The organism is Streptomyces sp. NPDC046215 (assembly GCF_040646215.1).
Classification (GTDB): Bacteria; Actinomycetota; Actinomycetes; order Streptomycetales; family Streptomycetaceae; genus Streptomyces; species Streptomyces stramineus.
Genome location: NZ_JBEYZW010000004.1, coordinates 115,344 through 165,866, shown reverse-complemented (window position 1 = coordinate 165,866; position 50,523 = coordinate 115,344). Strand labels below are relative to the sequence as shown.

General features: G+C 73.1%; 38 protein-coding genes and 2 riboswitches (1 of these 40 cut by a window edge). Of the genes, 26 read left to right on the top strand and 12 right to left on the bottom strand.

What is annotated here, in order from left to right:
- Positions 1-83 precede the first annotated feature (83 nt).
- Positions 84-488 carry a peptidase inhibitor family I36 protein gene (locus ABZ951_RS03210; protein ID WP_344089606.1) on the bottom strand — a complete coding sequence of 135 codons (405 nt, stop codon included), beginning with the start codon at positions 486-488 and terminating at the stop codon, positions 84-86.
- Positions 489-670: 182 nt separating this feature from the next.
- Here ABZ951_RS03210 and ABZ951_RS03205 point away from each other — a divergent pair, with 182 nt between their 5' ends.
- Positions 671-1,966, top strand: a complete 1,296-nt coding sequence (locus ABZ951_RS03205) for a M14 family metallocarboxypeptidase (protein WP_344089607.1) — start codon at positions 671-673, stop codon at positions 1,964-1,966.
- A gap of 44 nt (positions 1,967-2,010) precedes the next feature.
- On the opposite strand, the gene helR is transcribed toward ABZ951_RS03205, so the two are convergent.
- The 3 genes from helR to ABZ951_RS03190 form a co-directional block, all read right to left on the bottom strand.
- Complete coding sequence (gene helR / locus ABZ951_RS03200) at positions 2,011-4,164, bottom strand: RNA polymerase recycling motor ATPase HelR (protein ID WP_344089608.1); 2,154 nt, start codon at positions 4,162-4,164, stop codon at positions 2,011-2,013.
- A gap of 421 nt (positions 4,165-4,585) precedes the next feature.
- Entirely contained in the window at positions 4,586-5,422 is an 837-nt protein-coding gene (locus tag ABZ951_RS03195) for an alpha/beta hydrolase (protein WP_344089609.1), read from the bottom strand.
- Positions 5,419-6,012 carry a TetR-like C-terminal domain-containing protein gene (locus ABZ951_RS03190; protein WP_344089610.1) on the bottom strand — a complete coding sequence of 198 codons (594 nt, stop codon included), beginning with the start codon at positions 6,010-6,012 and terminating at the stop codon, positions 5,419-5,421. Before ABZ951_RS03190 ends, ABZ951_RS03195 begins: the two co-directional genes overlap by 4 nt.
- Positions 6,013-6,244: 232 nt before the next feature.
- Here ABZ951_RS03190 and ABZ951_RS03185 point away from each other — a divergent pair, with 232 nt between their 5' ends.
- Positions 6,245-6,931, top strand: coding sequence for an NAD(P)H-binding protein (locus ABZ951_RS03185; protein WP_344089611.1), 687 nt, complete (start codon positions 6,245-6,247; stop codon positions 6,929-6,931).
- 164 nt (positions 6,932-7,095) lie between these two features.
- On the opposite strand, the gene ABZ951_RS03180 is transcribed toward ABZ951_RS03185, so the two are convergent.
- Positions 7,096-8,715 (bottom strand): alkaline phosphatase D family protein, encoded by a 1,620-nt coding sequence (locus ABZ951_RS03180; protein WP_344089612.1) that lies wholly within the window; start codon positions 8,713-8,715, stop codon positions 7,096-7,098.
- A 190-nt stretch (positions 8,716-8,905) separates the two neighbouring features.
- Between ABZ951_RS03180 and ABZ951_RS03175 the strand changes: the two genes are divergently transcribed.
- Positions 8,906-9,985, top strand: a complete 1,080-nt coding sequence (locus tag ABZ951_RS03175; RefSeq protein WP_344089613.1) for a polyprenyl synthetase family protein — start codon at positions 8,906-8,908, stop codon at positions 9,983-9,985.
- Positions 9,986-10,034: 49 nt separating this feature from the next.
- Here ABZ951_RS03175 and ABZ951_RS03170 read toward each other — a convergent pair whose 3' ends face one another.
- Positions 10,035-18,056 carry a type I polyketide synthase gene (locus ABZ951_RS03170; protein WP_361278716.1) on the bottom strand — a complete coding sequence of 2,674 codons (8,022 nt, stop codon included), beginning with the start codon at positions 18,054-18,056 and terminating at the stop codon, positions 10,035-10,037.
- 333 nt (positions 18,057-18,389) lie between these two features.
- Here ABZ951_RS03170 and ABZ951_RS03165 point away from each other — a divergent pair, with 333 nt between their 5' ends.
- Positions 18,390-18,713, top strand: a complete 324-nt coding sequence (locus ABZ951_RS03165) for a hypothetical protein (RefSeq protein ID WP_344089615.1) — start codon at positions 18,390-18,392, stop codon at positions 18,711-18,713.
- Between the two features lie 128 nt (positions 18,714-18,841).
- Positions 18,842-19,942, top strand: a complete 1,101-nt coding sequence (locus tag ABZ951_RS03160; protein WP_344089654.1) for an amidinotransferase — start codon at positions 18,842-18,844, stop codon at positions 19,940-19,942.
- A 49-nt stretch (positions 19,943-19,991) separates the two neighbouring features.
- On the opposite strand, the gene ABZ951_RS03155 is transcribed toward ABZ951_RS03160, so the two are convergent.
- Complete coding sequence (locus ABZ951_RS03155; protein ID WP_344089616.1) at positions 19,992-21,614, bottom strand: ABC-F family ATP-binding cassette domain-containing protein; 1,623 nt, start codon at positions 21,612-21,614, stop codon at positions 19,992-19,994.
- 491 nt (positions 21,615-22,105) lie between these two features.
- Between ABZ951_RS03155 and ABZ951_RS03150 the strand changes: the two genes are divergently transcribed.
- Together ABZ951_RS03150 and ABZ951_RS03145 are read left to right on the top strand one after the other, a co-directional pair.
- Positions 22,106-23,500, top strand: coding sequence for a cytochrome P450 (locus tag ABZ951_RS03150; protein WP_344089617.1), 1,395 nt, complete (start codon positions 22,106-22,108; stop codon positions 23,498-23,500).
- 209 nt (positions 23,501-23,709) lie between these two features.
- The gene (locus tag ABZ951_RS03145) at positions 23,710-24,885 is read left to right on the top strand and encodes a serine hydrolase domain-containing protein (RefSeq protein WP_344089618.1); all 1,176 of its coding nucleotides are present in this window, start codon (positions 23,710-23,712) and stop codon (positions 24,883-24,885) included.
- Here the strand turns inward: ABZ951_RS03145 and ABZ951_RS03140 are convergent.
- Together ABZ951_RS03140 and ABZ951_RS03135 are read right to left on the bottom strand one after the other, a co-directional pair.
- The gene (locus ABZ951_RS03140) at positions 24,871-25,605 is read right to left on the bottom strand and encodes an acetoacetate decarboxylase family protein (protein ID WP_344089619.1); all 735 of its coding nucleotides are present in this window, start codon (positions 25,603-25,605) and stop codon (positions 24,871-24,873) included. The two genes, ABZ951_RS03145 and ABZ951_RS03140, sit on opposite strands and share 15 nt — an antisense overlap.
- 109 nt (positions 25,606-25,714) lie before the next feature.
- A complete protein-coding gene (locus ABZ951_RS03135) occupies positions 25,715-26,596 on the bottom strand; it encodes an SDR family oxidoreductase (RefSeq protein ID WP_344089620.1) in 882 nt (293 codons plus the stop codon).
- Positions 26,597-26,882: 286 nt separating this feature from the next.
- Here ABZ951_RS03135 and ABZ951_RS03130 point away from each other — a divergent pair, with 286 nt between their 5' ends.
- The 3 genes from ABZ951_RS03130 to ABZ951_RS03120 all read left to right on the top strand — a co-directional run bounded on the left by ABZ951_RS03130 (position 26,883) and on the right by ABZ951_RS03120 (position 29,778).
- The gene (locus ABZ951_RS03130) at positions 26,883-27,338 is read left to right on the top strand and encodes an SRPBCC family protein (RefSeq protein WP_344089621.1); all 456 of its coding nucleotides are present in this window, start codon (positions 26,883-26,885) and stop codon (positions 27,336-27,338) included.
- A gap of 78 nt (positions 27,339-27,416) precedes the next feature.
- Complete coding sequence (locus tag ABZ951_RS03125; RefSeq protein WP_344089623.1) at positions 27,417-29,063, top strand: NAD(P)/FAD-dependent oxidoreductase; 1,647 nt, start codon at positions 27,417-27,419, stop codon at positions 29,061-29,063.
- A 304-nt stretch (positions 29,064-29,367) separates the two neighbouring features.
- The gene (locus ABZ951_RS03120; RefSeq protein WP_344089624.1) at positions 29,368-29,778 is read left to right on the top strand and encodes a RidA family protein; all 411 of its coding nucleotides are present in this window, start codon (positions 29,368-29,370) and stop codon (positions 29,776-29,778) included.
- 315 nt (positions 29,779-30,093) lie between these two features.
- Here the strand turns inward: ABZ951_RS03120 and ABZ951_RS03115 are convergent, their stop codons facing one another.
- On the bottom strand, positions 30,094-32,643 hold the full coding sequence (locus ABZ951_RS03115; RefSeq protein WP_344089625.1) for a SpoIIE family protein phosphatase: 2,550 nt from the start codon (positions 32,641-32,643) through the stop codon (positions 30,094-30,096).
- A 305-nt stretch (positions 32,644-32,948) separates the two neighbouring features.
- Positions 32,949-33,174: riboswitch (cobalamin riboswitch) on the top strand.
- Between the two features lie 130 nt (positions 33,175-33,304).
- On the opposite strand from ABZ951_RS03115, the gene ABZ951_RS03110 reads away from it, so the two are divergent.
- The 8 genes from ABZ951_RS03110 (at position 33,305) to ABZ951_RS03075 (ending at position 41,725) form a co-directional block, all read left to right on the top strand.
- Complete coding sequence (locus tag ABZ951_RS03110) at positions 33,305-34,255, top strand: hypothetical protein (protein ID WP_344089626.1); 951 nt, start codon at positions 33,305-33,307, stop codon at positions 34,253-34,255.
- Positions 34,252-35,274 (top strand): cysteine synthase family protein, encoded by a 1,023-nt coding sequence (locus ABZ951_RS03105; protein ID WP_344089627.1) that lies wholly within the window; start codon positions 34,252-34,254, stop codon positions 35,272-35,274. The genes ABZ951_RS03110 and ABZ951_RS03105 overlap by 4 nt, the downstream gene beginning before the upstream one ends.
- The gene (locus ABZ951_RS03100) at positions 35,271-36,530 is read left to right on the top strand and encodes an ATP-grasp domain-containing protein (RefSeq protein WP_344089628.1); all 1,260 of its coding nucleotides are present in this window, start codon (positions 35,271-35,273) and stop codon (positions 36,528-36,530) included. The genes ABZ951_RS03105 and ABZ951_RS03100 overlap by 4 nt, the downstream gene beginning before the upstream one ends.
- Positions 36,523-37,788 (top strand): MFS transporter, encoded by a 1,266-nt coding sequence (locus tag ABZ951_RS03095; protein WP_344089629.1) that lies wholly within the window; start codon positions 36,523-36,525, stop codon positions 37,786-37,788. Before ABZ951_RS03100 ends, ABZ951_RS03095 begins: the two co-directional genes overlap by 8 nt.
- Entirely contained in the window at positions 37,760-38,509 is a 750-nt protein-coding gene (locus tag ABZ951_RS03090; protein ID WP_344089630.1) for a class I SAM-dependent methyltransferase, read from the top strand. Before ABZ951_RS03095 ends, ABZ951_RS03090 begins: the two co-directional genes overlap by 29 nt.
- Before the next feature lie 52 nt (positions 38,510-38,561).
- Positions 38,562-38,746, top strand: a riboswitch (cobalamin riboswitch).
- 29 nt (positions 38,747-38,775) lie between these two features.
- The gene (locus ABZ951_RS03085) at positions 38,776-39,804 is read left to right on the top strand and encodes an ABC transporter substrate-binding protein (RefSeq protein WP_344089631.1); all 1,029 of its coding nucleotides are present in this window, start codon (positions 38,776-38,778) and stop codon (positions 39,802-39,804) included.
- An 11-nt stretch (positions 39,805-39,815) separates the two neighbouring features.
- Positions 39,816-40,910, top strand: coding sequence for an iron ABC transporter permease (locus ABZ951_RS03080; protein WP_361278703.1), 1,095 nt, complete (start codon positions 39,816-39,818; stop codon positions 40,908-40,910).
- Entirely contained in the window at positions 40,907-41,725 is an 819-nt protein-coding gene (locus ABZ951_RS03075; protein WP_344089633.1) for an ABC transporter ATP-binding protein, read from the top strand. Before ABZ951_RS03080 ends, ABZ951_RS03075 begins: the two co-directional genes overlap by 4 nt.
- Here the strand turns inward: ABZ951_RS03075 and ABZ951_RS03070 are convergent.
- The gene (locus ABZ951_RS03070; RefSeq protein WP_344089635.1) at positions 41,710-42,693 is read right to left on the bottom strand and encodes a ferric reductase-like transmembrane domain-containing protein; all 984 of its coding nucleotides are present in this window, start codon (positions 42,691-42,693) and stop codon (positions 41,710-41,712) included. The genes ABZ951_RS03075 and ABZ951_RS03070 overlap by 16 nt on opposite strands.
- Before the next feature lie 240 nt (positions 42,694-42,933).
- A complete protein-coding gene (locus ABZ951_RS03065; protein WP_344089637.1) occupies positions 42,934-45,216 on the bottom strand; it encodes a heavy metal translocating P-type ATPase in 2,283 nt (760 codons plus the stop codon).
- Between the two features lie 343 nt (positions 45,217-45,559).
- Here ABZ951_RS03065 and ABZ951_RS03060 point away from each other — a divergent pair, with 343 nt between their 5' ends.
- The 8 genes from ABZ951_RS03060 to ABZ951_RS03025 all read left to right on the top strand — a co-directional run.
- The gene (locus tag ABZ951_RS03060; RefSeq protein ID WP_344089638.1) at positions 45,560-45,913 is read left to right on the top strand and encodes a DoxX family protein; all 354 of its coding nucleotides are present in this window, start codon (positions 45,560-45,562) and stop codon (positions 45,911-45,913) included.
- A 5-nt stretch (positions 45,914-45,918) separates the two neighbouring features.
- Positions 45,919-46,908, top strand: coding sequence for a helix-turn-helix domain-containing protein (locus ABZ951_RS03055; protein WP_344089639.1), 990 nt, complete (start codon positions 45,919-45,921; stop codon positions 46,906-46,908).
- 113 nt (positions 46,909-47,021) lie between these two features.
- Complete coding sequence (locus tag ABZ951_RS03050; RefSeq protein WP_344089640.1) at positions 47,022-47,489, top strand: hypothetical protein; 468 nt, start codon at positions 47,022-47,024, stop codon at positions 47,487-47,489.
- A 175-nt stretch (positions 47,490-47,664) separates the two neighbouring features.
- Positions 47,665-48,708 carry a YihY/virulence factor BrkB family protein gene (locus ABZ951_RS03045; protein WP_344089641.1) on the top strand — a complete coding sequence of 348 codons (1,044 nt, stop codon included), beginning with the start codon at positions 47,665-47,667 and terminating at the stop codon, positions 48,706-48,708.
- 322 nt (positions 48,709-49,030) lie between these two features.
- Positions 49,031-49,444, top strand: coding sequence for a phage holin family protein (locus ABZ951_RS03040; RefSeq protein WP_344089642.1), 414 nt, complete (start codon positions 49,031-49,033; stop codon positions 49,442-49,444).
- Positions 49,441-49,815 carry a DUF3618 domain-containing protein gene (locus tag ABZ951_RS03035; protein WP_344089643.1) on the top strand — a complete coding sequence of 125 codons (375 nt, stop codon included), beginning with the start codon at positions 49,441-49,443 and terminating at the stop codon, positions 49,813-49,815. The genes ABZ951_RS03040 and ABZ951_RS03035 overlap by 4 nt, the downstream gene beginning before the upstream one ends.
- On the top strand, positions 49,812-50,078 hold the full coding sequence (locus ABZ951_RS03030) for a DUF4235 domain-containing protein (RefSeq protein ID WP_344089644.1): 267 nt from the start codon (positions 49,812-49,814) through the stop codon (positions 50,076-50,078). The genes ABZ951_RS03035 and ABZ951_RS03030 overlap by 4 nt, the downstream gene beginning before the upstream one ends.
- A gap of 202 nt (positions 50,079-50,280) precedes the next feature.
- Positions 50,281-50,523: the 5' end (the start) of a carbonic anhydrase gene (locus ABZ951_RS03025; protein ID WP_344089645.1), read on the top strand. The gene runs 393 nt beyond the window's last position; the window shows 243 of its 636 coding nt (coding positions 1-243); the start codon lies at positions 50,281-50,283; the stop codon falls past the right edge of the window.

The window sequence follows — 50,523 nt, the reverse complement described above, 5'->3', positions numbered from 1 at the left end:
GTAATACTGAACTACGGCGCGCCCTTGAAAAGGGGGGTTCCGCCCCTCCCGGTCGGCAACCCCCTGAAAGCGGGGCCGGCTCCTCAGCCTTCGCCCGGCGGTGTACCGCAGCTCGGGCCGCCCGGGCCGTCGAACTGCACCGAGCTGAAGAAGTTCTGGTAGGTGGGGAAGAAGTTCCCCTTGCCGGTCGGGCCCGAGGAGGTGACGGCCGTGCAGCCGCTGTAGTGCGCATCGGACCAGAGGTAGATGGTCGAGGCCGTCCGGTTCCAGTCCGATTTCGCCCGGTCATTCATGCCGAGCGCCGCGAGATCAGGCGTATTGCCCCGCAGCTTGATCATGTCGCCGGTGCCGTCGAGCCCCGAGAACATGCAGTAGTAACCGTCAGGGCACCGGTCGTACCCGTCGGCCGCGTGGGCCGTGGAGACCGGCAGCACGGTGGCAGCCGCGGCTGCCACCAGCAGAAGAAGGGCACGCCTTGTGTTCCTCATCTGCTCGACGGTAGCGGGAACCAGCCGTGCGGGGGAGGCTCTGTGAGGCTGGCACGTCTGTTCTGGGCGAAGGGGAGTGCCGGTCCTCATGCGCGCTGTGTGTTCTCCTCCCGGCCCTCTGTCATACGGGAGTTGACGGGGGTACCTTCCGCCCCATGGGGATACGTGCACGGACCACCCGCATGACGTACAGAACACTCGGCTGCGCCACCGCCGTACTCGCCCTGACCCTCGCCCTGGCCCTCGGCCGGACACCCGTCCACGCCGCCCACGCCCCGCCGCGCACCGGCTTCGAACTCAGCAACGGAGCCCACTGGACCACTCAGGACGAGGAACAGCAGTTCCTGGCCGCCCTCGACCGGTCGAGCCATCGCGTCACCGTCAGCCGCATCGGCACCACCCGCCAGGGCCGACCGCTCCCACTGGTCCGCATCGGCCCCGCCCACCGCACCACCACCGCCACCATCCTTCTCGCCTGTAGCCAGCACGGTGACGAACCTGCCGGCAGGGAAGCCTGCCTCATCCGCATCCGCGACCTCACCCACACCACGGACCCGGCCACGCTGCGCTTCCTCAAGCGCACCACCGTCCTGGTCGTCCCCACCGCCAACCCCGACGGCTGCGCCGCCCACACCCGCACCAACGCCGACGGTACCGACATCAACCGCGACCACATCGCCCTCACCTCCGCCGAGAGCCGCGCCCTGGCCGCCGTCATCCGGGACCACCGGCCGCACATCGTCTACGACCTGCACGAGTACCGCGCCACCCCGCCCTATTACGCCAAAGACCTCTTGGACCTCTGGCCACGCAACCTCAACACCGACCCCCGCATCCACCGCGAGGCACAAACCCTCTCGGCGGACTACGTACGCCCCTCGGCCCACGACGCCGGGCACACCACCGGCACCTACGGCATCTGGACCGACCCCGCCACCGGCGACCCCGTCAAGCAGGTCGCCGGCGACGGACAGGAACGCATCCTGCGCAACACCGCCGGCGTCAAGCACGCCATCGGCCTGCTCATCGAAAGCCGCTCCACCCCGCTGACGGACGCCGAGAAGACGGACCAGGCCCTCAACCACCGGCGCCGGGTGCGCTCCCATCTCGTCGCACTGGACGGGATGTTCGCCTTCGCGGACGAACGACGCTGGCGCCTCACAGCGGCCACGGCCGCCGCCCGCGTCACGGCCCTCGCCGACCGGGGGCCGGTCCACCTCGGCGGCGCCGACAACGCACCCGCACCCCCCGGCCGAACCCTGCCCGACCCGCCCTGCGCCTACCGCCTCACCGCCGAGCAGTACGCGAACATCCGGGACGAACTCGCCCTGCACGGCATCAAAACCACCCCGTCACCCGCAGGCGGCGCCCTGGTCCGGCTGCGCCAGCCGCTGCGGTCCCTGGTCCCCCTCCTGCTGGACGCCAGGGCGACGGACGAACTCACCGCGGCCGAGCCCGTCGACCACTGCGGCCGGTGAGGTGCGGTGAGGTGCGGTGAGGTGAGGTCGGAGGGTGACCGGTGTCAGGAGCTCGTGAGGATGACCAGCCGCTGGGTCGCGCGGGTCATCGCGACATAGCGGTCGACAGCTCCCGCGATACCCGTCCCGAACGTCTCCGGGTCGACGAGAACCACCAGATCGAATTCGAGCCCCTTCGAGAGCTCCGGCGTCAGCGACCGGACGCGGGACGTCGCCCGGAACGAGGGATCGCCGATGACGCAGGCGACCCCGTCGGCATGCTCGGCCAGCCAGCCGCCGAGGACCGCGTCCAGATCCGCGACGGACCCGTGGGCGACGGGGACACCGCTGCTGCGCACGGAGGACGGCACATTGGCGTCCGGGAGCGCGGCGCGGATGACCACCTCGGCTTCCGACATGACCTCTTCCGGCGTGCGGTAGTTGATGCTCAGGGAGGCCACGTTGATGCGGTCGAGCCCGACCCGCTCGAGCCGCTCCTGCCACGACTCCGTGAATCCGTGCCTGGCCTGGGCGCGGTCACCGACGATGGTGAAGCTCCGGGACGGGCAGCGGAGCAGCAGCATCTGCCACTCGGCGTCGGTCAGCTCCTGGGCCTCGTCCACGATGATGTGGGCGAAGGGGCCCGCGAGCAGGTCCGGCTCGGTGCCGGGCAGCGCGTTCTCGTCGATCAGGGTGTCCTGCAGGTCCCGTCCGCGCAGCATCCCCACCGCGCCCTCGCTTTCGTCGATCACGACGTTCTGCAGCAGGCTGTCGATGGCGTCGGCCCTGCGCGCCCGTTCGGCGGCGACGGAGGCTTCGTGCCGGCGCTTGCGTACGGACGCCTCGGGGTCGCCGAGCCGCTGCCGGGCCGCGTCCAGGAGCGGCAGGTCGGACACCGTCCACGCCTGGGCGTCCTCGCGCTGCAATGTGCGGACGTCGTCGGGGCTGAGCCAGGGAGCGCACTTGCGCAGATAGGCGGGTACCGACCACAGGTCCCCGACGAGGTCACTCGCTTCGATCATCGGCCACGCGCGGTCGAGGGTCCTCATCAGCTCCCGGTCCTGCAGCAGCGACCTGCGGAGCAGCTCGGGCGAGACGTCGCTGTCGTCCTTGTCCATCAGGATCGTCAGCAGTTCCTCCCGGATCTGCTCGCGCGCCTCGTTGTGCGGCGTACCCGGCTCCACCGCTTGGAACGCCGCCGCCCAGTCGTCGGCGCTCAGCCAGATGTCGGACCAGTGGGTCGAAACCGTCATTCCCTCGGTGGGCGGCTCCTCGTAGATGCCGACGGCCGGTTCTATCGCCTTGACCATGTCCGCGGACGCCTTCAGGCGGGCCACGCCCGGGTCGGCCTCGATCGCCGCTCCCGCTCCCTCGGTGACGAGGTCGCGCACGGTGCAGGTCTGCACGCCCTCCTCGCCGAGGCTGGGCAGGACGTCGGCGACGTAGGACAGGTAGGGCCGGCTCGGCCCGACGAACAGCACGCCGCCCCGGCGGTGGCCCAGGCGGGGGTCGGAGTAGAGGAGGTGCGCGGCGCGGTGCAGGGCGACGACGGTCTTGCCCGTGCCCGGGCCGCCGTCGACGACGAGGGCGCCGCGGGATCCCGCCCGGATGACGGCGTCCTGGTCGGCCTGGATGGTGGCGAGCACGTCGCGCATCCGGGCGGACCGGTTGCCGCCCAGACTGGCGATGAACGCTGACTGGTCGTCGAGCGCGGCGTGTCCTTCGAGCCCGTCGGCGGTGAACACCTCGTCCCAGTAGTCGCTGATCCGGCCGTTGGTCCAGCGGTACCTGCGGCGGCTCGCCAGACCCATCGGGTCGGCGTGGGTCGCCGCGAAGAACGGCTCGGCCGCGGGGGAGCGCCAGTCGAGCAGCAGCCGGCGCCCCTCGCTGTCGGTGAGGCCGAGGCGTCCGATGTACACGGGCTCGGAGTGGTCCGCGGGGACGATGTGTCCCAGGCACAGGTCCAGGCCGAAGCGGCGCAAGGTGCGCAGGCGGCCGGTCAGGCGGTGGATCTCCGCGTCGCGGTCCATCGCCTCCCGGCCGACGCCGCCGGGAGCCTTGCGCTCGGCCTCCAGGCGGTCGGAGAGTTCGGTGATCGTCTGTTCGAGGGTCGCCGTGATGGCCGCGAAGTGCTGCTCGTCGCCGCTGATCAGCGCCGGGTCGGCCTTGGGGGAGAGGTGGTCGGGAAGGTCGAACGCACGGGTGGTCAGGATGTTCATGTCTTCAGCTCCGGTCCGAATCCGCTGTGGCGACTGCTGGGGGTGCGCACCGGCGCAGTCCGGTGTCGAGTGCCCGCGACCGTGGCGCGCGTCCTGCCATCGGCTCGATGTCACCGCACCACTCGCAACCGACAAAAACACACACAATTCGCGAATCTCCCATTTCTGAAGGTTCTGACCTCGGTCCGCGATTGTGCCCCACGACCGGGGCCTTGCCGCAAGCCCCCCAGTGCGCTATAAGTTAAGAGTGGAAAGGAGTGGGTGCTCCTCCTTTGCCTCCCTCTCGACGCCGCGCCGTGTGCGCGCCTCTCGTCATAATGCGCTTCTCGTCAGGCACGCGCGTCTCGTATCGCGCACTTCTCCTGCGGCTGTCCCTCAGCGAAACCCGCCCCGCCGTTCGTAGGGCGAGGCGCATCCGCGCCTACGCGCGCAAAGCCTTCCGGAGGACCTCGCTGAACTCGGCGGGGTGTGTGGTCAGGCCGGTGTGCCCGCCGGGGAAGTGCAGGAGGTCCGCGCCGAAGCGTTCGGCCAGCAGAGCGGCCGGGCGGTAGGGCAGTTCACCGCGTGATTCCTGGCCGCAGGCGAGAACGAGCCGGTCCGACAGCGCCTCCAGGCGATGGATGTCCGGGGCGTAGGACATGAAGCCGGGCACGATGCGCCCCACGAAGTACGGCAGGTCGGCCATCGTCCGTTCGGCCCGCGCCGCTGCCTGCGGCGGGAGTTCGGTCGCGGCCTTCGGCGCGGTGGTGTCACCGTCCTTCTTCAGCCCCGCGGCGAACACCGCCATCGCCGGCATCGGCCCCTGGGTGCGGAACGCCTCCTGCACGCGCGCGAGGAGCGCGCGGTGTTCGGAGGCGTCCGGCAGGACCTCCACTACCGGCGGCTCGTGCGCCACGACGCGTTCGACGCGTTCCGGGTGAGTGGTGAGCAGGTGCAGGGCGGCGATCGCGCCCGAGCTGGCGCCGAACACCCGGGCGGGCTCGGCGGGCGAGAGCAGTTCCAGTATGCGGAACGCGTCGTCGGCGTGCTCGGCCACTCGCTGTTCGGCCTCCGGGTCGTCCAGCGGGCTGCGGGACATGCCGCGCGGGTCGTAGGTCGCGACGGTGTACTCGGCGGCCAGGTCGTCGGCGATGCCGTCGAAGGAGGCCGCGCCGCCCGTCCCGCCGGGGATCAGCAGCAGGAGCGGGCCCCGGCCGCGCACTTCGCAGTGCAGGGTCGCGCCGTTGACGCGCAGGCTGCTGACGGTCGGTTCGGTCATGAGGAATCTCCTTCTCGGGACGGGGGCCAGTGCTCCAGGAGCGTGTGCAGGGCGTCGAGAGCGCGGACCCAGGACTGCTGCGGCGAGCGTCCGTGCGTGAAGCCGCCCGCTGCCTCCAGCGCGACGAACCCGTGGAACGTGCTGCGCAGCAACCGCACCGCGTCCGTCAGGTCGGGCTCGGCCAGGCCGTAGCCGCGCAGCATGCCGTAGGTCAGCTCGACCGCGCGCCGCGGCCCGGGCGCTTCCGCGGCCAGTTCGGGATCGATCCGGATCGGCGCCTGCGTCGCCGCGTAGCGGCCCGGATGCCGGTGGGCGTACTCCCGCCAGGCGTTCGCGTACGCGACCAGCGCGTCCTTGCCCGCCCGCCCGGCGGTCTCCTCCGCGATACGGAGGGTCTTCTCGTCCGCCGCCAGCAGCGCGATCCGGCCGCGCAGATCCGCCAGACCGCGGACGTGCGTGTAGAGGCTCGCGTCCTTCACGCCGAGCCGCCGCGCGACCTGCGACATGGACACGTGGTCAAACCCGGCCTCGTCCGCCAGCTCCGCGCCGGTGAGCGTCACCCGTTCCGCCGTCAGCCCTGCTCGCACCATGTGCCCTCCACTTGATCCTAGGGGCTCTAGTTTTAACCTAAGCACCTTAGGTAGGCAAGTGAAAAGTGCTCACGTCAGCGTGACGTCAACGGCGTTGAGCCCCTGGCGGTCTCCGGCCCTCCTGCTCCGCCCGGCGCCGGCGCACGGCCGGGAGCGCCGCTGTCCGTATGCTGACCGCCTCCGGCCACCGATCGGGCCGCCCGCCCCGGACCCACCGCGAGAGGTGTTCCCCATGACTACCCGTACGGCCCTGCTGGCCGGAGCGACCGGCCTCGTCGGAGGCCACCTGCTTACCCGCCTGCTCGCCGACCCCCGCTACACCCGCGTCACCGTGCTCGTCCGCCGGCCCCTGCCCCTCACCCACCCCGGACTCACCGTCCGTGTGGTGGACTTCGCCGAGCTGAGCGGCGACAGCGTGGGCGAGGCCGACGACGTCTACTGCGCGCTCGGCACCACCATCAAGAAGGCCGGTTCGCAGGACAGGTTCCGCGCGGTCGACCAGCACTACACCGTGGCCGTCGCCCGCCGTGCCCAAGAGGGCGGAGCCCGCCGCCTCGCCCTGTGCTCCTCCATCGGCGCCGATCCCGGCGCCCGCTCCTTCTACCTGCGCGTCAAAGGCGACACCGAGCGAGAGGTGAGCGCTCTCGGGTACGAGCAGACGGAGGTGTTCCGCCCCTCGCTCCTCCTCGGCCACCGCACGGAGAACCGCCCCGGCGAACGCCTCATGACCGCCCTGGCGCCCGTGGTCACTCCTCTGTGCGCCGGCCCTCTGCGCCCGTACCGCCCGGTGAGCGCCGACCGTCTCGCAGCCGCCATGATCGCTTCGCTGGTCACGGGCACGCCCGGCACCCGCGTCCACACGTGGCGGGCCATCACGGCGCTCGCAGCCGACCGGAGCGCGGGGCGCGGGCCGCGGTAGGGCACCGCGGCGGCGGGATGAAGGCCGAAGGACGAGGCGGGCGCCGGCTGCGGACGGAGGCCGGCCCCATCCCGGCGGGGGCGGTCCGGGGCCGCGAGCGGGGAGCCGTTTCCCCGCTCGCCGAACGCCCCTGTCGGTGCGTGTTCTTGCGTGGCGCCGCTGTGTCAGGCGGGCTCGAAACCGGGTTTTCCGGCCCGGGTGACGAGGCGGGCCCCGGTGGTGACGGGGGCGCCGGGGCGGGTGACGTAGGCGAGGGTGCGGTAATCGGCGCGTGCGTGAGTGGGAGTGAGGGTGATGACCACATAGCCGCGCCGTTTGGCGTAGTAGGACCAGTGGGGGTTGGCGGCGAGGAGCTCGGCCCAGTCCTCCGGTTGCTCCATGCCGTCGGAGCCGCTGGAGATCGACGAGCCCAGGATCTCCACGCCCACGGTGGGGGACCGGGGATCGTCGAAGTCCTTCTTGATGTCCATGGCGAGGTGGATGTGGGAGTCGCCGGACAGCACGATCAGATTGCCGGCGCCGGCCGCCCGGGCGCCCTGGAGAACGCGGTCGCGGGAGGCCGGATAGCCGTCCCACGCGTCCATCGACAGGCGCGACGGGCCGGTGCGCGTGAGCCGGCGCCGGCTGAAGGCCACCTGCTGCGGGATGACGTTCCAGGTGGCGCTCGAGGCGCGGAACCCGTCCAGCAGCCAGCGTTCCTGCGCCTGACCGGTCATGGTGCGCGAGACGTCCTGCGACTCGGGACCGGGGTACTTCCAGCCGTCGCCGTACGCCTGGTCCGAGCGGTACTGACGGGTGTCCAGAATGTCGAACTGTGCCAGCCGGCCGAAGTGGAGGCGACGGTAGAGCCGCATGTCCGCCCCGCGGGGGTACTGGGCCGGGCGCAGGGGCATGTTCTCCCAGTAGGCGCGGTAGGCGGCGGCCCTGCGCCTCAGAAAGCGCGCCGGGTCCTCGCTGTCCTGGGGGACGCCCGCCGCGTAGTTGTTCTCCACTTCGTGGTCGTCCCAGGTGACCACCCACGGGTGGGCGGCGTGGGCCGCCCGCAAGTCGGGGTCGGTCCTGGCGAGGGCGTAGCGCAGCCGGTAGTCCTCCAGGGTCGTCAGCTCGTGGTCGAACACCTCCGGCAGCCGGTTTCCGGCAGGCAGCCTGCGCTCACCGGCCTGCGCGTCGATGGCGTTCTCGTAGATGTAGTCGCCGACGAAGAACACGGCGTCGAGCTCCTCGCGGGCGAGGTGCGCGTGAGCCGTGAAGTAGCCCTCGTCGTACTGCTGACACGATGCCAGCCCCAGCCGCAGCTCCCGGACGGAGGCGCCCGCGGCGGGCGCGGTGCGGGTGCGCCCGACCGGGCTGGACCACGCCTCCGCGCGGAACCGGTACCAGTAGCTCCGGCCGGGCTCCAGCCCACGGACGTCCACGTGGACGCTGTAGCCGAATCCGGCGGAGGCGGTCGTCAGGCCGCTGCGCTCGATGTGCCGGAACCGCTCGTCCCGGGCGATGTCCCACCGCACCTCCACGGCCCCCGCGGGCGGAAGCCCGCCACCCACTTCGTACGGGCGGGGAGCCAGCCTCGTCCACAGCACGACGGACGTGGGCAGCGGGTCACCCGACGCGACGCCCAGGGTGAAGGGGAATTCGCTGATCTTCTCCACCCTCCGCGCCGCAGCCTGCGCATGCGGTACTCCGGCGAAGGCACCCACCGAGGTCATCGCCGCGAGGGTGAGAAAACGGCGCCGGGCCTGAAGCCCGACGATGTCCGAACGTCTCCGGTCCGAGCTGTTCTCCATGGGTCCTGCTCCCTGTCAGCTGTCTGGGACTGACCGGAACGTACCCACCGCCACACCAGTCCCACCGCTTCCGGGGGAGTCCGGACGGCGTACGCGATGTGTACGGCCGGTGGCGGTTCCGGACCACCGCCGCTCCCGGCCCATGACCCGGTCACCTGCCGCCCTGCCGCCCTGCCGGACAATGGTGACCATGGACAACACGGCCGCCACCGCCCTCGCACGCGTCACCGGGCACCAGCGCCGGTTCGACGCCCGGTTCGAGGCGTACTTCGACGCGCTGGGACAGCACCTCGCCGCTCCGGGACCGGGCCGCTTCACGCCCCGCTGCCTGGAACTCCTGCGCGACCTCTCCCTGCGGGGAGGGAAGCGGCTCAGGGTCGCCCTCATGTACGAGGCGGCCCGGCTGGTGACCACCGAGGACGTGCCCGGGCTGGAGGAAGCCGCGCTGAGCATCGAACTGCTCCAGACGCACGGGCTCGTCCACGACGACATCATCGACGACGCACCCGCACGCCGCGGCGGCCCTTCGACGTTCTACGCCTACCGCCGGGAATTCCCGGACCACGGCCGGACCGCCCTGGGCCTGGCCGTGCTGGCCGGGGACCTCGCCGCCTTCCTGTCCCAGCGCGTCCTGCTGGAGGCGAAGATCCCCGCGGAACTGCGGCACGCCCTGCTGGAGGTGCAGACGCGCGCGGCCACCGACACCGTCATCGGCCAGGTCATGGACCTGGAGCGGGACTTCCACGCCCTGCCGGACGAAGAACTCCTGCACACCGTCACCGACTACAAGACCACCCGCTACTCGATCCTCGCACCGCTGCGCATGGGCCTGCTGGCAGCCGGCGCGGACCTGACCCCGCACGACGGACAACTGCGCCGCTACGCGACGCCGGTCGGCATCCTCGGGCAGATGCGCGACGACTACCTCGATCTCTTCGGCGACGAAGCCGTCGTCGGCAAGCCCGCAGGTTCCGACATCAGGGCCGGCCGCCGCAGTTACGCCGTCGCCGCCACCCTGGCCGCCGCCACGGGCAAGGAGCGGAGCGTGGTGGAAGAGGCCCTCGGCGACCCGAGGTGCCCGGTCGCGACCGTTGCCCGGATCCGGGACATCGCCCGCGACCGCGGTGTCGAGGACAAGCTCCGCGCGGACATGCGCCGCTGCGCGGAGGCGGCGTCCGCCGAAGCGGCGAGCTGGCGGCCGCACTGGCGCGAGGAGGCCGTGGCCTTCTTCGAGCACCTGCCCTTCTGGGGGACGGCACGGGAGCTCTGACCGGCCGGGGTTCCCGGCTCCGCCGCGGCCGTGCCTCGCCGTGCCCGGGTCAAGCCCGGCCGGCTCCGGTGGCCCGTGTGCCCAGCCATGCCCTGATCGCCTCCGCCGTCGTGCGCGCGTGCTCCTCGGCCATGCTCCAATGGTCGCCGGGGACGTCCACGGCCGTGTGCGGCACCGGCCAGGACGCCCGCCGGTACCCGGCCCGCGTCCCCGGCCCGCCCCGAGCCGGCGGCCGCGGCGGCGGTTCGGCGGCGCGGAGGAGCAGGGTGGGGACGTCCGTCGGCTCCGGCCGCCAGCCGCGTGCCATGCGGGTGTAGGCGCCGAGGGCGGCCACGGACACATCGTCCACGGCGGTGTCGAACCGCTCGCCCATCCGCAGCGGGACACGGGCGGGCAGAGCGAGCAGCCACGGCTCGTCCTCCAACTCCGGGGTGACGTGGTAGGTGTCGAGGAGAACGAGGCCGACCGGTGGCGTCCCGGTCGCCGCGAGGCGCGCGGCCACCGAGTGAGCGGGGCAGCCGCCCATCGAGGAGCCGAGGACGGCGTACGGGCGGTCGCCCAGATGGTGGCGCACGGTGTCGGCGTGCAGGTCCACGAGGGTCTCCCAGCCGGACGGGACGGCGTCCCCGTGGGCCACGCCGGGGTGCCGGACCTCCAGGACGTCCCGCTCGCCGCCGAAGGAGGAGGCCAGCGCGGTGTGCCAGGGCCTGCCGAGGCCGGGGGAGAAGCCGGGGAAGCACACGAGCGCGGGCCCGGCGGCGCCTGTGGCCAGTTCGAGCGGTGGGAGCGCGTGCCGGGCCCTGTCGGCGTGCTCGAAGACGGGCAGCGCGAGCGAGGCCGTCACCAGCAGGTGCATCGCCGATACGACGTCGCCCGTCTCGCACACCCGCCGGTAGAGGGAGGCGAGGGTCTGCGGCGCCCGTGCCGTCGCCCGGCGGGCGGCACCGGTGGCCGAGGTCCGTTCGGCGCCTTCGGGCAGGGCCCCGCCCAGTTCCTCGTGCAGATGGCCGGCCAGCTCCTGGGCGCTGGGCCGGTCGAACACGACGGTGGCGGGCAGCGTCACGCCGGTGAGCGCGCCGAGCCGGTTGCGGAGCAGCACCCCGGTCAGGGAGTCGAACCCCAGCTCGGTGAAGGACCGGCCGGGATCGACGGCGGCCGCGCCGGGGTGGCCGAGCACCGTGGCGACTTCCTCGCGGACGAGCTCCAGCAGCGCCGATGCCCGGTCGGACGGGGGCAGCGCGCCCAGCCGGTCCCGCCACGATCCGGGCGCGGGCCCGGGAGCGTCGCCCGACCCGGCTGCCGGGCGGGCCGGGCGCAGCAGACCGTGCAAGGGGGGAGGCACCGGCCGCCCGGCGGGCGCCGCCGGCCGGGAACGGTGCAGCAGCAGCGGAGCGAGCACCGGTTCACCACTGCCCAGCGCGGCGTCGAACAGCGCCAGGCCCTGTGCGGGGGAGACGGCGCGCAGCACGTCGTCCAAGGGCCGGGTGGAGCCGCCGGTGCGGGCCGCCATGCCCTCCCCGTCCGCCCACGGGCCCCATGCCAGGGACAGCGCCGGCAGGCCGAGGGCGGCGCGGTGGTGCGCGAGCGCGTCCAGGAAGGTGTTCGCGGAGGCGTAGTTGGCCTGCCCGGGAGTGCCCAGCAGCCCGGCGGCGGAGGAGAACAGGACGAAGTGCGCGAGGGGCAGGTGCCGCGTCAGTTCGTGCAGATGCCAGGCGGCGTCCGCCTTCGGCCGCAGCACCCTGGCCAGTCGGCCGGGCGTCAGGGACTCCAGCACACCGTCGTCCAGGACCCCGGCGGCATGGACGACGGCGCTCAGCCCGGGCGCGTACTTCTCCACGACGGCGGCCAGCCGGGTGCGGTCGGCGGCATCACAGGCGATCACCTCCGCGCGGGCGCCGGACTCCCCGAGCTCCGCCCGCAGCCGCCGTGCGTCAGGTGAGCGCAGACCGCGACGGCTGACGATGACGAGGTGGCGCACCTGGTGCCGGGAGACCAGGTGCCGGGCCAGCAGGCCGCCGAGCGCTCCCGTGCCGCCCGTCAGCAGGACCGTGCCATCGGCCGGGAACGCCCCGCCCGGGCCGTCGGACGCGGCCAGCCGGGGAACGCGCACGGCTCCTCCGGCGAGGGAGAGCTGGGGTTCGCCGGTGGCGAGGGCCGCGGGCAGCAGGCGCAGGGATGCGGGCCGGCCGTCGGTGTCCACGACCGTCAGGCGCCCGGGGTACTCCGCCTGGGCGGAACGCACCAGGCCCCACACGGCCGCGGCCGGCAGGTCCGGCGCGGCGGAGGCGGCGCCGCGGGTCACCACGACGAGGCGCGATCCGGGCGCGGCCGGGGCGGACAGGCGGGTTCGCAGCACGACCAGGGCCCGTGCGGCCAGGGCATGGGCGTCCGCGGCCGGCCCGGCGCCCGAGGGGTGTGCGGACAGGGAGACCACCACCGTCCCGGGGTCGGCCGGCCGGGCGGGGAACACGGAACGCAGGCCGAGGTCGTCGGGTTCCGCGACGGACAGGGCCGGCCCGCCGCCGGCGCCGGCCGGAATACCGGTCCACCGCAGGCCGTACAGCTGCCCGGCCGCCCCCGCGTCCGCGAGGGCACCGGCGCGTTCCGGTACCGGACGGGTGGTCAGGGACTCCACCCGGGCCACCGGCTTGCCCGAGAGGTCGGCGAGGTCCACGGCGAGCGTGTCCGCACCGGTGGTGCGGGCCCGGACCCGCAGTGCCGTGGCGCCGCCGGCGTACGCGCTCAGGCCGTGCCAGGCGAAGGGCATCCGGGCCGGGCCGGCGGCCGGCGCGGTGAGCAGCGCCGCGTGGAGCGCGGCGTCCAGCAGGGCCGGGTGCACGACGTACCGCCCGGCGTCGGCGCTCGTCGCCTCGGGCAGCCGGACCTCGGCCCACACCTCCTCGCCCGGCCCCCGCCAGGCGGCCGTGACGCCCCGGAACGCCGGACCGTACGCGTAACCGGCGCCGGCCAGGCGGTCGTAGGCACCGGTGAGGTCCACGGGCACGGCACCCGAGGGCGGCCACGGACCGGCGCCCGCAGCACGGCCGTCCCGCCCGGCGGCCGGGGCGAGCCGCCCGGTCGCGTGGTGCGTCCAGTGGCCGAGCGGGCCCGCTTCCCCGGGGCGGGAGTGGACGTCGGCCGTGCGGCGTCCGGAGGCGTCGGGCGCGCCGAGCACCACCTGCACCTGAACGCCGTCGCCGGCGAGGGGAAGGGGCGCCAGCAGCGCCAAGTCCTCGACGACCTCCAGCCCGCACGCGTCGCCCGCGTGGATCACCATCTCGGCGAACGCGGAAGCCGGGACGAGAACCCGCCCGGCGATCACGTGGTCGCGCAGCCACGGCTGGGCCGCGGTGGAGAGGTGACCGGTGCACAGCAGGCGTTCCGTGCCGGGCACCGTGGTCGTCACGGTCAGCAGAGGGTGCTCCCCGCCGGCCGGAGCGGGTGCGGCGGCCTCCAGCCAGTAGCGCTGCCGTTGAAAGGGGTAGGTCGGCAGCTCCACCCGCCGGGCGCCACTGCCCGCGTACACCCGGGGCCAGTCCACCGGCAGGCCGTGCACGTGCAGCCGACCGAGCGCGGCCAGGACCGCGTCCGGCTCCGGCGCGCCGGCCTGCGAGGTGGCCGTGCAGACCAGCCCCTCCCGCTCCCCGGCCGGACCGGCCAGGGCGGCCGCCGTGAGCTGAGCGCCGGGCCCCACCTCGACGAAGGCGGACATCCCGTCGTCCCTCCCCTCGTCATCCACGAGGTGGCGTACGACGTCCCCGAACCGTACGGTCTCGCGGGCGTGACGCACCCAGTAGGCCGCCGAGCGCAGCTCGTCCCCGGTGGCCCGGCGCCCGGTCAGGCCCGACATCACCGGGACGCGCGGCCTCGCGTACGACAGCCCCGACGCGATGCGGCCGAACTCGGCGAGCATCGGTTCCATCAGCGGTGAGTGGAAGGCGTGGCTGGTCCGCAGGCGCGTCGTGCGGCGTCCGCGCCCGGCGAACCGGGACGCGACGGCGAGTACGGTTTTCTCCTCCCCGGAGACGACGACCGACCGCGGACCGTTCACCGCCGCGATCGCCGCACGCGTCGCACGGCCCGGCAGCCCTGACAGTTCCTCCTCCACCTCACTCTGGGAAGCCTCCAAGGCCACCATGGCCCCGTTCGCGGGCAGGTGCCGCATCAGCCGCCCCCGGGCCGCGACCAGCGCCACCGCGTCGGGCTCCGACAGCACGCCCGCCACGTGGGCCGCCGCGAGCTCCCCGGCGGAGTGCCCGGCCACGGCGTCCGCGCGCACGCCCCAGGACTCCAGCAAACGGAACAGCGCCACTTCGAAGACGAACAGCCCGGCCTGCGCGAAGTCCGTCCGGTCCAGCAGAGCGGCGCCGTCCGTACCCGACTCCGCCCACAGCACCGAGCGCAGCGGCCTCTCCAGGCCGCCGGTGCCGTCGAACCGCTCGCACAGGGCATCGAAGACGCTCGCGAAGGCAGGGAAGGCACGGTGCAGTTCCCGTCCCATGCCGGGCCGCTGCGCACCCTGGCCGGAGAACAGCAGCGCCAGCCGCCCGGCGGGCGCGCCCGGCTTCACCTCGGTGGTTCCCGACCCGGAGCCGGGTGCCGCCAAGGCGTCCAGGGAACTCAGGAGCGCCTCCCGGCCCGCTCCCGTCACGGACGCCCGACGCGCGAGCGCCGCCCGGGTCGTGGCCAGGGAGAACGCGACGTCCAGCGACGACAGCCGGGGCTGCTTCCGCAGCAGGGACGCGACCCGCCCGGCCTGCGCGCGCAGGGCCGGCCGGTCGGCACCCGACAGCAGCAGCGGCGGCACCACAGCCCAGGGCCCGGTGGCACTCGCCGGTTCGGGCAGGGCCGCTCCAGCGGAGTCTTCGACGGCCTCCTCCAGAATGACGTGGGCGTTGGTGCCGCCGATGCCGAACGCGGACACCCCGGCCCGGCGCGGGCTGCCGGGCACCGGGAGCCACTCCTCCTCCCGCGTCAGAAGCCGGACGGTGCCCGGCGACCAGTCCACGCGCGAAGACGGCTCGGCACAGTGCAGGATGCGCGGCAGCCGTCCGTGACGCATCGCCATGACGGTCTTGATGACACCGCCGACACCGGCCGCGGCCTGGGTGTGCCCGATGTTGGACTTGAGCGCCCCCAGCCACAGCGGCCGGCCGCCGGGCCGCTCGCGCCCGTACGCGGCCTGGAGCGCCTGCGCCTCCACGGGGTCGCCGAGCGCGGTGCCGGTGCCGTGCGTCTCGACCGTGTCGATGTCGGCCGGGGACAGCCCGGCGGCGGACAGGGCCCGGCGGATCACCTCCTGCTGAGCCGGTCCGTTCGGGGCGGTCAGGCCGTTGGACGCGCCGTCGGAGCCGACGGCCGAACCACGGAGCACGGCCAGCACCGGATGACCGTTGCGCCGGGCGTCGGACAGCCGCTCCAGCAGGACCACACCGGCCCCCTCGCCCCAGCCGGTGCCGTCGGCCGCGGCCGAGAACGGCTTGCACCGGCCGTCCGGTGCCAGACCGCGCAGCCTGCTGAACGCGACGAACGGAGCCGCGGTGGCCATCACCGTCACACCTCCGGCCACGGCCAGCGTGCACGCGCCGGACCGCAGCGCCCGCGCCGCCGCGTCCATCGCCACCAGCGACGACGAGCAGGCGGTGTCGACCGTCACGGCGGGCCCGCGCAGGTCCCAGGCGTAGGCGAGCCGCCCCGAGGCCACGCTGCCCGCCGAGCCCAGCGCGAGGTGCGCCTCCAGCTCGTGCGGCCCGGTGTTCAGGATCCGGCCCGCGTAGTCGTCGTGCATCACGCCGACGAAGACACCGGTGTCGCTGCCGCGCAGGGACCCCGGGTCGATGCCCGCGCGCTCCCAGAGCTCCCAGGTGGTCTCCAGCAGGAGCCGCTGCTGCGGATCGGTGGCCAGCGCCTCCCGCGGGGACATCCCGAAGAAGGCGGCGTCGAAGTCGGCCGCGTGCCGCACGAAGCCCCCGCGGCGGGTGACGGAGGTGCCGAGCCGGTCCGGGTCGGGGTCGTGGCGGGCGGGCAGGTCCCAGCCGCGGTCGTCGGGGGCGTCCGAGGTCGCGTCGACGCCCCCGACGACCAACCGCCACAGGTCCTCGGGCGAGGCCACGCCTCCCGGGTACCGGCACGCCATCGCGACGATGGCCACCGGCTCCGCCGAGGGCACTCCGCCGCCGCTCGAACGGTCGGCGGGGGCCGGTTCGCCGAGCAGCGCGGCCAGCAGGAACTCCGCCACGGCGGCGGGCGTCGGGTGGTCGAACACCAAGGTGGCGGGCAACTCCAGGCCGGTGGCCGCGCCGAGCCGGTCACGCAGCAGCACGCCCCCCAGGGACGTGATCCCGGAGGCGGTGAAGGGGCGGCCCGGTTCCAGATCCCGCACCGGCACGCCGCTCGCGTGCGCCGCCCCGGCGAGGACGAGGCGCAGTACCGCGTCGTACCGCCCGGACGAGGACAGTGCCGTCAGCCTCCCGCGCAGAGCGGACGCCGCGCCCTCGGGCGCCCGGCCCGCTCGCCCGCCGAGCAGCCGGGCCAGCGCCGGGCGGTCCACCTTGCCGAACGCAGTACGGGGTACCGCGTCGGTCTCGTACACCTCGTCGGGCACCTTGAAGCCCGAGAGCCGCTCCCGGCACCGGGCGCGCACCTGGTCGGTGTCGACGCCGTGCTCCGGGTCGGCGACCACGAACGCGACGGGCACCTCGCCCAGCACGTCGTGCGGCCTGCCGACGACGGCCGCGTCGACGACGCCGGGACAGGCGAGCAGCACGTGCTCGACCTCGACCGGGTTGACGTTCTCGCCGCCACTGATGATCAGCTCTTTGACGCGGCCGGTGACGCGCAGAGCGCCGTGCGGCATACGGCGGCCGAGATCTCCCGTGCGGTACCAGCCGTCCCTGACCGCCCGGGCGGTGTCGTCAGGGCGGCCGTGGTAGCCGAGCATCAGGTTCGGCCCGCGCACCCGGATCTCGCCTTCGTCGCCGTCGGGGACCTCGGTGTCACCGAGAGGATCGGTGAGCCGCACCTCGACGCCGAGTACCGGAAGACCGCGGGAGCCCTCGCCCTCAGGGCCTTCGAGCCGGTCGACGGCAATTTTCCCGCACGTCTCGGTACTGCCGTAGCCGTCCAGCAACGGCGCACCCAGCAGCGCCTCGACGTCCGCCCGCAGCGCCGGCGGGCACGGCGAGCCCCCGGTGACGCACAGGCGTAAGCCGTCCGGTGGCCGGGGGGCCCGGCGGACCGCGTCCGTGAGCAGCCGGTAGGTGGCGGGCACCCCGGCCACCACGGTGCAGCGCTGCTCGCCGAGCGCCCGCGCCGCACTCGCGCCCCGGTCGAGGAGATACGCGCTCGCCCCCACGGCCACCACCCCCAGCAGGCACAGCGAGTGCGCGTAGGCGTGGAACATGGGCAGCGGCCACAGCAGCCGGTCCCGCTCCTCCAGCCCCCACAGCGGGACGTAGGCCGCCGCCGCGGACCACAGCGCTGACCGCTGGCTCGACACCACGCCCTTGCTGCGCCCCGTGGTGCCCGAGGTGTAGAGGATCCAGGCAGGCTCGTCCAGGCCGAGGTCGTCGCGGGGTGCCGGGCCGGGCTCCGACCCGGCGAGCTGCTCGAAGACGTGCGCACCCGCGGCTGCCGCGTCCGGCACGGTGCCCGAGCCCGCCACGACGACCCGTGACCGCAACCGCGGCCGTGCGGCGGCCAGCTGCGCGACCCGGGGCAGCAGCGTCTCCTCGGTGATCACGGCGACCGCCCCGCTGTCGTCGAGGAAGTACGCCAACTCCTCGTCCGGGGCCCCGGGATCCAGTGGAACGCCCACCGCTCCGGCCCGCACCACCGCGAGGAAACTCTCCACCATCTCCACCCGGGTGCCGAGATGGAGGGCCACCCGGTCGCCCCTCCGCACTCCCAGGCGCGCCAGGTGGCCCGCCAGCCGGCCGGACCGTTCCTCCAACTCCCGGTAGGTGACGCCCCGTCGCGCGTCCTGGAAGGCGGTCTTCCCCCCGATTCGCGCCGCGTGCGCCGTGAGCACACCCGGCAACGCGCGGATCAACTCGCTCCGGATTTCCGCCATCCCCGCCCCTTCGGCCACCACGGGGCGAACGAGAGCGCGCCCCCTCCCGCACCGTACTGGTGGCACCCGTCGAAAGGGGCGGCTGCTGGTGGGGAACTCATGGCAGCGGCGCAGGCGCCGGGGTGAGCCGCGCCGTGGTGGGCGGAGCCCGGAACGCCTGGCGGGCATCGCGGACCTGGCAGGTGACCAGCCATCTGCTGGTAGCCCGTTCGGGTGGTGGCGGGGGCGGTGTCTTCAAACGATCTACGGAAAGTCCGACTCTGGTGAGGACGCGCGTCGTGTCGACCGCGCTTCGAGCCTGGTGCCTGCGGGCGAGCGAACCTGGGGGATTTCATGCGCACACGGAAGAACGCGGCACGGATGGCCGTCACGATCGGCACAGCCCTCGCACTGTTCACAGGTGTATCCGGCAGCGCCCAGGCGGCCACGGGCGACTTCCTCTACACCAACGTCAACGGGGACGAATTCACCTTGCACAACCCGGCCAGTGGTGAGTGCTTCCTCCTCGTCAGCGGGGCCAGGAGCGCGTTCAACAGGACAACCAGCCGGGCCAGCCTCTTCACGGAGCACGGCTGTGAGGGCGCCCGCCTGCTCATGCAGCCCAACACGTCGGCGAGCTTCACAGGCAACGTACCCCACAGCGTGATGTTCGACTGAGCCGGGCGTCATCCAACAGCCGGCGGGCCCGCCGCCGGGGGAAACACCGGCGGTGACCACGGGGTGTCCTTCGGTACGGTTTTAGGTACGGTGAGTCACTGGTCTCTGTGATCGAGAGCGGGTTCAGCATGGCGAAGGCGCAGGGGCCCGACATTCCGCCGGTCAATTCCCACAACGAGTGGGACCCGCTGGAGGAAGTCATCGTCGGCCGCCTCGACGGCGCGACGATCCCCTCCAGCCATCCCGTCGTCTCCTGCAACATCCCCTCATGGGCGGCGTCGTTGCAGGCGCCCGCCGCCGGCTTCAAATACCCGCGCAGGCTGGTCGAGCCGGCGCAGGAGGAGCTCGATCGGTTCGTCACTCTTCTGCAGTCCCTCGGCATCACGGTCACGCGCCCGGACGCGGTCGACCACGGGCGACGCTTCGGCACGCCCGACTGGTCCTCGCGCGGGTTCTGCAACACGTGCCCGCGTGACAGCATGCTCGTGATCGGCGACGAAATCATCGAGACCCCGATGGCATGGCCGTGCCGGTATTTCGAGACCCACTCCTATCGCGGGGTCCTCAAGGACTATTTCCGGCGCGGCGCCCGCTGGACGGCGGCGCCGAGGCCGCAGCTCACCGACGCGTTGTTCGAGGCGGATTTCCGCGTCCCCGGGGCCGGCGATCCCATGCGCTACATCCTCACCGAATTCGAGCCGGTCTTCGACGCGGCGGATTTCATGCGCGCGGGACGCGACCTGTTCGTGACGCGCAGCAATGTCACCAACCGCATGGGCATCGAATGGTTGCGCCGCCACCTCGGACCCGGCTATCGCATCCACGAGATCGAGAGCCGCTGCCGCACGCCCATGCACATCGACACGACGTTCGTCCTCCTCGCGCCGGGCAAGGTGCTGGTCAACCCCGAATACATCGACGTCGACCGCCTGCCCGACATTCTGCGCTCCTGGGACGTCCTGATCGCCCCCGAGCCCGACCCGATCGAAGAGCGCTTGCTCAAGCTCACCTCGATGTGCGGCAAATGGCTCAGCATGAACGTCCTCATGATCGATGACAGGCGCGTGATCGCTGAACGGCACCACACCGGTATGCTGCGCGCGCTCGAGAGATGGGGCTTTGAACCGATCCCGTGCGACCTGCTGCACTACGCGCCGTTCGGTGGCGCATTCCACTGCGCGACCCTCGATGTCCGGCGTCGCGGCACGCTCGAATCCTATTTCGACTGACCGGCGGCCGGCCGCTGATCGCAGCGGCGGCCGGACGCGCCGGGGGGCGTCAACTCAGTGACAGGTGAGCCCAACCGCGGATGTCGCGCTGCATCCGGCGGTCGTGCGTGGCCACCACGACGGCGGCCTGTGTGGCGTGAAGGGCGTCAGTGAGTTCGTCGACCAGGGCGATGGACAGGTGATTGGTCGGCTCGTCCAGGAGCAGGACGTGCGGGCGGGCGGCGAGGGCGCAGGCGAGGTCGAGGCGGCGCTGCTGGCCCGTGGACAGCTCGGCCACACTCTTGTCCGCCTCACGTGAGGTGAGCAGGCCCAGCGCGGTGAGCGCGACGACCTCGCTCTCCTGGAGGACGCCGGCGGTGACCAGCCGGGCGGTGTGGTCGGTGTAGAGATCCCGGGCCCGCCGAGTCGTCGCTCGCGGCGACTCCTGCCCGAGGAGGCACAGCCGCACGTTGCCCGGCCGGTGCACCCGGCCCGTGGTGGGGGCGAGGCGCCTGGCCAGAACGGACAGGAGCGTGGATTTGCCGGCTCCGTTCGGTCCCGTGACGGCCAGCCTGCCGCCGGAGACCAGCGACAGGTCGGCCGGCCTGCGCAGTCGGCCGGCGACGGTCACTCCTTCGGCGCGCAGCAGCACGGCGCCGGGCCGCGCCGGCAGATCGGGCAGCCACAGGCGCCGGGGCGGGACCGGAGCGGTGACCTCGTGCCGCGCCAGGTCCTCCTGACGGCGGTGGACGGAGCGGACCAGAGCGCCGGCGCGCGTGGCGCGCTGGTGTTTGCCGGTGCCCTTGTCCGGGCGCCAGCCGGTACTCAGGCGGTTCTGCGCTTCGGACAGGGCCTGCGTGAGGCGCGAGTGCTCGGTCTGCTGCTGCTCGTACTCGGCGGCCCACCGGATCCGCTCGGCCTCGCGGCCCTCGCGATAGCCGGCGTATCCGCCGCCGTAGACGCGCGGACAGCCGTCGCGGGTCGGATCGAGGTCGAGGACCGTGGTGACCACGTCCGACAGGAGCGCCCGGTCGTGGCTGACCACGACGACGCCGCCCGGGTGGGCGCGCAGCCTGGCGGTGAGGTACTCCAGTGCCGCCAGGTCGAGGTGATTGGTCGGCTCGTCCAGCAGCAGGAAATCGTGCCCGGCGCCCAGCAGGCAGGCCAGCCGGATCCGGTAGCGCTGGCCGACCGACAGCGTGGCCAGGGGGCGGGAGCGGTCGCTGACCGCGCCGAGCCCGTCGAGGGCGACGTCGACCCGGCGGTCGGCGTCCCAGGCGTCCAGCGCCTGCGCCGCTTCCAGGGCGTCGGCATAGGCGTCTTCGGCGCCGGACCGCTGTGCGGCGAGGTCCGCCGTGGCGTCGTCCAGGCGCCGGAGGGCGGCGCGGACATCGGCGAGGTGTTCGTCGACGACGTCGCCGACAGTGCGGTCGTCCTCGGCCGGCACCTCCTGCTCGGCCAGGGCGAGGGTGCCCACGCGGTGCACGCTGCCCTCGTCCGGGGTCAGGGTGCCGGCGAGGACGTGCAGCAGGGTCGACTTGCCGCGGCCGTTCTCGCCGACGACGCCCCAGCGGGAGCGCGGGGAGACCCGCAGAGCGACGTGGCGCAGGACAGTACGGCCACCGCGTTCGACGCGGATTCCGGCGCACGTCAACTGGGCTCGTTCGCGTGCGGGCAGGGTGGTGACAGGCATGGTCTTCCTCCGGGAGGAGGCACACTTCGGCCCCAGGCCGATGAGGAGTGGGGGTGCGCCTTCGATCCGACAGTCGGCCGGGCCCATGACAGGGCGGGCCGGGGGCAGCAGTACGGCGTCCGCTGCCTCACAGCACGGCGTGAGGGGCGGAGCCTGGGCCCGATCAGAGGAAGAAGATGCAAGTCACAAGACAACTTTAGCAGAGCACACCGCCCCGGTCCGCGGCTCAGGCGACCCGGCGGCGAAGGACCGGCGGTGGCGCCGCCGGAGGCGGAGCGTCACGCCCACCGCCCAGGCGAACGTGTGGGGGTGAATCGGGGGATCCCCGAGTTTGGCCGTCCCGGTCGGCGGAAAACCTAGCCACGCGTTCCCCCGTCCCCCCCCGGTTCCCCGTTCCACGAGCTCCGCACGCGTGCCACCACCTGGTGCGGAAGCACCCCGCGCACCACTCACCCCACCGCCGGCCGACCGCTCCGTCCGAGGGATGGTCCATGCCCGTCACATACGCCGCCGGAACCGCCCCTGGAGCCCTGCCACTTGTCGGCCACGCCTGGCCTCTGCTGCGCACCCCCATGCCGTTCCTCAGCTCACTGCCCCGGTACGGCGACCTCGTGGAGATCCGCCTGGGAAACGTGCGGGCACAGGTGCCCTGCCACCCCGAACTGCTCCACCGCGTGCTGTCCGACGACCGCACCTACGACAAGGGCGGCCCCCTCTTCATCCGGCTGAGAGACCTCGTCGGCAACGGCCTGGGCACCTGCCCGCACCAGGACCACCGCCGTCAGCGCAGGCTCGTCCAACCCGCCTTCGAACGGGCGCACCTCGCCCGGTACGCCGAGGTGATGACCGACGAGGCCGCCCGGCTCACCGAGTCCTGGCACCCGGGCCAAGTGGTGGACACCTTCCCCGCCATGTTCGGGCTCGCGCTGCGGACCGTCACCCGCACCCTGTTCTCCTCCACGGTGGGGGACGACGACGTCACCCGCCTCCAGCGCTCGTTCCAGACCGCCACCAGCGGCCTCTTCCGACGGATCTTCGTCCCCGACGCCCTGCAGCGCCTCCCGCTGCCCGCCAACCGCCGCTACGCGTGCGCCCTCGCCGACCTGCACTCCTCGGTCGACCACCTCATCAGCGGCTACCTCCGCGCCGGCGAGGACACCGGCGCGGACGGGAGAGCCGAAGAGGGCCCCGGGGCCCGGGGCGGCCGCGGGGACCTGCTGTCGACACTGATCGCCGCCCGGGACGAGGACGCCGCACTGAGCGACAACGAGCTCCACGACCAGGTCATCACCATGCTCTTCGGCGGCTCGGAGTCCGTCGCCGCGACCCTGACCTGGGCGCTGTACCTCATGACCCGCAACCCGCTCGCCGCGCGGGACCTCCGCAAGGAGGCCGACACCGTCCTCGCCGGCCGCCCGGCCGCCCACGGCGACCTGCCCCGGCTGAGCAGAACGGCCCAGTTGGTCAAAGAGACCCTGCGCCTGTATCCGCCCGCCTGGCTGTTCACCCGCGTCACCACCCGCCCCGTCAACCTGGCCGGCTGTTACCTCCCCACGGGCACCACATTCGTCATCAGCCCCCCGGCCCTCCATCACAACCCGGCCCTCTTCCCCCGCGCGGCGGACTTCCGCCCGGACCGCTGGCCGGCGGACCGCCCCGGCCAGCCGCCCCGCGGCGCGTTCGCCGGCTTCGGAGCCGGTGCCCGCCGGTGCATCGGTGACTCCTACGCCATCGCCGAAGTGACCCTGATGCTCGCCACCATCACCCAGCGGTGGCGCATGCGCTGCGAACCGGGCACGGACGTCCGCCCCCAAGCGCTCGCCGCCGTCCACCGCCCCCGCCGACTGCTCCTGCGCCTCTCCGAACGCACGCCGGCGACGAGCTGAGGGCCCGCGCTCGTCGGCCGGCACCGCACACCGGCCACCGCGGCCCGGTCCGCGTCCTCGCCCCCGTTCCGCATCGGCCGGGCGCACCCGGGGGTTAGCCCTACCCGCGGCCGGGCGGATAGCAGGATCGTCCCGGGCGGACGCGACCGGAAATGCTGGGAACCGGCACTTACCACCGGTTTTCCCGAGCATTTCCCAGGAGTTGGCTCGTGCGTGAGCAGACAAAGCAACGGTTCCGCTTCCCCGGGCGCCAGGGCGGCCGGCGCAGAGCCGCGCCGGCCGCGGCCGCGGTGGCCGTGGGCGTCATGACGATGGGTGCCCTGGTGCCGCCCGCGGCGTTCGCTGCGGCCGGGCCGGACACGGTCCAGCAGGGCCTGAACGCGCTGTTGGCGTCCGACGGTGTGCCCGCCGCGCTGGCGAGCGTCCAGGACCGCGACGGCCGCACTCGTACCTACACGGCGGGAGTCGGTGACGTGGCCACCGGCTCGAAGGTGCCCAGGGACGGTCACGTGCGGGTCGGCAGCAACACCAAGACGTTCACCGCGGTGGTCGTCCTCCAACTGGTCGGCGAGGGGCGGATCGACCTCGATGCCCCGGTCGACACCTATCTGCGGGGCGTCGTCCGCGGGGAGGGGATCGACGGACGCCGGATCACGGTCCGGCACCTCTTGCAGCAGACCAGCGGGCTGCCCAACTACAGCACCTACCTCGGGGACGACGTCCGGTACTACGCCCCCCGCGAGCTCCTCGACATCGCTCTTCAGCACAAGGCCGAATCCGCACCTGGAAAGAAGTGGAAGTACAGCAACACCAACTACGTGCTGGCCGGTCTGATCGTCGAGGAGGTCACCGGCCGGTCCCTCGCCGAGGAGATGGACCGGCGCATCATCCAGCGCATCGGCCTGCGCCACACGTACTTCCCCGACCGCGGCGACGCGACCGTCCGAGGCCCGCACCCCAAGGGCTACTACCGGAGTTCGGCGACCGCGCCCCTGACGGACGTCACGGAAATCGACCCCTCCTGGGGCTGGGCGGCAGGTCAGCTGATCTCCACCAACTCCGATCTCAACCGGTTCTTCAGCGCACTCCTGGCCGGCCGCCTTCTCCCCGAGGACCAGCTCACCGAGATGCGCGGCGCCACCCGCCCCGCTGACGAGACCTTCGGCCCGGGCGCCCGCTACGGCCTGGGGCTCGTGAGCAAGCCACTGCCGTGCGGCGACGGTCTCTACTGGGGCCACGGCGGCAGCTTCCCGGGCTACGAGACCCGGGGCGGGGCGACCGACGACGGCCGCGCCGCCAACGTCGCGGTGACCATGCAGCTGAACGACGAGGCATCCAGGGCACGCGTCGACCGTGTCGTGGACACAGCCCTATGCAACCGCTGAACCCCGCGAACGGCGAGAGGGGGAAGCGCGAACGCGCGCGGACGGTTCGCCGACGCTGAAGCGCAGGTCCCGCACCGTCACGGTCAAGCGCGGCCGGTGCGGGGCGAGGAAGGCGAGCGGGGTGTCCGGGCCGGCGCCGAAGCGGGCACGTGCCAGGGCGACGCGGCCGCTCAGCCGGAGGGGCACGTCCCCGGGCCCGGCGGGGCGCTGCTGGAGGAGTCTCGCGCGCAGGGCCGGCCGGCCCGGCAGGGGGATCACCTCGCGCCAGGCCCCTCGTGCCGCGACGGCCCCCTCGACCGTGAGGCAGGCGCGGGTCACCGGCGCGGCCGTGGGGCGCAGGGAGAGACGGGCGGTCTCGAAGCACACCTCGCCGGAGTGCTTGGGAATGCCCCACAGGGCGCGTCCGCCCGTGCGGGACCGCTCGTTGTCGACCCACGCGGCGACGACCGTTCCCCGCACGCGTCCGCGCCGGCGTACGACCAGGAGCAGCAGGAGTTCCCGGTAGGCGAGGACGCCCGGAGGGCGGTAGTCGGCCCAGAAGGTCAGGAGGGTGGCCCGGCCCGCGGTGACGAGGGGGCGGGCCCGGTGGGGCAGCGGCCACCGGGGCAGGTCGCGGGGCCGGATACGCCAGAGGGAGACGCACAGAGCGCCGCGGAGGTGCCAGGGCTCGCCGGGGAAGAGGGGAAGCTGTGCGCCGTCGTGCGCCGGTGACGCGTTCATGGGTTCCTCCGGGGCGTGTCATGGCCGGGTGGTGAGCTTGCCGGGACGCGGCAGCCGGTCGGCTCGGGGTACCGCACCGCCGCCCGCCCGCCCGCCCGCCGGTCCGCCGTCAGGTGCCTGTTTCCGGTGGCAGGGCAGCGGTTCCCCCTTCGCCGAGCAGACCGCTCGGCGCGAGGCGCACCGTGGCCGGCAGGTCGCGGAAGGCGCGGTGCGACCGCCACGCGACGACCCCGGGCAGCCCGGCGCGCACCGCTTGGAGGGCGAGCAGCCAGGGGGGCGCGTAGATGCCGGAAGCCCGCCGCTCGATGCCCCTGACGACGCGGGCGGCCACCGGTTCCAGCGGGTAGGTCCTGCTGGCGGGCCAGGGCAGGCGGGAGCGCAGCAGCCGCGTCGCGTCGTGGTGGCCCGCGGCCCGGATCATCTCGGTGTCGGTCCAGCTGAGGTAGGCGACGCCCACGCCCACGCCGCGGTGGCCGAATTCGGCGCGCAGGCAGTGCGCGAATCCCTCCGCCCCTGATTTTGAGGCGCAGTACGCCGTCATCAGCGGGGCGGAGGCGATGCCGGCGAGCGAGCAGATCTGGAGGTAGTACCCCCCGCTGGTCAGGAGCGCGGGCAGGAAGACGCGGGCGGTGACCGCACTGCCGGTCAGGTTGACGTCGATCACCCGGCGCCAGGTCGCCGGATCGGAGGCGAGGAAGGGGCCGGCCTCGGCCACCCCGGCATTGGCGACGACGACGGAGACCGGGCCGAAACGCTCCCGCACCAGGGCGGCCGTCCGCTCCATCGCGGCCTCGTCGGTGACGTCGACCGCCCAGGAGGCGCTGTCACCAGGGAGCGAGTGCCCGACCCGGGCGAGCCGCTCTCCTTCCAGGCCGAGCAGGGCCACCCGGGCGCCCCGGGCCACGAGGGCGCGCGCGATGCCCTCGCCGATGCCCCGGGCCGCACCGGTGACCACCGCGGTACGGCCCCGCAGCGGAAGACGTGCGTCCATGGTGCGAGCCCTCCTGGTCCTCCTGGTCTTTGACGAAGCCGAGCGGGCCCCGCGGCCCCGCGAGCAGGAAGCCGCCGGCCACGCGGAACGCGCGTCAAGACATACCCGGTCCGCCCCCCGGGGCCCCCGGCGCCACCCGTCTGCCGTCCGTCGCGGCGCGCCACCCCGCCGCGTCACCCCGGGGCCCGCGCGCCGCGCGGCCTCCGCAGGCCGGGGCGTGCGGACCGGCCTACGCTGGGGAGGTCCAGGCGACGAAGCCCGGCTGTCCCCGACGCCCGGAGGTCCCATGGCGGTACGGCACCAGCTGATCGAACGGAGCCCGGAGGCGGTCTGGGCGGTCCTCGCCGACGGCTCCCGCTACGGCGAATGGGTGGTGGGCACCCACCGGGCGGTCCCCGACGAGGGCACCTGGCCCGAAGTCGACTCCTCCATCGAATACACCATCAAGCTCGGCCCCTGGCAGGTGTGCGGCCACACCTATGTACGCCGCTGCGAGCCACCCCGCGAGCTCGAACTGGAAGTGGACAGCGGGCCGCTCGGAACCGCCCGGATCGCCATCGAGATCCGCCCTTGGGGCCGTTACAGCCTCCTCATCATGGACGAGCACCCCCTGCGCGGGCCGGGCGCGCGGCTCCACAACGCCGCACTGGACGCCGTACTGCAACTGCGCCACCGCAGCATGCTCGGCCGCCTGGCCGACGTCGTGGAGCACTCCCCGCGAAAGCCGGGCGAACCGGTCTGAGCGACAGCCCGGCCCGGTGCCCCCGCTGTCCTCGCGCGGCAGACGACGAGGACGCAGCCACGGGAACAGGAGAAGAGCATGCCGGACGCGGTAGTGATCGGGGCGGGCCCCAACGGGCTCGTGGCCGCCAATCTGCTGGCCGACGCCGGATGGAGCGTGGAAGTCCTGGAAGCACAGGACCACCCGGGCGGCGCGGTCCGCACCGACCACGGGGTCCACCCCGACTACGCCAGCGACCTCTTCAGCGCGTTCTACCCGCTCGCCGCCGCCTCCCCGGTCCTCGCCGCCCTCTCCCTCCACGAGACGGGGCTGAGGTGGAGCCACGCCCCGCGCGTCCTCGCCCACCCCCTGCCCGACGGCCGGTGCGCGGTCCTCGAACGCCGCCCCGAGGACACCGCGGCCGGACTGGACGCCTTCGCCCCGGGCGACGGCGCGGCCTGGAGGGGACTGTGCGACGTCTGGGACCGGCTGCGAGGTGACATCCTCGACGCCCTCTTCACCCCCTTCCCACCGCTGCGCCCGGGGGCACGGCTCGCCGCGGGGCTGCGCGCCGCGGGCGGGCTGCGCCTGGCGAGAACGATGCTGCTGCCCGTACGGCGGCTGGGCGAGGAGGAGTTCGGGGGCGAGGGCGGCAGGCTCCTCCTCGCGGGGAGCGCCCTGCACGCCGACCTCGCCCCGGAGGCGGCCGGCAGCGGCGGGTTCGGGTGGCTGATGTCGATGCTCGGGCAGACCTACGGCTTCCCCGTACCCGCCGGCGGCGCGGCTGCCCTCACCTCCGCCCTCGTCCGCCGGCTGGAAGGCAGGGGAGGCGCCGTGCGGTGCGGTGAACGCGTCGAGGAGGTCGTGGTGCGGGCCGGGCGGGCGGTGGGAGTGCGCACCGCGGCCGGTGAGCCTGTCCCGGCGGGCCGGGCGGTCCTGGCCGACGTCAGCGCGCCGGACCTCTACGGCCGGCTCGTCGACGCCCACCACCTGCCCGCCCGGCTCCTGGGGGACCTGCGCCGATTCCAGTGGGACTTCGCCACCTTCAAGGTCGACTGGGCCCTGGACGGGCCGGTGCCGTGGACGGCCCGGGAGGCGGCGGGGGCCGGTACCGTCCATCTCGCCGACGGCGTCGACGGCCTGACGCGATTCGCCGCGCAGATCGCCGTGGGGCACGTGCCGGACCGCCCTTTCGTCCTGTTCGGCCAGATGACCACCGCCGACCCCTCCCGGTCTCCGGCGGGCACCGAGTCCGCCTGGGCCTACACCCATGTGCCCCAGCGCATCACCGGCGACGCGGGGCAGGAAGGGATCACGGGTGCCTGGGAGCAGGGGGACCAGGAGCGGATGGCGGACCGCATGGAGGCCGAAGTCGAGCGCCGCGCACCGGGCTTCCGCGACCGCGTCAGGGCCCGGCGCATCCTGGCCCCACCGACGCTGCAGCGCATGAACGCCAATCTCCACGGGGGCGCGATCAACGGCGGGACCGCCGCCCTGCACCAGCAGCTGACGTTCCGTCCGGTCCCCGGCACCGCCCGGCCGGAGACGCCCGTCAAGGCCCTCTACCTGGCTTCGGCCTCCGCTCACCCGGGCGGGGGCGTGCACGGTGCTCCCGGGGCCAACGCCGCCCGCGCCGCGCTGCGCGCCTGGGCCGTGCACCGTGTCCTCAGCCGGGCCCAGCGTGCCTTCGCCCATCGCGACCGCACGGGGCGGGAGGACCACCGGGACGAGGGCCCCGGGCGGTAGCCGCGGAGCCCGGGCGCCGCGCGGGCGGGCGCCGGGCGCGTCACCGCGGGCGAGGTGAAGAACCCGTAGCACCGAGGGGGAGCAGAGCCGTGGCCGACGACAGATGCCCGGCCCTACACCTCCGGTGTCACCTCCAGGGCCGGTAGGCCGTCGGCGTCTCGCGCCGTCCGATCCGCTCACGAGGCGAACCCACCGTGCCCCGGGAATGGATCTCGACGTCCCATGGCTGTCCTGCGTGGATCACGTCGGGTGGCGGTCGATGCTGCCCGGCTCTGTACATGCTGTTTGAGGGAGTGTCACCAGAATGTCTGTTACACAGTCCGCGGTCGAGCGGGTGCGCGTCTCGGCGGAGCCCGACTGGTACGAGTCGGCCGGGATCTCGCTCGGCATCCGGGTCGGAAACCTGGTCTTCACCTCGGGACAGGCCCCGATCGACGCCCGGGGAGCCACGGTCGGGGCCGGGGACTTCGAGGCGCAAGCCCGTCAGGCGCTCGCGAACCTGTCGACGGTGCTGACGAACGCGGGCTCCAGTCTCGCGGACACGGTCAAGGCGACCGTATTCGTCACCGACATCACGCACCAAGACGTCTTCGCCAAGCTGCGCGCGGAACACTTCGCGGCCGAACCCCACCTCGCGGAGTCCTTCGTGGAGGTCTCCTCACTTGCCGACCCCGAGTGGATGATCGAGATAGAGGCGATCGGGCTCATTCGGTGACCGGCCGGCTCCACCACCGGCTCGGCGCGCCGCACCACCCGGCCCGCCCTCCCGCCACGGCGTACCGACGAAGGAGCACCGGCAGGCACGGGGCGGCACGCCCGGCGGCGCACGAACTCTTCGCGCGGGCGGCCGCGCTCCCGTAGCCGACCCGGCGGATAGTGCGCGCCTCCCGGCTGCGGGTACTGGCCGCCGCTGACCTGATCGCCCCCGGCCACGGGCCCGTTCGAGGCCGACGACAGTGTGCTGCGCTGGATCCCTCCTGCGGATCCCTCACCGGGGTTTCGGGCGACCGGGCCTCACCAAGCCCGCTCGTCAAGCGGACGCGGGCAGGTGGATGTCCAGGAGGCACACGTCGTCGCGCTGTTCGTCCGGCAGGAGACGGGACAGCAGGGCGTCGAGCGAGCCGGGGCCGTCCGCGGACAGTTCCGTCTCGGCGGCGCGGGCCAGGCGGTCCATTCCCTCGTCCAAGTGTTCCCCGGGGCGTTCGATCAGGCCGTCGGTGTAGAGCAGCAGGTGGTCTCCGGGCACGAGTCGGCACACGGCCTCGCCGAAGGAGGGCCGCAGCGAGGCGCCGAGCAGTATGCCGTCGGGCGCGGAGAGGAACTCCGCCTTCCCGTGGCGCACGAGCAGGGGTGGCGGGTGGCCCGCCTGGACCCAGGTCAGGCAGCGCTCGGCGGGGTCGTAGCGGCCGAGCACGAGGGTGGCGGTGGCATGGTGGTCGCGGGTGTGCAGGAGCAGGGTGTTGAGCCGGTGCAGCGCGCCGGTGAGCGACGAGCCGGTGACGACCATGCCCTTGGCCGTGAACCGCAGCTGGGCCATCGTGGCCACCGCGTCGATGCCGTGTCCGGCCACGTCGCCGACCGCGAAGAGCACGCCGCCGGGCATGTCGACGGCGCTGTACCAGTCGCCGCCCACGTTGAGGTCATCGTGGGAGGGCAGGTAGGCGACGTCGACGCGCAGATCGGCCAGGTGCAGCGACTGCCCGGGCAGCGGCAGCAGAGCGTGCTGCAAGCGGGCGGCGACCGTTCGTTCCGCCTGGAGGACGTTGCGCTGGGCCAGGACGGCCTGGCGGGTCTCCGTCAGGGCCAGTTCGGCGGCGCGCTGCGCTGTGACGTCCTGGACGAAGCCGTGCACTTCGACGGGGGTGCCGTGGGCGTCCGGCACCGCCTCGGCGACGACCCGCAGGTGCCGGACACCGCCCCGCGTCGTGATCCGGACGTGGCGATCGAGGGGGGTGGCCGCGTCCAGGAGTCTTCGGAGCGCGCGGGTGAAGTCCGGGGCGTCCTCGGGCAGGACGTCCCGGGGGAAGGCGTCGAGCGGCAGCGGGCCCTCTTCCGGGTCCCGGTCGAGGACGGCGTGGACCTGGGGTGACCAGGTGATGGCGCCCGTGACGAGGTTCCAGTCCGTCCACCCGAGGTTGCCGAGCCGCTGGAGGTCGGCCAGGAGGGCCTGCTGCCGGGCGGCGTCGTCGTGGGCCACCCAGGTGACCACGAGGGCGTCACCGAGTTTCACCGCACGGACGGAGTAGACGGAGCGCTGCCGCAGGCCGGCGACGACCTCCTCGTAGGCGAAGGGCTCGCCCTCGTACGGCGTCCCCGTGGTGAGCGTCCGCAGGTAGCCCTGCCAGACGTCGGCGCCGGCCACGGTGGGGTAGCACTCCAGGATCCGCAGCCCGACCAGTGTGCGGCCGCGCCGGCCGGCGACGTCGACGGACTGCGGCGCGGCGGCGTCGATGCGGAAGTCCTCGACGTCACCCGCCGGTGACCGCACGGGGGTGAGGAGGACGGCGGGGCCCGGAAGGACGTCGAAGACCGCCTGGACGAGTGCGACCGTGCCCGCTTCGGGCCCGCCCGGCGCGCACCATCCGGACGCCTCCGGGGCCCCGGATCTCTCTGACCACCTGGACGGGCCGGGTCGTCCGTTCAGCAGGCGCGGCCCCGGGCGCACGCCCCCCGCGCGGAGGCTCCCGGCGCACAGCCGGGCGACAGACCGCAGCAGCTCGCGCACGTCCTCGCCGAAGGGGGCGTCCACCGTGCGCAGGACGCCGAGGGCCGCGGTGACCCTGTCGCCGGTGGTGACCGGGAGCCAGGCGCGGGTGCGCCACCTCTGCGGCGGCTGCCCGATCAGGTGGTAGCGCCGCGCGTCCTGCGCCGGGTCCTCCAGCCACACGGCTTCGCCGCGGCGGACGGCGTCCAGGGCGGCGATGCCGCCGATGGGGGGCACGGACCGCCACTGCGCCGCGACCGCGGCCCCGGTGCCGGCGTGCCCGGCGAGCTCCAGGGCGTCGTGCGCGGTGCGGGAGAAGAGGAGGACGGCGTCGGCCCGGACCGGGGGCCCGGCCAGGTGCTCCAGCAGCCGTTCCGCGACGTCCTGCGGGCAGGTGGCGCCGGTGAGGGCCCTGCCGAGGTCGCCGAGGAGTGCGGTGCGCGAGGGCGCGCACGGCTCCGTGCCGGATTCCCGCACCTGCCCGGCTCGGCCGGTGGAGGGGGCCGGGCCGTGGCGTGCGGGTCGGTGCGGCGCCGGGGAACCCTTCTCCGGAACGGCGGGAAGGTCCAAGACGCCCTGGGCGGGCACGAAGGGCGGGTGCGCCGCCTGCGGGATGCCACCGAGCGCGAGCCAGCACTCCTCGGTCAGCGTGCGGCCGTCGGCTCGCGCCCGCCGCGTCAGCTCCGCGTGCGCTTCCGCGGCCGAGCACCCCGACTGTGCCATCAGGATGCCCTTGGCACGCTCCAGCACGGCCGCGGTGGACGTCTGGCGGTGCAGGCGCTCGTTCTCGGCGCGCAACGCGGCCACGACCTTGGCCAGCGCGACGACGTCGGGTGCGACGCCGGACTCCTCGTCCTCGACAGGTTCGCTCGTCACGTCACTGAGGATGTCATAGGCGGCAGCCGCCGGGGCCGGCTGCACGGGCGCCGGTCACCGGCCCGGGGGAGCAACACACGCCGGGCTTGCGGAAACAGCGGCGGACCGGACCCGAAGGGTACGCACCGATGTGCCGTCACGTCCACCGGCGAACCCGGCCATTCCGGGCTTTCGGGCGGCAGGATCGCCGGGGACCGGCCCCGCGTTCTCCTCGAGATTCATCACTTCGAGGCACTGTCGCCCCTTTACCAGCGACAACAAGACAACGATCGAGGCCACTCTGTTGCGGCGACGTGAGCGCCTCTACGCTGATGAGCGCAGTCGGTTCGCGCCACGGCCTGTGGCGCGTCGCAAGAGGGAATCCGGTGGGAATCCGGAGCTGTCCCGCAGCGGTGAGTGGGAACGAACGCCGTCAACGGCACTGGGCCCCGTCCAGGGGTGTCCGGGAAGCGACGGCCAGTAGGTGTTGCCGGAAGGGACCGGCCGACGCGCCCGCGAGTCCGAAGACCTGCCACTGCGCGCGTGCGACCGCACGCGGTGTTCACGGGTGACCTCGAGGGCTGGGTCGGCGGTGCAGGCGGAGCGGCGCGAGTGCCAGGCGCGGCCGCCCTCTCGCTCACCGGTCCTTCCTCGGGCCGGGGGCGACGAGGGAGGCATGTCCGTGACCGAGAGGCACCGCTCGCACGGCCCGGTGGCCGGTCCGGATCCCGCCGCCCCGCCGTGTCCGACGCCGGCGGCACGCCCCGGCAGCCCGGCCCGGGTCGCCTCGGGCGTCTGCCACGGCACACTGGGCGAGCTCTACCAGGGCCCGCTGCGCCCGGGCGCCGATCCGGACATCGCTCTGGTGTCGTTCCCCGTGGACCGCCACTCGTGGGTGTACTACACGCAAGGGGCCGGCACGGCGGGCGCGCCACCGCTCGGCGAGAAGGCGGCGACGGCCGCCCGCCTCTTCCTGGGGCACCTGGGGCTGACGCTGCCGCCCGGTCACTGGAGCACCCACTCGGACCTGAGCGTCGGCGTGGGGATGGCCAGTTCCACGGCCGACATCGTGGCGACGCTGCGCTGCCTGTTCCACCTCTTCTCCCTGCCGTACGACGCCGGCATCGTCCTCCGCGTCCTGTCGGCGATCGAGCGGGCCGACAGCGTCTTCCTCGACGAGTTCGCGCTCCATCTGAGCGGCCGGCACCGTGTCGTACGGCGCCTGGGCACCGGCATCGGCTTTTACACCGCCTTCGTGACGGAGCCGGGCACGGTGGACACCGCCGCCGTGACCCCGCTGCTCCTGCGGCACTACCGGCGGTACGGGGCGGAGTACGAGCGGTGCCTGACGGACCTCCTCAAGGGCTTCGCCTCCGGCGATCCGGCAGCCGTGGCCCGGGCGGCGACCTTCAGTGCCGTCCTGTCCCAGGCGGTGCTGCCCAAGCGCACCTTCGAAGCCGTACTGGCCCACCGCGAGGAGTTCACGGCGGACGGCCTCTTCGTCGCCCATACCGGCTCCCTCATCGGCTACCTGTTCGCCCGTCGCCCCGGCCCCGCCGTGAAGGGCGAACTGTCCGCCTTCTTCCACTCACTCGGCCACCAGTGCTCCTTCGCCCAGGGAGGCTACGCGTGATCCACCCCCACATAGCCGATGCCCTCAAGGTCCCCGATCTCGTCCGGCTGGCGGACGGCATGGTCCTGTTGAGGTTCGAGTCGATGAAGATCTACTCGGCGCTCGCGGCCGTCCGGCGGCTGCTCGACCGCGGCACCGTCCGCCCCGGACAGACCCTGATCGACAGCTCCAGCGGCATCTACGCCTACGCTCTGGCGCTCGCCTGCCACCGCTACGGCCTGCGGTGCCACATCGTGGCCTCGACCACGGTCGACGCCACGACACTCGCGCAACTGGAGATCCTCGGCGCGACGGTCGAGCAGGTCAGACCGTCGCGGAACCTCAAACTCGACCAGGAGTTACGGGTGCGCCGGGTGCGGGAAACCCTCGCCGAGCAGCCCGCCTTCCACTGGATGCGCCAGTACCACGACGACATCCACTACCTGGGCTACCAGGAGGTCGCGGACGCGGTGGCCGCGGCGCTGCCGGGCCGCTCGCTGACCGTCGTCGGCGGCGTCGGGTCCGGGGCCTCCACCGGCGGGCTCGCGGAACACCTGCGCCGCCGCGACCCCTCCGTCCGGCTGGTCGGGGTGCAGCCGTTCGGCAGCGTCACCTTCGGCAGCCAGGACCACGACGACCCGGAGGCGATCATCGCCGGCATCGGGTCCTCGATCGTCTTCGACAACGTCCGCCACCACCTCTACGACGCCGTCCACTGGATGGACTTCACCCACGCCATGTCCGGCACGGTCGCCCTGCTGCGCGAGCACGCCGTCTTCGCCGGGCTGTCCACCGGCGCCGCCTACCTCACCGCCACGTACGAAGCCGGCCGCCGGCCCGACCGGCTCCATCTGGTGATCGGCGCCGACACCGGCCACCGCTACGTGGAGCGCGTGTACGCCCGGCACAGGGAGGCCGCGGACCTCACCGCGCTCAAACCGGCCGAAGTCGGCAGCCCCGGGGAGATGTCCATGCCCTGGTCCACGATGGAGTGGAACCGAAGCCCCTGGCCGTCGCACCGGAAGGAGCCGGCCGCATGAGCGTGGTCTGCCTGGAATCCCTCACCTTCGGACTCGGACACCTGGCGCGCGCCGCCGACCGGCTGGGCGAACGCCTGCGCCTGCTCACCAGTGACCCCTCCTTCTACGCCTACGAGTTGGAGCGCCTTCCCGCCGGCGCCGTCGACGTGGTGGAGACCGACACCTTCGACACGGACGGGGTGGCGGAGCTGCTCGGCCGGACCCCGGACCTGCGGGGTCTGATCAGCTCCACCGACACGTGGATGCTGGTGGGCGCGGAACTGGCCGCCCGCTTCGGCCTGCCCGGCCTCGACCCGGCGGTGCTGCGGCTGACGAGGGACAAGGCCGCTGTCCGGGACCGGCTGTTCGAGGCCGGGCTGACACGGGCCCGCGCGGCCGAGGCGGACCCCGGCGGCGCCGAGACGGCTGCCCTGCTGGTCAAGGGGGTGGGCCTGCCGGCGATCCTCAAGGACAGCGCGGGCACGGGCAGCCAGAACGTCTGGCTGGTCCGCGACGAGCGGGAGCTGGACGCGGCCCTGGCCGAGGCCGCCGGGCGGCAGCTGAAGGGCCGGCTGTTCGCCGAGCCGTACTTCTCCGGCCCCGTCTACAGCGCGGAGACCCTCACCTGGGCGGGAAGGACACGCCTGCTGGGCGTCTCCAGCCGCCTGATGTCACCCGAGCCGCACTTCCGGGAGGAAGTCACCGCGTTCCCCGTCGCCTTCCCCGAGCAGCGCAGGGCCGCTCTGGAGCGGTGGCTCGACGGTGTGCTCGCCGCCATCGGCTACACCGACCGGTTCGCCCACGTGGAGTTCGCCCTGACCACGTCCGGCCCGGAAGTGGTGGAGATCAATCCGCGGATCGGGGGCGCGCTCGTCGGCGAGGGCATGTGCCGGGCGCTGGGCGTCAACGTGTACGAGGCGATGGTGGAGGCGGCGGTGGGCCTGCGGCCCGGGCTCATGGACGCGGCGCCGCCCGGCGGCCCGGCCTCGGCGTTCGTCCTCGGCTACCCCCGGCGCCCGGGGATCTTCAGCGGTGTCAGCGGACTCGACCGGCTGCCCGACATGCCCGGATCCCCCACCTGGTACCCGGTCAAGCGGATCGGCGACCCCGTCGAGCACCTGGCCGACAGCCGGGGGTACGCGGGGATCGTCTACGCCGAGGGCGACACGGCCGAGCTCGCCACCCACTGTGCCGTCGCCGCCGCCAACGCCGTCACGGTGCTGACCGAACCCTTTCCGCAGCCGGGAGCCGCGGGCCGCCGGACCTCCGATGACTGACGCCGCCGGCGGCGCGGGGCTGCGGTCCGCGTTCTCCTCCCTGACCGGGCCCCTGCGCTTCCTGCTGCTCAGCTCCTTCCTGATCCCGCTCGGCAGTTTCATGGTCCTGCCGTTCATGTCGGTCTTCCTGCACGAGCGGCTGGGGATGGGGCTCGGGTCGGTCGGGGTGGTGCTGGCCGCGGCGTCGCTCGTGCAGTTCTCGGGCGGTGTCGTCGGCGGGGCGCTCGCCGACCGCGTGGGGCTGCGGCGCACGATGATGTGGGCGCTGGTGGTGCGCACGGCGGGTTTCGCGGCGTTCCTGGCGGCGCTGCGGTGGCCGCCCGTGGCGGTGGGGGCGCTGATCCTGACCTGCTGCGGCGCCGCGCTGTACCTGCCGGCCAACAAGGCGTATCTGGTGCACGGCGTGGCGGAGGCGCGCCGGCCGGCGTTCCTGTCCGCGGGCAACGCGGCACTCAACGCGGGCATGGCCGTGGGCCCGCTCATCGCCGGACCGTTCGTGCTGTCGTCTCCGGGCCCGCTGTTCCTCTGCGTGACGGTGCTGTTCGCCGCGGTCGCCGTGGGCCATGCGCGGCTGCCCGCCACGGGGGCGGCGGGGAAACGATCCGGCGACGTGCGTCCGCCCGGCCAGGGGCTGCTGAGCGGGGTGGCCGTCCTGCCCTTCGCCGCCAACGGGCTGGCCTTCTACCTCTACTTCTACTTCCAGCACTACCTGGCGGTCTACGCCGTGGAGCGGGCCTCCAGCGAGTTCTACAGCCTGGTGCTCCTCACCTGCTTCGTCCTGGTCATCGTCGTCCAGCCGCTCGCTTCGGACGCGATCCGGCGGATGAGCTACCCGGTCGCCCTCGCGGCCGGGTTCGCGGGGCTGGCCGCCGGAACGGCGGTCCTGGCGGCCGGCACGAGGACGGCCCTGCTGGCGGGCGGGGTCCTGATCACGCTGGGCGACATCGTGCTCTTCCTCAAGAACGACCTGGAGGCCCTGCGCCGCAGCCGCCGCTCCGACGCCGTGGTGTTCGGACAGCAGCGGCTCGCCGCGGGACTGGGCGCCTGCGCCAGCGGCGTCTTGGGCGGGCAGCTGTACGGATTCGGCGAACGGGCCGGGGACACCGGCTGGTTCTGGATGCTGGCCGCCGCCCAGTGCGTCCTGCTGCCGCCGCTCCTCCTCGCCCTGCGCGACAGGGCCTGCGCACCTCCTGCCCACCCCGACGACACGGAAGGAACAACGACCCCAGATGACGCGCACGGGCGGATTCCAGGATGACGACTTCTGGACCGAGTTCCACGACTTCCTCTTCTCCGAGCAGCGCTACTCCCAGGCGGTGGAACTGCTCGACACCTCGCCCCTGCTGTCCTTCCGGCCGGGGGCGCGCGTCCTGGACCTGGGCTGCGGGCCCGGGGTGTTCACCGTGCCGCTCGCCCGCCGGGGCTTCGACGTGACGGGCGTGGACCGCAGCCCGGCCATGCTGGAGCGCGCCCGGAAACGGTCCGCCGACGCCGGTGTGACGGCCCGGTACGTGCAGGCCGACATGCGGGAGTACGGACAGCCCGGCGCCTTCGATGTCGTCCTCAACATGTTCACGTCCTTCGGGTACTTCGAGGACCCCGCCGACAACGCCCGCGTGCTGCGGACCATGCACTCCTGTCTGGCACCCGGCGGGACGCTCGTCCTGGACCTCGCCGGGAAGGAACTGCTGGCACGCAAGGTCGTGCCGCCCAAGGTCGTCCAGCGCGGTGACGACCTGCTGGTGCAGACGGACACGGTGCTGGACGACTGGGCGCGGCTGCGCAGCGACTGGGTGCTGGTCCGCGGTGACCGTGTGACGCGCGCGAGCCTGGTGTGGTTCATGTACAGCGCGGTGGAGTTGCGGCAGATGGCCGAAGAGGCCGGTTTCGCGGGCGTGGAGTTCTCCGGGGGTTTCGACGGGCGCCCGTACGACCAGGACGCCGAACGGCTGATCCTCCGGGCGGTCCGTGAGGAGTGAGGCGGATGGGGGCGTGCGGTCGACTTCCGCACGCCCTATGCCGCACGCCTGAGCATTCGTACTATCAGCGGGTCATCACCGCGACGGGAGTCAGGAAGCCGGTGCGATTCCGGCACGGTCCCGCCACTGTGACCGGGGGAGTGCAACCCTTTTCCATGCCACTGCGCGCGGCGCGGGAAGGCCGGGGGGAACGTCGATCCGGGAGTCAGGACACTGGTCTGTCGCGGGCCCGTTCCGAGGAGCGCGGACTCCCCAGGAGGCTCTACGTGTACGACACGCCCCACTCCCCGTTCGCCCGCCGCCGCCGTGCCCTGCGCGCCGCGGCGCTGACCACCGCCCTGTTCACCTCCCTGCTGGCCGGCTGCGGCGCGCGGCAGGGCAGCGGCGACGACGCGAAACCCACCGCCTCGCCCGCGCGCGGCTTCCCGGTCACCATCGACAACTGCGGCATCCGCACGACGTACAAGAAGCCGCCCTCCCGGGTGGTGACCATCCACCAGCACCCGGCCGAGCTCATGCTGGCGCTCGGGCTCAAGGACCGGATGGTCGGCACCGCCTTCCCCGACTCCTCCGTCCTTCCCGAACTCAGAAAGGACTTCGAGGCCGTCCCCCAGCTGGCGAAGAAGGAGCCGTCCTTCGAGAAGGTCCTGCAGGCCGAGCCGGACTTCGTCTACGGCGGCTACGGCAGCGCGTTCGCCGACAACGAGGGCCGTTCCCGCACGGCGTTCACCAAGGCCGGGATCCACACCTACCTCAACCGCGAATACTGCGGGAAGAAGCAGGTGTCCATGCAGGACACCTACGACGAGATCCGCACCATCGGCTCGATCTTCGGCGTGTCCGAGCGGGCCGACAAGCTGGTCACCGACCTCAAGGGGCGGGTGGACCGAACCACCGGGAGGGTGCGGAAAGCCCCTGCCGTCCCTGTGTTCGTGTACGACAGCGGCGACAAGGCCGCGTTCACCGCCGGTGGCAAGAGCCTCGGCACCGAGATCATCAGGCTCGCCGGCGGGCGGAACGTGTTCGCGGACCTCGACGACGTCTTCGCCGACGCCTCCTGGGAGCAAGTCGTCGCCCGCAAGCCCGAGGTCATCGCCATCTACGACTACGCGGGAGCCGGAAGCGTCGAGCAGAAGAAGAAGTTCCTGCTCTCCCGGCCCGCCCTCGCCGACGTGCCCGCCGTGAAGAACAAGCGCTTCGTCGTCCTCCCGCTGACGGCGACCCTTGTCGGGATCCGGCCGCCGTACGCGGTCGAGGAACTGGCCCGCGGGCTGCACCCCGAGACGTTCCGGTGACGGCCCCGGCCGTGGCCGGCACTCCCGTCGGCACCCGGGACAGCCGCCGTGAGAAGCCGCCCCGCCGCCGGCCCTTCGCCGCCACCCTGGCCGTCCTAGGCGCCCTGCTCCTGGTGTCCCTCACGGCGGGCCTGGCGATCGGCTCGGTCCACGTGCCGCCCGGCCAGGTGTGGGGCATCGTGGCCCACGCGCTGGGCGCCGGCCCGTCGGAGCCCGGCTGGTCCCGGGCCCGGGAGACGATCGTGCTCGACGTACGGGCGCCGCGCGTCCTGCTCGGGGCGGTGACGGGCGCGGGGCTCGCGGTGGTGGGCACCGCCATGCAGGCCCTGGTTCGCAATCCGCTGGCGGAGCCGTACCTGCTGGGGGTCTCCTCGGGCGCGTCGCTGGGCGCCGTCACAGTGATCGTCTTCGGGGTGAGCCTGTTCGGTCCGGTGTCGCTGTCGGTCGCCGCGTTCGCGGGGGCCCTGCTGACACTCCTGCTGGTGTACTCGACGGCCCGCGCGGGCGGTCGCATCACCTCGGTGCGCCTGGTGCTGTCGGGCGTGGCGGTCGCCGCCGTGCTGACCGCGGTGATGGATCTGCTGCTGCTGACCGGCGACCGGGGCAACGAGGCGCGAGCGGTCCTCGCCTGGACCCTCGGGGGGCTCGGCGGCGTGCAGTGGGGCACGCTGTGGCTGCCGGGCGCGGCGCTGTCGCTGGGCGTCGTCGTCCTGCTGGTCCAGGCCAGGTCGCTGAACCTGCTGCTGGCGGGCGAGGAGGCCGCCACGACGATGGGGCTGGACGTGGCCCGGTTCCGGGCCCGGATGTTCGTCCTCCTTTCCCTCGTCACCGGCGTGCTGGTGGCGGCCGCCGGGCCGATCGGCTTCGTCGGGCTGATGCTGCCGCACATCGTGCGCCTCTTCGTCGGCGGCGACCACCGCCGGGTGCTGCCGGCCGCCGCCCTGGCCGGGGCGGTGTTCCTGGTCTGGGCGGACATCGCGGCGCGGACCGTCGCCGCCCCGATGGAGGTCCCCGTCGGCGTGCTGACGGCCCTGTGCGGCGGACCGTTCTTCCTGTGGCTGATGCGCCGGGACGCCCGGCGGAGCACCGACCGAGGAGTGGCATGACCGCGACCGAACTGGCCGTCGAGGGCGTCACGCTCACGGCCGGGGCCCGCCACCTGGTGCGCGACGTCTCGCTGACCGCCCGGCCCGGCGAGGTGGTCGGCCTGGTCGGCCCGAACGGCAGTGGCAAGTCCAGCCTGCTGCGCGCCGCCTACCGGGTGCTGCGCCCCGATGCCGGGTGCGTGCGCGTGGACGGTGCCGACGCCTGGTCACTGCCGGTGCGCCGGCTCGCCCGCACCGTGGCCGCCGTCGTGCAGGAAGCGGGGGCCGACTTCGACCTGACGGTGCGGGAAGTCGTCGCGATGGGCCGCAGCCCGCACAAGCGGCTGCTCGACGGCGACACCGCCGAAGACCTCCGGATCATCGGATCGGCCCTGGAGTCGGTGGACGCAGGTGACCTGGCGGAGCGCTCCTTCGACCGGCTCTCCGGGGGCGAGCGCCAGCGCGTGCTCATCGCCCGCGCCCTCGCCCAGCAGCCCTCCCTGCTCGTCCTCGACGAGCCCACCAACCACCTCGACATCCGACACCAGCTGGAGGTGCTCGGCGTCCTGCGCCGGCTGCCCGCCACGGTCCTGATCGCTCTCCACGACCTGAACCTCGCCGCCTACTACTGCGACCGCCTCTACGTCCTGCGCGCGGGCGAGGTGACGGCCCGCGGTACGCCCGGGGAGGTGCTCACCCCGCGGCTGCTGGCCGAGGTGTACGGGGTGGCCGCCGAGGTCGCCGTCCATCCGCGCACGGGCGCGCCGCAGGTGACGTTCCTGCCCGGGGAGAGCGCCCCGCCGGTCATGGCGATGTCGGATCATTCCCCGTCGTGATCGTGCGGGGCCGTCGCGGGCGGCTCGGCCGGGCGCGGACGTCCACCGTCGTGGCCGGACACCACCACCGCGAGGACGGCGACCACGACGGCCGCGACGGCGAGCCTGCCGGCGCCCCGGGTGGTCCAGCCCAGTGCGGATGCCCCCGTCCACCGGCCGGGCGCTTCCAGGCGCTCGGCCCGGCGGGCGGGGCGCACCAGCCGGAGGAGAAGCAGCACGGCGACGGGCACCTGGAGCAGCCACAGCACCGTGCGCGGCCAGCCGTCGTACCAGACGTTGGTGCCGTACAGCAGCGTGTGCCACACGCTCAGCACGTACACGACGATGACGAACCGGTGCAGCCGGCGCCAGGTGTTCGCGCCGATGCGGTGCCGGACGTAGAACAGCAGGCCCAGGGGGAGGGCGAGGTAGAGGGCGCCCTGCCCGATGGGGATGGCCGTCCGGCCGGTTCCCGAGTCGTACCAGCCCGGGACGAAGGTGTCCGCGAACGCCGACCACAGCCGGGCCGCCCACGTCATCGTGGCTTCGTAGCGGACCAGTTCGGCCGCGAACATCAGCGCGTGCGCGAGCATCAGCGCCATTGTCGTCAGGCTCGTGGTGCGGTGCCAGCGTTCCAGCGCGGCCCGGGACACCGCCGGCCGGCCGGGCCGGGGCCCGGACAGCAGCAGCCCGAGGACGACGGTCCCCCACGCCCACAGCAGGCCGGACCAGCCGAACGCCTGGCTGAGCAGGTACATCCAGTAGGTGCGGGGGTCGTCCATGAAGGGCATGACCGCGACCGTCGCGGAGGTGCCGGAGCGCATGCGGAAAGAGAGGAAGAGGAACACGGCCGCCGTGACGGCCACCGCGGCGGCGGCATCGGGCAGGGCCGCTCTGAGATCGGCGCGCAGCGGAACGCGGCCGACGGGTTGCCGGCCGTTCACAGGTGCTGGAGGCGTACGGTCGCGGCCTGTCGTTTCCGGCTGCATTCCTGGCCCTTCGGGCGGTTGTCTGCGACGCGTGATGCGTGTCGTGTCAGTGTGGCGATCGTCGGGGGCTTGGGCGAGACGCTATCCGGCCAGAGGCGTACCGTCCGGCCACTCCGGCGCGACACCGAGGGGAAGGAGTCAAGGGTTGTGCGCCTACCGCGGGACAGCCCTGCGGCCGCATCCGGGTGGTGTCCCGGACGCGGCCGTGGGCCGAGCGCGGTGGCCGCGCCGCGCTGTGCCTTACGAGAAGGTCCGCAGGCGCAGGCTGTTGGTGACGACGAAGACGGAGGAGAAGGCCATGGCCGCTCCGGCGATCATCGGGTTGAGCAGGCCGGCTGCCGCGAGGGGGAGGGCGGCGACGTTGTAGCCGAAGGCCCAGAAGAGGTTGCCCTTGATGGTGCCGAGCGTCTTGCGGGAGAGCCGGATGGCGTCGGCGGCGACGAGCAGGTCGCCGCGTACGAGGGTGAGGTCGCCGGCCTCGATGGCCGCGTCGGTGCCGGTGCCCATCGCGAGACCGAGGTCGGCGGTGGCGAGGGCGGCGGCGTCGTTGACGCCGTCACCGACCATGGCGACCGTGCGGCCTTGTGACTGGAGGCGCTTGACGACGTCGACCTTGTCCTGCGGGAGGACCTCGGCGATCACCTCGTCGATACCGACCTCGCGGGCGACGCTCGCGGCGACGGCCTTGTTGTCGCCGGTCAGCAGGACGGGCGTGAGCCCGAGGCGGCGCAGTTCGGTGACGGCGCGGGTGCTGGTGGGCTTGATCGCGTCGGCGACGGTGAGGACGCCGCGCGCCTCGCCGTCCCAGGCGACGGCCACGGCGGTGCGGCCCTCGGCCTCGGCTGCGGCCTTCGCCGCCGCCAGTTCCGCGGGCAGGGTGATGGCCCACTCGGCGAGCAGTCGCTCGCGGCCGACCAGGACGGCGTGTCCGTCGACGACGCCCTGGACGCCGAGCCCGGCGACGTTCTCGAAGCTCTCCGGCGCGGGCAGCGCGCCGGTCCGGGCGGTGGCTCCGTCGGCGACGGCCCGGGCGATGGGGTGTTCGGAGGCGTGCTCCAGCGCGCCGGCCAGGCGCAGGAGTTCCCGCTCGCTGACGCCGGGGGCGGTGACGATCTCGTGCAGGGCCATCGTGCCGGTGGTGACGGTGCCGGTCTTGTCCAGGACGACGGTGTCGACGCGGCGGGTGGACTCCAGGACTTCGGGGCCCTTGATGAGGATGCCGAGCTGGGCTCCGCGGCCGGTGCCGACCATGAGGGCGGTGGGGGTGGCGAGGCCGAGGGCGCAGGGGCAGGCGATGATCAGTACGGCCACGGCGGCGGTGAAGGCCGCGGTGGCGTCGCCGGTGACCAGCAGCCAGGTGAGCAGGGTGCCGAGGGCGATCAGCAGGACGACGGGGACGAAGATCCCGGAGACCCGGTCGGCGAGGCACTGGACCGCGGCCTTGCCGTTCTGCGCGTCCTCCACCAGTGCGGCCATCCGGGAGAGCCGGGTGTCGGAGCCGACCCGGGTGGCTTCGACGACCAGGCGGCCGGAGGTGTTGACGGTGGCGCCGGTGACGGCGTCGCCCACCGTCACGTCGACGGGCACGGACTCGCCGGTCAGCATCGAGGCGTCCACCGCCGAGCCGCCCTCGACGACCGTGCCGTCCGTGGCGATCTTCTCGCCGGGGCGGACGACGAACCGGTCGCCGACCGCCAGTTCCGCGGTGGGGACGCGGACTTCGCGCCCGTCGCGCAGCACGGCCACGTCCTTCGCGCCCAGTTCGAGCAGTGCGCGCAGCGCGGCGCCCGCCTTGCGCTTGGACTTCGCCTCCAGGTAACGCCCGGCGAGGATGAAGGTGGTCACCCCGGCCGCGGCCTCCAGGTAGATGGAGGAGGAGCCGTCCGCGCGGGAGACGGCGAAGTCGAAGCCGTGCCGCATGCCCGGCATGCCCGCGTGGCCGAAGAACAGGGCCCACAGCGACCAGCCGAGCGCGGCGAGCGTGCCGATCGACACGAGCGTGTCCATGGTGGCGGCGCCGTGCCGGGCGTTGGTCCAGGCGGCCCGGTGGAAGGGGAGCGCGCCCCACACCACGACCGGCGCGGCCAAGGTCAGTGACAGCCACTGCCAGTTGTCGAACTGCAGCGCGGGGACCATCGCCATCAGCACGACCGGCACGGAGAGGACGAGCGAGACCAGCAGCCGCTGCCGCAAGGTGTCGTTCTCGCCGCCGGCCTCTTCGCCGCCCTCTTCGCCGGCGGCGTCGGCCGGCTTGTGCGCCCGGACGGGCTCCGCCGGCTCCTGAGCCGTGTAGCCGGTCTTCTCGACGGTGGCGATGAGGTCGGCTACCGCCACTCCCGCGCCGTAGGCGACCTTCGCCTTCTCGGTGGCGAAGTTGACGGTCGCGGTGACGCCGTCCATGCGGTTGAGCTTCTTCTCGACGCGCGCGGCGCACGAGGCACAGGTCATGCCGCCGATGGAGAGCTCGACTTCGGCGGCGGGCGCGGCGGGCGCCGTGGCCTTCTCGGGGGCGAGGCTGGTCATGGGGGTTCTCCCGGGAGGAGGGCCGGGCCGTGCGGCGTCCCTATCAGGGGAGCGGCACGGTCCGGCGGAAGTGCTGGGGATGTGTGTCAGGCGATGCGTGGTGCGGAGGAGCCGGGGTTGCCGGCGGCGTCTCCCGCTGAAGACGACGATATACCCCCTGGGGGTATTGCGGAAGTCCGGGAGGGCGGCCGGGGCGGGGCGAAGAGGAGGTGGATCGTCCGCGATCCGTACGTATATTCGAGTCACATTTCCGCACCGGTGTTTCGTCCATGGGGTGACGAACTCATCGCACCCGTGCCGGGGCGGACCGCCCCGGCACCGCGTCAGGCAAGGAGCACTCCTGATGTCCACTGCCCACCTCGCGGCCACCGCGGTGGCCGCCGCCATGGCGAGCTTCTCCGCCGCCGTCAGTCTCCTGGGCACCCCATGGGCCGAACGCTCATTGACCGACTACGGCGTCCCCCGCTCGTGGTGGACGTGGCTCGGCGTGGCCAAGGCCGCCGGGGCCGCGGGCCTGCTGGCCGGCCTGGTCGTACCGTTCATCGGCGTCATGGCGGGGATCGGCCTGGTGCTGTACTACGCCGGAGCCCTCGTCACCGTCGTCCGGGCCCACCGGTTCGCGCACATTCCGGCGCCGCTGGTCTTCGCGGTGCCGGTGGTCTGCGCCCTGCTCCTGGGGCGAGGCAGAGCGTGCTGAGCGAGATGTCGTTCCACAGCACCGACGTCGCTCCGGCGGACCGCTTCGACTACTGGCGTGAACACCTCCTGAGGGCCTACGTACCCGCGCAGGTTTCCAGCGATCACGCCGCCGATTTCATAGCGGCCCAGCGCGTCGTGGAGCTGGGTGCCGTGCGTTTATGGGCGACTGAGCACCCGTCGATGACGCTGCGGCGGAGCGCGGGCCTGATCCGGCAGTCGGACCCCGGGATCTTTCACCTCTCGATTCCCCTGCGGGGCACGGTGCGGCTCGTCCAGCCCCACGGTGCCGCGGAGTACGGCGCGCGCGACGTGGTGCTGCTGGACAGCTCGCGCCCCTACACCATGGAGACGTCCGCTCCCCGGGGCCAGGGCGGTGTGCAGGGCATCGGTCTCCTCTTCCCCCGCGACATGCTGCCGCTGCCCGCGCACAGCCTCAGCACCTTGGTCAACCGGCGTCTGCCCGGTCAGGCGGGCGTAGGCGCCCTCCTCATCCAGTTCCTCACTCAGGTACTGACGGACACCGCCTGCCACCAACCGGCGGACGGGCCCCGGCTGGAGAGGGTCGCCATCGATCTGGTGTCCGCGCTGATGTCCCATGTCCTCGACAGCGACGACGCACTCACGCCGGAGGCACGCCGGCACACCCTGCTCCTGCGCATCCGGCAGTACATCCAGCAGAACCTGACCACACCAGGGCTGTCACCCCGGTCAGTGGCGGCCGCCCATCACATCTCTCTCAGTTACCTGCACCGCATCTTCGAGGGCGAGCAAGTCAGCGTGGCCGCCTGGATCCGCCAACAGCGCCTGGAAAGCGCCCGCCGGGACCTCGCCGATCCCGCGCTGCGCGGCCTGTCCGTCCAGCGGATCGCCGCCCGCTGCGGATTCACCCACGCCGCGGATCTGACCCGTGCCTTCCGCGCGGCCTACGGCGTGCCGCCCACGGAGTACCGCAACCGGGTGTGCACCCCGGCGAGTAGACGCATTGCCCACTGAGCGTGGACGCTCTGCCAATGACGCCCCGGCCCCGCACCGCCTAATTTGACGACTCCAGGATCTCGATCGCCGGCCGCGCCCGCGGGCGGCGGCACATCGCGAAAGGTTTGCAGATGTCGAAGAGCAGTACGTGGAAGAGGTCGCTGTCGTCCGCCGGGGTCGGCCTCGCCGCCCTGATCGTTTCCGTCACGGCTCTGAGCGGTCAGGCTTCTGCCGACATGATCGAGGGTGTGGAGGTCGACGACGGCGCCGTCAGCGTGGACGCCGAGGGAGTCACGGCGGCCATGCCGTGTATCACCAGCTACGGCGTCAAGACGTGCTTCGACAGAGCCGGTGACAAGGTCTACGTCAAGGACACCGAGGCCGACGGCAAGTCCGCGGTCGGCCTGTGGAAGACCAACTACACCCGCGACGGCGGCTGCCGCAACAAGCTGGGCGAGGGCAAGTGGGCCGTGTGCAACTACAACATGCGTGAGCCGGGACACATCCAGCTGCAGAACGCCCGGTACGACGGGCAGACCGGCAAGTTCACCTACCCCAACCCGCGCGTGTACTCCGTATGGCTCCCCATAGGCCGCTGAGTCGCACACTGTCGCTCCGGGAGTGAGGCGCCCGTCAGCCGGCCACCGGCCGGCTGACGGGCGCTGCCTGCTTCCCTGTGAACCTGCCAGGAGCAGGCGACGCGCGGACGGCATATCGGTGCGGTTGGGCTAGTGGCGCGTGTATGAGACGGGCGCGAGTGGAAAACCGCCGAACATGACGCGCACACCGAAACCAGAGCACGGTGACGACCGCGAGCCCCCGGCTCCAGGCCGGGCCGACCGGACGGGACCGGACGACGAGGTCGAGGAACGGGCGCCGGACCAGCTCTCCGAGATGCCCGGACACTCCTGGCCGGCGGTGCTGCGCGGCACGTTCAAGGAGTTCAAGGACGACGAGCTCACCGACCGGGCGGCAGCACTGACCTATTACGGGGTGCTGGCCTTCTTCCCGGCCCTCCTGGTGCTGATCTCGCTGCTCGGCATCGTCGGCGAGTCGGCGACCGAGCAGGTCCTGGACAACGTGCGGAAACTGGCCCCCGGCTCGGCCCGGGACGTGCTCACCAGCGCGGTGCAGCAGTTGCAGGGCAATGCCGGCACCGGCTCGCTCATGGCGATCGTCGGCCTGGTCGTCGCCATCTGGTCCGCCTCCGGCTACGTCGCCGCGTTCATCCGCGCCTCCAACGCCGTCTACGACATGCCCGAAGGCCGCCCGGTGTGGAAAATCCTGCCGCTGCGGCTGGCGCTGACCGTCACCCTGATGATCCTCGCCGTCGCCAGCGCCCTGATCGTGGTGTTCACCGGCGGCATCGCCCGGCAGGCCGGGGCCGCCCTGGGGGTCGGTGACCATGCGCTGACGGTGTGGTCGATCGCCAAGTGGCCGGTCCTGCTCCTCCTCGTCACGGTCATGATCGCGATCCTGTACTGGGCGGCCCCCAACGCCAAGGGGCGCGGATTCCGGTGGGTGACCCCGGGCAGCTTCCTGGCCCTGGTGATCTGGATGATCGCGTCGGCCGGTTTCGCCGTGTACGTCGCGAATTTCAGCTCGTACAACAAGACGTACGGCACCCTCGCGGGCGTGATCATCTTCCTGGTGTGGCTGTGGATCACTAATCTCGCCGTCCTCCTCGGGCTGGAGTTCGACGCCGAGCTGGTCCGCCAGCGCGCCATCGCGGGCGGGCACCCTGAAGACCAGGAGCCCTACACCCGACCCCGTGACACCCGCGCATGGAGCGACGAGGACCGTCGCCGCATGGAGTGACGGGCCGTATGCGCCCGGCCGGCGGTCTCCCGTGGCGGCCGAGCGGGTCCGCAGCGGTGCGCGCCCTTACCCGATGTCATGGACGCCGCCCTGATCCGAGGAATGCCCCGTCTGCTCCTACGCCGTCTGCTGTAGGAAACCAGGCTGCGGGACGGCAGGGTACGCATCCGTTTGCCGGGTACCCGGGCCCTGACAGCGTGCCCACCCCGACAAGCAGGCCGACCGGCGCGGCCTCCGTTCCGTGACGTGAAGACCCGTCATCGAGCAGCCGCGCCCGAAGGCCCGTCCGGCCGGCAGGAGAAGGAAGGCAAGGTGACAACTTGTGAGCACGACGGAGCGGCAGGTCCATGCCGCCGATGACTCGGTGAGCGTGCTGGTCTCACGCGCCTCGCAGCAAATGACGGAACTCGTCCGGGAAGAGATGCAGCTCGCCCGGGCGGAGATGACCCGGAAAGGCAAGCGCTACGGGGCGGGAGGCGGCCTGTTCGGCGGCGCCGGCCTGGTCGGCGTCCTGACCGCGCAGGCTCTGGTGGCCGCCGCGATCGCCGCCCTCGCCCTGGTCCTGCCGGTATGGGCCTCCGCGCTGATCCTCGCGGGAGTCCTGGCGACTGTCGCCGCTGTGATGGCCGTGGCCGGGAAGAAGCAGATCACCAAGGCCGGCACACCCGCACCCGAGCAGACCATCGACAGCGTCAAGGCCGACGTGGCCGAGATCAAGGAGAAAGCACACCGATGAACAACCCACCCCAGGGCAACGAGGCAGCGCCGACGCCGCAAGAGCTGCGCGAGCGCGTGGAGCACACACGAGAGGAACTCGGGCGGACCGTCGAGGCCCTGGCGGCCAAGGCCGACGTCAAGGCCCGGGCGCAGGAGAAGAAGGCCGAGATCAAGGAGCAGGCCGCGGACAAGGCGGCCCAGGTCGCCGAGCAGGTCCGCGAGACCGCGGCCCGCGCCGGGCAGCTCGCGGCGGACAAGACCCCCGAGCCGGTCCGCGAGAAGGCCGGACAGGCTGTCACCATGGCCCGGGCCAACCGCAACCCCCTGCTCGCCGTGACCGCCGCGCTCGCCGTCTTCCTGCTCATCCGTCGCAGCCGGAGGTGCCGGTGAAGGCATCGAAGATCGCCTACAAGCCGGTGGGGCTGGCCCTGGGAGCCGTCAGCGGCATGCTCGCCGGGGTGGCCTTCAGGCGGGCGTGGAAGATGATCGGGCACGAGGATGACGCCCCGGAGGCCACCGACCGGGACCGCTCGTGGCAGGAGGTTCTGGTCGCCGCGGCGCTCCAAGGCGCCATCTTCGCCGTCGTCAAGGCCGCCGTGGACCGGGCGGGCGCCGCCACCACCCAGCGTCTGACCGGCACCTGGCCCGGCTGACACACCCGAACGGCGCCGGCCACGCCCCCACGGGCCGGCGCCGGCCCGGGACGCGGGTCGGTTGACGATGCATACATCAGCCCGCGGGCCCGGCGGTGCGGCCGTTGCGCGGGGGCGCGTTGGGACAGGGCGTGTGACCTGCGGGGACGGGTTGCAGGAGAGGGGTCGCGCGGGCGTCGGGCCGCATCGTATCCTTCCGCGCATGACTGACTCCCTCACTGCCCAGGACGCCTTCGAGATGCTGCTGGCCGGCAACGAGCGCTTCGTTGCCGGTATTCCGGAACACCCGAACCAGGATGCCGCCCGCCGCGCTCAGGTCGCCCCGGCCCAGAACCCGTTCGCCGTGATGTTCGGGTGCTCCGACTCCCGCCTCGCCGCCGAAATCGTCTTCGACCGTGGACTGGGCGATCTGTTCGTCGTCCGCACCGCCGGCCACGTCACCGGA

Bases quoted from the DNA above. Each gene is read 5' to 3' on its own strand.
- ABZ951_RS03130 (WP_344089621.1), top strand. From the start codon at position 26,883: ATGGCGGTACGGCACCAGCTGATCGAACGGAGCCCGGAGGCGGTCTGG.
- ABZ951_RS03205 (WP_344089607.1), top strand. From the start codon at position 671: ATGACGTACAGAACACTCGGCTGCGCCACCGCCGTACTCGCCCTGACC.
- ABZ951_RS03100 (WP_344089628.1), top strand. From the start codon at position 35,271: ATGAGCGTGGTCTGCCTGGAATCCCTCACCTTCGGACTCGGACACCTG.
- ABZ951_RS03140 (WP_344089619.1), bottom strand. From the start codon at position 25,605: ATGAACGCGTCACCGGCGCACGACGGCGCACAGCTTCCCCTCTTCCCC.
- ABZ951_RS03070 (WP_344089635.1), bottom strand. From the start codon at position 42,693: ATGCAGCCGGAAACGACAGGCCGCGACCGTACGCCTCCAGCACCTGTG.
- ABZ951_RS03195 (WP_344089609.1), bottom strand. From the start codon at position 5,422: ATGACCGAACCGACCGTCAGCAGCCTGCGCGTCAACGGCGCGACCCTG.
- ABZ951_RS03055 (WP_344089639.1), top strand. From the start codon at position 45,919: ATGTCGTTCCACAGCACCGACGTCGCTCCGGCGGACCGCTTCGACTAC.
- ABZ951_RS03185 (WP_344089611.1), top strand. From the start codon at position 6,245: ATGACTACCCGTACGGCCCTGCTGGCCGGAGCGACCGGCCTCGTCGGA.
- ABZ951_RS03160 (WP_344089654.1), top strand. From the start codon at position 18,842: ATGGCGAAGGCGCAGGGGCCCGACATTCCGCCGGTCAATTCCCACAAC.
- ABZ951_RS03060 (WP_344089638.1), top strand. From the start codon at position 45,560: ATGTCCACTGCCCACCTCGCGGCCACCGCGGTGGCCGCCGCCATGGCG.
- ABZ951_RS03165 (WP_344089615.1), top strand. From the start codon at position 18,390: ATGCGCACACGGAAGAACGCGGCACGGATGGCCGTCACGATCGGCACA.
- ABZ951_RS03180 (WP_344089612.1), bottom strand. From the start codon at position 8,715: ATGGAGAACAGCTCGGACCGGAGACGTTCGGACATCGTCGGGCTTCAG.
- ABZ951_RS03095 (WP_344089629.1), top strand. From the start codon at position 36,523: ATGACTGACGCCGCCGGCGGCGCGGGGCTGCGGTCCGCGTTCTCCTCC.
- ABZ951_RS03050 (WP_344089640.1), top strand. From the start codon at position 47,022: ATGTCGAAGAGCAGTACGTGGAAGAGGTCGCTGTCGTCCGCCGGGGTC.
- ABZ951_RS03065 (WP_344089637.1), bottom strand. From the start codon at position 45,216: ATGACCAGCCTCGCCCCCGAGAAGGCCACGGCGCCCGCCGCGCCCGCC.
- ABZ951_RS03170 (WP_361278716.1), bottom strand. From the start codon at position 18,056: ATGGCGGAAATCCGGAGCGAGTTGATCCGCGCGTTGCCGGGTGTGCTC.
- ABZ951_RS03120 (WP_344089624.1), top strand. From the start codon at position 29,368: ATGTCTGTTACACAGTCCGCGGTCGAGCGGGTGCGCGTCTCGGCGGAG.
- ABZ951_RS03155 (WP_344089616.1), bottom strand. From the start codon at position 21,614: ATGCCTGTCACCACCCTGCCCGCACGCGAACGAGCCCAGTTGACGTGC.
- ABZ951_RS03150 (WP_344089617.1), top strand. From the start codon at position 22,106: ATGCCCGTCACATACGCCGCCGGAACCGCCCCTGGAGCCCTGCCACTT.
- ABZ951_RS03075 (WP_344089633.1), top strand. From the start codon at position 40,907: ATGACCGCGACCGAACTGGCCGTCGAGGGCGTCACGCTCACGGCCGGG.
- helR (WP_344089608.1), bottom strand. From the start codon at position 4,164: ATGAACATCCTGACCACCCGTGCGTTCGACCTTCCCGACCACCTCTCC.
- ABZ951_RS03175 (WP_344089613.1), top strand. From the start codon at position 8,906: ATGGACAACACGGCCGCCACCGCCCTCGCACGCGTCACCGGGCACCAG.
- ABZ951_RS03090 (WP_344089630.1), top strand. From the start codon at position 37,760: ATGACGCGCACGGGCGGATTCCAGGATGACGACTTCTGGACCGAGTTC.
- ABZ951_RS03190 (WP_344089610.1), bottom strand. From the start codon at position 6,012: ATGGTGCGAGCAGGGCTGACGGCGGAACGGGTGACGCTCACCGGCGCG.
- ABZ951_RS03125 (WP_344089623.1), top strand. From the start codon at position 27,417: ATGCCGGACGCGGTAGTGATCGGGGCGGGCCCCAACGGGCTCGTGGCC.
- ABZ951_RS03210 (WP_344089606.1), bottom strand. From the start codon at position 488: ATGAGGAACACAAGGCGTGCCCTTCTTCTGCTGGTGGCAGCCGCGGCT.
- ABZ951_RS03045 (WP_344089641.1), top strand. From the start codon at position 47,665: ATGACGCGCACACCGAAACCAGAGCACGGTGACGACCGCGAGCCCCCG.
- ABZ951_RS03035 (WP_344089643.1), top strand. From the start codon at position 49,441: ATGAACAACCCACCCCAGGGCAACGAGGCAGCGCCGACGCCGCAAGAG.
- ABZ951_RS03135 (WP_344089620.1), bottom strand. From the start codon at position 26,596: ATGGACGCACGTCTTCCGCTGCGGGGCCGTACCGCGGTGGTCACCGGT.